Origin of the sequence: Tenacibaculum sp. FZY0031 (genome assembly GCF_036350695.1) — a bacterium.
Taxonomy (GTDB): domain Bacteria; phylum Bacteroidota; class Bacteroidia; order Flavobacteriales; family Flavobacteriaceae; genus Polaribacter.
On the sequence record NZ_JAZDVY010000002.1, the window covers coordinates 189,875 to 247,545 of the forward strand.

The 57,671-nt window shown below is 31.3% G+C and carries 56 protein-coding genes (1 of these 56 cut by a window edge); 27 read left to right on the forward strand and 29 right to left on the reverse strand.

All coding sequences use genetic code 11. The features are described from left to right. The 3 genes from V1T75_RS03230 to V1T75_RS03240 all read right to left on the reverse strand — a co-directional run. Positions 1 to 3,032 (reverse strand): proprotein convertase P-domain-containing protein (locus tag V1T75_RS03230; RefSeq protein WP_330487130.1); only part of this gene is annotated, 3,032 nt, incomplete at its 3' end. Between the two features lie 376 nt (positions 3,033 to 3,408). After that, complete coding sequence (locus V1T75_RS03235) at positions 3,409 to 4,542, reverse strand: cysteine desulfurase family protein (protein ID WP_330487131.1); 1,134 nt, start codon at positions 4,540 to 4,542, stop codon at positions 3,409 to 3,411. A gap of 59 nt (positions 4,543 to 4,601) precedes the next feature. Beyond that, complete coding sequence (locus V1T75_RS03240; RefSeq protein WP_330487132.1) at positions 4,602 to 5,147, reverse strand: Smr/MutS family protein; 546 nt, start codon at positions 5,145 to 5,147, stop codon at positions 4,602 to 4,604. An 83-nt stretch (positions 5,148 to 5,230) separates the two neighbouring features. Between V1T75_RS03240 and V1T75_RS03245 the strand changes: the two genes are divergently transcribed. Further along, positions 5,231 to 5,866: a hypothetical protein gene (locus tag V1T75_RS03245; protein WP_330487133.1), complete on the forward strand. Its 636-nt coding sequence runs from the start codon at positions 5,231 to 5,233 to the stop codon at positions 5,864 to 5,866. On the opposite strand, the gene ppk2 (V1T75_RS03250) is transcribed toward V1T75_RS03245, so the two are convergent. Continuing rightward, positions 5,867 to 6,646, reverse strand: a complete 780-nt coding sequence (ppk2, locus tag V1T75_RS03250) for a polyphosphate kinase 2 (RefSeq protein WP_330487134.1) — start codon at positions 6,644 to 6,646, stop codon at positions 5,867 to 5,869. A 2-nt stretch (positions 6,647 to 6,648) separates the two neighbouring features. Further along, the gene (gene ppk2, locus V1T75_RS03255) at positions 6,649 to 7,506 is read right to left on the reverse strand and encodes a polyphosphate kinase 2 (protein ID WP_330487135.1); all 858 of its coding nucleotides are present in this window, start codon (positions 7,504 to 7,506) and stop codon (positions 6,649 to 6,651) included. A gap of 68 nt (positions 7,507 to 7,574) precedes the next feature. Here ppk2 (V1T75_RS03255) and V1T75_RS03260 point away from each other — a divergent pair, with 68 nt between their 5' ends. The 10 genes from V1T75_RS03260 (at position 7,575) to V1T75_RS03305 (ending at position 16,466) form a co-directional block, all read left to right on the forward strand. Next, positions 7,575 to 8,519: a lipid A deacylase LpxR family protein gene (locus V1T75_RS03260; protein ID WP_330487136.1), complete on the forward strand. Its 945-nt coding sequence runs from the start codon at positions 7,575 to 7,577 to the stop codon at positions 8,517 to 8,519. Positions 8,520 to 8,605: 86 nt separating this feature from the next. After that, a complete protein-coding gene (gene dnaN / locus V1T75_RS03265) occupies positions 8,606 to 9,724 on the forward strand; it encodes a DNA polymerase III subunit beta (protein ID WP_125067899.1) in 1,119 nt (372 codons plus the stop codon). Between the two features lie 136 nt (positions 9,725 to 9,860). Next, positions 9,861 to 10,625, forward strand: a complete 765-nt coding sequence (locus tag V1T75_RS03270; RefSeq protein ID WP_330487137.1) for a ParA family protein — start codon at positions 9,861 to 9,863, stop codon at positions 10,623 to 10,625. Between the two features lie 9 nt (positions 10,626 to 10,634). Further along, positions 10,635 to 11,522 (forward strand): ParB/RepB/Spo0J family partition protein, encoded by an 888-nt coding sequence (locus V1T75_RS03275; protein WP_330487138.1) that lies wholly within the window; start codon positions 10,635 to 10,637, stop codon positions 11,520 to 11,522. Next, the gene (locus V1T75_RS03280) at positions 11,523 to 12,101 is read left to right on the forward strand and encodes a DUF5683 domain-containing protein (protein WP_330487139.1); all 579 of its coding nucleotides are present in this window, start codon (positions 11,523 to 11,525) and stop codon (positions 12,099 to 12,101) included. Position 12,102: 1 nt separating this feature from the next. Next, positions 12,103 to 12,804: a 4-hydroxy-tetrahydrodipicolinate reductase gene (dapB, locus tag V1T75_RS03285; protein ID WP_330487140.1), complete on the forward strand. Its 702-nt coding sequence runs from the start codon at positions 12,103 to 12,105 to the stop codon at positions 12,802 to 12,804. A 79-nt stretch (positions 12,805 to 12,883) separates the two neighbouring features. Beyond that, a complete protein-coding gene (gene lepB / locus V1T75_RS03290) occupies positions 12,884 to 14,470 on the forward strand; it encodes a signal peptidase I (protein ID WP_330487141.1) in 1,587 nt (528 codons plus the stop codon). Then, complete coding sequence (locus V1T75_RS03295; protein ID WP_330487142.1) at positions 14,470 to 15,090, forward strand: WbqC family protein; 621 nt, start codon at positions 14,470 to 14,472, stop codon at positions 15,088 to 15,090. Before lepB ends, V1T75_RS03295 begins: the two co-directional genes overlap by 1 nt. Positions 15,091 to 15,126: 36 nt before the next feature. Then, on the forward strand, positions 15,127 to 15,699 hold the full coding sequence (locus V1T75_RS03300; protein ID WP_330487143.1) for a Crp/Fnr family transcriptional regulator: 573 nt from the start codon (positions 15,127 to 15,129) through the stop codon (positions 15,697 to 15,699). Between the two features lie 188 nt (positions 15,700 to 15,887). Next, on the forward strand, positions 15,888 to 16,466 hold the full coding sequence (locus tag V1T75_RS03305; protein WP_330487144.1) for a Crp/Fnr family transcriptional regulator: 579 nt from the start codon (positions 15,888 to 15,890) through the stop codon (positions 16,464 to 16,466). A gap of 132 nt (positions 16,467 to 16,598) precedes the next feature. Here the strand turns inward: V1T75_RS03305 and V1T75_RS03310 are convergent, their stop codons facing one another. From V1T75_RS03310 to V1T75_RS03325, 4 genes are all read right to left on the reverse strand, one after another. After that, on the reverse strand, positions 16,599 to 18,104 hold the full coding sequence (locus V1T75_RS03310; RefSeq protein WP_330487145.1) for a lipopolysaccharide biosynthesis protein: 1,506 nt from the start codon (positions 18,102 to 18,104) through the stop codon (positions 16,599 to 16,601). 205 nt (positions 18,105 to 18,309) lie between these two features. Then, on the reverse strand, positions 18,310 to 19,566 hold the full coding sequence (locus tag V1T75_RS03315; protein WP_330487146.1) for a glycosyltransferase: 1,257 nt from the start codon (positions 19,564 to 19,566) through the stop codon (positions 18,310 to 18,312). After that, positions 19,563 to 20,750, reverse strand: a complete 1,188-nt coding sequence (locus tag V1T75_RS03320; protein ID WP_330487147.1) for a glycosyltransferase family 4 protein — start codon at positions 20,748 to 20,750, stop codon at positions 19,563 to 19,565. The genes V1T75_RS03315 and V1T75_RS03320 overlap by 4 nt, the downstream gene beginning before the upstream one ends. Further along, positions 20,747 to 21,274 carry a methyltransferase gene (locus tag V1T75_RS03325; RefSeq protein WP_330487148.1) on the reverse strand — a complete coding sequence of 176 codons (528 nt, stop codon included), beginning with the start codon at positions 21,272 to 21,274 and terminating at the stop codon, positions 20,747 to 20,749. Before V1T75_RS03325 ends, V1T75_RS03320 begins: the two co-directional genes overlap by 4 nt. 311 nt (positions 21,275 to 21,585) lie before the next feature. Between V1T75_RS03325 and V1T75_RS03330 the strand changes: the two genes are divergently transcribed. After that, the gene (locus V1T75_RS03330; protein WP_330487149.1) at positions 21,586 to 23,274 is read left to right on the forward strand and encodes a helix-turn-helix domain-containing protein; all 1,689 of its coding nucleotides are present in this window, start codon (positions 21,586 to 21,588) and stop codon (positions 23,272 to 23,274) included. On the opposite strand, the gene V1T75_RS03335 is transcribed toward V1T75_RS03330, so the two are convergent. Further along, positions 23,271 to 25,664: a YfhO family protein gene (locus V1T75_RS03335; RefSeq protein WP_330487150.1), complete on the reverse strand. Its 2,394-nt coding sequence runs from the start codon at positions 25,662 to 25,664 to the stop codon at positions 23,271 to 23,273. The genes V1T75_RS03330 and V1T75_RS03335 overlap by 4 nt on opposite strands. 2 nt (positions 25,665 to 25,666) lie before the next feature. Continuing rightward, positions 25,667 to 25,948, reverse strand: coding sequence for a DUF4834 family protein (locus V1T75_RS03340; RefSeq protein ID WP_330487151.1), 282 nt, complete (start codon positions 25,946 to 25,948; stop codon positions 25,667 to 25,669). 139 nt (positions 25,949 to 26,087) lie between these two features. On the opposite strand from V1T75_RS03340, the gene V1T75_RS03345 reads away from it, so the two are divergent. The 7 genes from V1T75_RS03345 (at position 26,088) to V1T75_RS03375 (ending at position 33,585) form a co-directional block, all read left to right on the forward strand. Continuing rightward, positions 26,088 to 27,419 (forward strand): transporter, encoded by a 1,332-nt coding sequence (locus tag V1T75_RS03345; RefSeq protein ID WP_330487152.1) that lies wholly within the window; start codon positions 26,088 to 26,090, stop codon positions 27,417 to 27,419. An 18-nt stretch (positions 27,420 to 27,437) separates the two neighbouring features. Next, complete coding sequence (locus tag V1T75_RS03350) at positions 27,438 to 28,556, forward strand: GTP cyclohydrolase (protein ID WP_330487153.1); 1,119 nt, start codon at positions 27,438 to 27,440, stop codon at positions 28,554 to 28,556. Then, positions 28,556 to 29,266, forward strand: a complete 711-nt coding sequence (locus V1T75_RS03355; protein ID WP_330487154.1) for a 16S rRNA (uracil(1498)-N(3))-methyltransferase — start codon at positions 28,556 to 28,558, stop codon at positions 29,264 to 29,266. Before V1T75_RS03350 ends, V1T75_RS03355 begins: the two co-directional genes overlap by 1 nt. A 41-nt stretch (positions 29,267 to 29,307) precedes the next feature. Next, on the forward strand, positions 29,308 to 30,477 hold the full coding sequence (locus V1T75_RS03360) for a helix-turn-helix domain-containing protein (RefSeq protein WP_330487155.1): 1,170 nt from the start codon (positions 29,308 to 29,310) through the stop codon (positions 30,475 to 30,477). A gap of 521 nt (positions 30,478 to 30,998) precedes the next feature. After that, positions 30,999 to 31,640 (forward strand): DUF4159 domain-containing protein, encoded by a 642-nt coding sequence (locus V1T75_RS03365; RefSeq protein WP_330487156.1) that lies wholly within the window; start codon positions 30,999 to 31,001, stop codon positions 31,638 to 31,640. Continuing rightward, the gene (locus V1T75_RS03370; RefSeq protein WP_330487157.1) at positions 31,624 to 32,535 is read left to right on the forward strand and encodes a bile acid:sodium symporter family protein; all 912 of its coding nucleotides are present in this window, start codon (positions 31,624 to 31,626) and stop codon (positions 32,533 to 32,535) included. The genes V1T75_RS03365 and V1T75_RS03370 overlap by 17 nt, the downstream gene beginning before the upstream one ends. 3 nt (positions 32,536 to 32,538) lie before the next feature. Then, positions 32,539 to 33,585, forward strand: coding sequence for a lysophospholipid acyltransferase family protein (locus V1T75_RS03375; RefSeq protein ID WP_330487158.1), 1,047 nt, complete (start codon positions 32,539 to 32,541; stop codon positions 33,583 to 33,585). On the opposite strand, the gene V1T75_RS03380 is transcribed toward V1T75_RS03375, so the two are convergent. The 4 genes from V1T75_RS03380 to V1T75_RS03395 form a co-directional block, all read right to left on the reverse strand. Continuing rightward, a complete protein-coding gene (locus V1T75_RS03380; RefSeq protein WP_330487159.1) occupies positions 33,566 to 36,496 on the reverse strand; it encodes a glycoside hydrolase family 3 N-terminal domain-containing protein in 2,931 nt (976 codons plus the stop codon). The genes V1T75_RS03375 and V1T75_RS03380 overlap by 20 nt on opposite strands. A gap of 71 nt (positions 36,497 to 36,567) precedes the next feature. Beyond that, complete coding sequence (locus V1T75_RS03385) at positions 36,568 to 37,053, reverse strand: ABC transporter ATPase (RefSeq protein WP_330487160.1); 486 nt, start codon at positions 37,051 to 37,053, stop codon at positions 36,568 to 36,570. A 76-nt stretch (positions 37,054 to 37,129) separates the two neighbouring features. Then, positions 37,130 to 37,957, reverse strand: a complete 828-nt coding sequence (locus V1T75_RS03390; RefSeq protein ID WP_330487161.1) for an exonuclease domain-containing protein — start codon at positions 37,955 to 37,957, stop codon at positions 37,130 to 37,132. A 75-nt stretch (positions 37,958 to 38,032) separates the two neighbouring features. After that, the gene (locus tag V1T75_RS03395; protein ID WP_330487162.1) at positions 38,033 to 38,887 is read right to left on the reverse strand and encodes a PPK2 family polyphosphate kinase; all 855 of its coding nucleotides are present in this window, start codon (positions 38,885 to 38,887) and stop codon (positions 38,033 to 38,035) included. 139 nt (positions 38,888 to 39,026) lie between these two features. Between V1T75_RS03395 and V1T75_RS03400 the strand changes: the two genes are divergently transcribed. The 3 genes from V1T75_RS03400 to V1T75_RS03410 all read left to right on the forward strand — a co-directional run bounded on the left by V1T75_RS03400 (position 39,027) and on the right by V1T75_RS03410 (position 40,723). Beyond that, complete coding sequence (locus tag V1T75_RS03400; RefSeq protein ID WP_330487163.1) at positions 39,027 to 39,569, forward strand: flavodoxin family protein; 543 nt, start codon at positions 39,027 to 39,029, stop codon at positions 39,567 to 39,569. Positions 39,570 to 39,647: 78 nt separating this feature from the next. Continuing rightward, entirely contained in the window at positions 39,648 to 39,926 is a 279-nt protein-coding gene (locus V1T75_RS03405) for a putative quinol monooxygenase (protein WP_330487164.1), read from the forward strand. A gap of 5 nt (positions 39,927 to 39,931) precedes the next feature. After that, positions 39,932 to 40,723, forward strand: coding sequence for an AraC family transcriptional regulator (locus V1T75_RS03410; protein ID WP_330487165.1), 792 nt, complete (start codon positions 39,932 to 39,934; stop codon positions 40,721 to 40,723). Here V1T75_RS03410 and V1T75_RS03415 read toward each other — a convergent pair. Genes V1T75_RS03415 through V1T75_RS03445 form a run of 7 tightly spaced genes read right to left on the reverse strand, consistent with a single transcriptional unit; the run spans position 40,720 to position 44,523 of the window. Then, complete coding sequence (locus V1T75_RS03415; RefSeq protein ID WP_330487166.1) at positions 40,720 to 41,475, reverse strand: LytR/AlgR family response regulator transcription factor; 756 nt, start codon at positions 41,473 to 41,475, stop codon at positions 40,720 to 40,722. The genes V1T75_RS03410 and V1T75_RS03415 overlap by 4 nt on opposite strands. 21 nt (positions 41,476 to 41,496) lie before the next feature. Then, positions 41,497 to 41,805 (reverse strand): 2TM domain-containing protein, encoded by a 309-nt coding sequence (locus V1T75_RS03420; protein ID WP_330487167.1) that lies wholly within the window; start codon positions 41,803 to 41,805, stop codon positions 41,497 to 41,499. Next, positions 41,789 to 42,130 carry a 2TM domain-containing protein gene (locus tag V1T75_RS03425; protein ID WP_330487168.1) on the reverse strand — a complete coding sequence of 114 codons (342 nt, stop codon included), beginning with the start codon at positions 42,128 to 42,130 and terminating at the stop codon, positions 41,789 to 41,791. The genes V1T75_RS03420 and V1T75_RS03425 overlap by 17 nt, the downstream gene beginning before the upstream one ends. 1 nt (position 42,131) lies before the next feature. After that, a complete protein-coding gene (locus V1T75_RS03430; RefSeq protein WP_124590864.1) occupies positions 42,132 to 42,419 on the reverse strand; it encodes a 2TM domain-containing protein in 288 nt (95 codons plus the stop codon). Further along, positions 42,409 to 42,705, reverse strand: a complete 297-nt coding sequence (locus V1T75_RS03435) for a 2TM domain-containing protein (protein WP_330487169.1) — start codon at positions 42,703 to 42,705, stop codon at positions 42,409 to 42,411. The genes V1T75_RS03430 and V1T75_RS03435 overlap by 11 nt, the downstream gene beginning before the upstream one ends. A 1-nt stretch (position 42,706) precedes the next feature. Continuing rightward, positions 42,707 to 44,062 (reverse strand): 2TM domain-containing protein, encoded by a 1,356-nt coding sequence (locus V1T75_RS03440; RefSeq protein ID WP_330487170.1) that lies wholly within the window; start codon positions 44,060 to 44,062, stop codon positions 42,707 to 42,709. A 44-nt stretch (positions 44,063 to 44,106) separates the two neighbouring features. Beyond that, positions 44,107 to 44,523 (reverse strand): DUF2141 domain-containing protein, encoded by a 417-nt coding sequence (locus V1T75_RS03445; protein WP_330487171.1) that lies wholly within the window; start codon positions 44,521 to 44,523, stop codon positions 44,107 to 44,109. A gap of 151 nt (positions 44,524 to 44,674) precedes the next feature. On the opposite strand from V1T75_RS03445, the gene V1T75_RS03450 reads away from it, so the two are divergent. Both V1T75_RS03450 and V1T75_RS03455 read left to right on the forward strand, forming a co-directional pair. Further along, positions 44,675 to 45,169: an RNA polymerase sigma factor gene (locus V1T75_RS03450; protein ID WP_330487172.1), complete on the forward strand. Its 495-nt coding sequence runs from the start codon at positions 44,675 to 44,677 to the stop codon at positions 45,167 to 45,169. Positions 45,170 to 45,175: 6 nt separating this feature from the next. Further along, positions 45,176 to 45,832 carry a hypothetical protein gene (locus V1T75_RS03455; protein ID WP_330487173.1) on the forward strand — a complete coding sequence of 219 codons (657 nt, stop codon included), beginning with the start codon at positions 45,176 to 45,178 and terminating at the stop codon, positions 45,830 to 45,832. A gap of 36 nt (positions 45,833 to 45,868) precedes the next feature. Here V1T75_RS03455 and V1T75_RS03460 read toward each other — a convergent pair whose 3' ends face one another. Continuing rightward, the gene (locus V1T75_RS03460; protein WP_330487174.1) at positions 45,869 to 46,888 is read right to left on the reverse strand and encodes a threonine aldolase family protein; all 1,020 of its coding nucleotides are present in this window, start codon (positions 46,886 to 46,888) and stop codon (positions 45,869 to 45,871) included. A 36-nt stretch (positions 46,889 to 46,924) separates the two neighbouring features. Here V1T75_RS03460 and prfB point away from each other — a divergent pair, with 36 nt between their 5' ends. The 3 genes from prfB to V1T75_RS03475 all read left to right on the forward strand — a co-directional run bounded on the left by prfB (position 46,925) and on the right by V1T75_RS03475 (position 51,490). Then, positions 46,925 to 48,019 (forward strand): peptide chain release factor 2, encoded by a 1,095-nt coding sequence (prfB, locus tag V1T75_RS03465; RefSeq protein ID WP_330487175.1) that lies wholly within the window; start codon positions 46,925 to 46,927, stop codon positions 48,017 to 48,019. A 181-nt stretch (positions 48,020 to 48,200) separates the two neighbouring features. Then, the gene (gene arsC / locus V1T75_RS03470; RefSeq protein ID WP_330487176.1) at positions 48,201 to 48,542 is read left to right on the forward strand and encodes an arsenate reductase (glutaredoxin); all 342 of its coding nucleotides are present in this window, start codon (positions 48,201 to 48,203) and stop codon (positions 48,540 to 48,542) included. 119 nt (positions 48,543 to 48,661) lie between these two features. After that, positions 48,662 to 51,490, forward strand: coding sequence for a M16 family metallopeptidase (locus V1T75_RS03475; protein WP_330487177.1), 2,829 nt, complete (start codon positions 48,662 to 48,664; stop codon positions 51,488 to 51,490). Between the two features lie 49 nt (positions 51,491 to 51,539). Here V1T75_RS03475 and V1T75_RS03480 read toward each other — a convergent pair whose 3' ends face one another. The 6 genes from V1T75_RS03480 to coaBC all read right to left on the reverse strand — a co-directional run. Beyond that, positions 51,540 to 52,493 (reverse strand): glycosyltransferase, encoded by a 954-nt coding sequence (locus tag V1T75_RS03480; protein ID WP_330487178.1) that lies wholly within the window; start codon positions 52,491 to 52,493, stop codon positions 51,540 to 51,542. Positions 52,494 to 52,499: 6 nt separating this feature from the next. Further along, positions 52,500 to 53,273, reverse strand: a complete 774-nt coding sequence (locus tag V1T75_RS03485) for a DUF3050 domain-containing protein (RefSeq protein ID WP_330487179.1) — start codon at positions 53,271 to 53,273, stop codon at positions 52,500 to 52,502. A 72-nt stretch (positions 53,274 to 53,345) separates the two neighbouring features. After that, on the reverse strand, positions 53,346 to 54,158 hold the full coding sequence (locus V1T75_RS03490; RefSeq protein WP_099216418.1) for an enoyl-ACP reductase FabI: 813 nt from the start codon (positions 54,156 to 54,158) through the stop codon (positions 53,346 to 53,348). 51 nt (positions 54,159 to 54,209) lie between these two features. Next, positions 54,210 to 55,862 carry a DNA repair protein RecN gene (gene recN, locus V1T75_RS03495; RefSeq protein ID WP_330487180.1) on the reverse strand — a complete coding sequence of 551 codons (1,653 nt, stop codon included), beginning with the start codon at positions 55,860 to 55,862 and terminating at the stop codon, positions 54,210 to 54,212. A gap of 127 nt (positions 55,863 to 55,989) precedes the next feature. Then, on the reverse strand, positions 55,990 to 56,880 hold the full coding sequence (porD, locus tag V1T75_RS03500; protein ID WP_330487181.1) for a type IX secretion system protein PorD: 891 nt from the start codon (positions 56,878 to 56,880) through the stop codon (positions 55,990 to 55,992). Continuing rightward, positions 56,873 to 57,671: the 3' portion of a bifunctional phosphopantothenoylcysteine decarboxylase/phosphopantothenate--cysteine ligase CoaBC gene (gene coaBC / locus V1T75_RS03505; protein WP_330487182.1), read on the reverse strand. 413 nt of this gene lie beyond the right edge of the window; 799 of the gene's 1,212 nt are visible here — the last part of the coding sequence; its start codon lies beyond the right edge, outside the window; its stop codon occupies positions 56,873 to 56,875. The genes porD and coaBC overlap by 8 nt, the downstream gene beginning before the upstream one ends.

Sequence of the window (57,671 nt, forward strand, 5' to 3'; positions counted from 1 at the left end):
ACACTTTCGCCTGCACATACCGTCGTTGCACTTGCATTCGCTGTTACTGTTGGTAATGGGTTTACTGTGATCGTTACCTGAGCGGTATTCTCACATCCGTTGGCATCTGTTCCCGTTACGGTATAAGTAGTTGTCGCAGTTGGTACAAAAGATACTCCATCGTTCACTCCATTGTCCCATACATAACTATCAGCTCCTCCTCCTGTTAAGGTTACACTTTCGCCTGCACATACCGTCGTTGCACTTGCATTCGCTGTTACTGTTGGTAATGGGTTTACTGTGATCGTTACTGGTTCTATCTCATAACAACCGCTAACTGAAGTTAATTTTATATAATAAGTTCCACTAGTAGCTATTGAGTTAGGAGACGCTAAGGTATTAGTCGCAGCTGCATCTGTCCAATAGGTTAATGTGCCCGCAGAACTACTTCCGTTGGCACCGTCTGTTACTGTACTAGCCGTTAAATCTACAGTTGACGGACTACATACTGATGCTGGATTCGTTATTATTAAAGTTGGTACAGCATCTGCGTTTGCTGTAGCACTTGTACCTACACCTTGCCCTTGTGTATTATTAGTTCCGTCAGCAGAACCACCAGAATTAACTATATTAGGAACACCATCACTATCTACTCCTCCTGTTATTCTACCGCTTGATAAGTCTGATATATCCACATCTTCATTCCCTTCTATAGCATCAAAACAACCATCTCCATCTGAATCGGTATCTAAATAATCTGGAATATTATCATTATCCGTATCAACACAAGATGAATACACTTTTACTGCTCCACCAATTCTATCTGGCCCTGAACCATCTTGATTTATGACATTGAAATTATTTATTCCTGCTAAAAAAGAAATAGTATTAAAAGAAGAACCATCTCTGGGTTGCATTAACTCTAAAGATGTAGAACTCGTTGATCGAGAACCATATACTGTAATATTTCCAGAAAAATCAATTTCGACCTTTAATCTTGGTATACCGTTAGTGTTTGCTAACCATGGTGAACTCATTAAAGAATTATCTGAAGTAAATTCCATAATTACTTCTCCTGAATTGACTATATTCTGTAATTGTAATACGTTATTTGTATTTAATCCTCCGCCATTTATTTCTATCGCTACAGAGTTATCTACATAATAAAAATCAAATACCGCTGAAGAAACTGCTGATTGTGAAAAACTAGTGGTACTTCCTCCATCACCTCCAAAAATAGTAAATTCATTTACTGTACAGCCTCCTTCCGAAGAATCAAGAATACCATCGTTATCATCATCTAAGTCACAAACATCATCGATTCCATCACCATCTGAATCATTTATACCTAACGTGCATATATCTCCCGTAGGAGTAGTAACTGTATTGGAATCAACAGATTGATTAGTTGTAACACCTCCAGTAACAATAGGATACTCTACTGTTCCTGTATTATTAATAGTAGCTGGTAACATTCCATCATCTACTGTTACTCTAAACGTGATAGTTACAGGACTACCAATGGTAACTACTCCGTCTGGCTGAGTACTCGAATGTATTTCTGTAGCTGTAGTGTACGGCATATTACCACTCACATCGGCTATCGAAGCCCCGTTTAACTGAGTTGAATTTGCTACATAAGTTGTTGAAGCTGGTATTGCATCTATAAACGTAGTATTAGATGCTGATAAATTACCGGTATTATTTACCTCTATAGTATATTCTAACACATCTCCGCTTAAAGCTATAACAGCAGGATCTGCTGATTTTGTTATGTTTTTTACAGATTTGGTAGCTGATAAAATTGGGTTATAGGTTGGTGTAGAGCAAGACCCCATATCGTATATACCTGGTGATGCTGTACCTATAAGAGTTCCTGATAATGTTGGTGACGAAAAGTCTATAGAATAGATATTACTAGTTCCATCTCCATTAGATGTACTCGTAATCATATTTCCACTACTATCAAAAGCAACTCCCGTTGCTCCATTAGGCCCCACATTACCTAGATTTTGTGCTACTAATGTATTCGTGTTTATTATAAATAAATAGGAAGCTCCACTACCTCCTACTGAAGCATACCAATGTAAACGACCATTACCGTCAAAAGCTAAATCACCTGCTACTAACGTACCTCCAATAGTATCTGTTCCAAAATCTAAAGCACCTAAATCAGCAGCTGACCCCGCTACTCCATTATAAACTACCCTTAAATGATATGAAGTATCAATATAATAAACATCTCCAGCATCATTAGCTCCCTGTCCAACTAATTGATTCGGCAACGTACCGCCTTCAGACACTTGTGTTGATCCATCTGAACTATATAAAGGAAAAGAACCTGAAGCATTATCATAATACGCATTACCATCCGCACTAACCGCTAATCCTCCTATTCTTTGTGGAGCCGTATACACTGGGGTCATTGTTGAGCCTGTTAACGTATATAAAGAGTTACGATTTCCTAATGTTGAAGATGTTGTACTTGCATATACATTATCACACGAAATCTCATGTAATTTGCAAATATTTATTGAGAAGCTTGTAAGTGTACCCGTATCTCCAATAGCATCATCTCTGATTTGTAACACCCAATCTCCCAACGAGTTATCACCTACAAAATCATCTAAATTACCTTCAGGCTTATACACTCCTGTTAGTACTGAATTACCTCCAGGGGGTAAACTATTCCCAGAACTATCATCAAATGTAACATTAATAAAGCCATCACCTGATCCTCCATTATCTGTTGATAAGATTACTGTTTTAACAGTACTTCCTCCAACCCTATGAACCAACCTAATATCAAGATCATCATTATATGTATGATTTATATTTATTGTTACGTTCAAATCAGTAATACTAAAAGAATCTGAAACTGTTACAATAGCAGCGTCAAAATACCCAGCAGTACTATCAGGTATACTATAACCACTATTATCAGAGTATATAGTACAATCTTGTCCATAAGACCTAACTGAAAATAAGAGAATTAATACTAAAAAGAAAATCTTTTTATATGTACCGATTTTAGCAATGTAGTTTTCCCCCATAATAATACATTTTTATATATACAATGTTATGCCTCATTTTTTTAAGGCTCTTATTTTTTCAATAAACAATACGGTGAGATATAAAAAACCCCACACAAAAAAATGTTAAGTTGCTCTTTTACAACTTATTTCTTGTGGGGGGCTCCTAAAATTTTGAGTATGCAAAAGTAAACATTTTTTACTTTCACTAAAATATTAGATGTAAAATTAACAGTTTAAGTCACATTATAGTTAAAAAAAATAAGTTTTATTTACCAAATCAATAAAAACTATACAAAACAATCTTTTAAAACTACTTTTAAAGAATTTAATCTTCTAACTTAAACACATATACAAATAACTAAAAAAAATGCTTTAAAACAAATAAAACAGCCTATTATTTTTTTAACACTCTTTTTAACTGCATCAATACATAGTTGACCTCTTCAATTGTATTTAGCTTACTAAAGGAAAACCGTACAGATGTTTTCTTTTCATCTTCTCCTCTCAAAAACTCCTGTAACACATGAGACCCTTTACTACTTCCACTTTGACAGGCACTTCCGCCAGAAACTACTACTCCTATCAAATCTAAATTAAACAGCAGCATCTTATCTTCAATTGGAAATCGTAAATTCAATATCGTATAACTTGTTTTTTCTATCAATTCTCCATTAACCTCTATCTTCGGGATTAGCTCTTGTATTTTTTTTGCAAAATATTTTTTTAGTCCTCTGATATACTCTTTATCTTTTTCTAAGTTTTCACAAGCAATGACCAGCGCTTTTTCCATACCAACAATAGAATGTACATTTTCAGTACCAGACCTTATTCCCTTTTCTTGCTCACCTCCGTGCAACATCGGTAGTATTCCTATCCCTTTTTTAAAGTAAGCAAATCCTACCCCTTTAGGTCCATGAAATTTATGTGCACTAGCAGCAATAAAATCTATTGGTGTTTTTTGTAAATCTATAGCATAATGTCCTATAGCTTGTACGGTATCTGAATGCAAATACGCATTATACTCTTTACATAATGCAATAACCTCTTCAATAGGCAATAGGTTACCTATTTCGTTATTCACATACATCAAACTCACCAAAGTTTTTTTCTTTGATTTATTTAGCAAGTCCCCCAGACTCTCCACTGAAACAGTTCCAGTTTCATTTACCCTAACGTAGTCTACAGTTATTTTATACTTTTTTTCTAAAAATTGTACCGTATTTAAAACTGCATGGTGTTCAATTTTTGAGGTAATAATTCTTTCTACTCCTAAATTTAAAACCGCATTGAATAAAATTAGGTTATCTGCCTCTGTTCCACCAGCCGTGAATATAATTTCACTTGAAGACACATTAAGTTGTTTAGCTATATTTTTCCTAGCTGTTTCAACCGCTGCTTTGGCTTTTCTACCATATTGATGTGTAGAAGAAGGGTTCCCAAAATTAGTTTGCATTGACTGCCAAACAGCCTCAATAACTTCAGGCAACATAGGTGTTGTTGCTGCATTGTCTAAATAAACAGAATTCATAACACAAAAATAAGGTTTTCTAATAGACCGATGCATCTATTAGCTTTTCAAATAGTAAATTATTGATTTTGATAAATATATACTTCTGTCGCTCCTTGTCCGTATTTTTGATAAGAAGCATCGTAATATTTAACAGCATAGTTGTTTAATAAATATTGCAACTCTGTTTTTAAAACTCCATCTCCTACTCCATGAATAAAAACCAGCTTAGAAATTTTTTTTGACATGCAGTATTCTAACTTGTGCTTTGCTGTATTAATTTGTAATGATAAAATATCGAAATTATCCATCCCTCTTGTAGATTTTACCAATTTTTCAACATGTAAATCCACCTCCATTACTACTTCTTTTTTATCCTTTACAAAAGAGGTTTTCTTCTTTTTTTCTTTCGATTGAATTTTAGCTTTCAACATCGGGTTATTGATATCAGAATACTTACTTAACTCACTTTGATCTAATTCTATTCTTACGAGCTCTTTCTTAGCAAAACAGTACTCCATACCATCCGAATCTAATATAAAAACATCGTTTCCAATTAATTTTACAACCACCCCATTAATATTGGCATCTATAACAGCTACTTTATTTCCTATTTCTAAACACATCCTTAACCTTTATTTAATTAACTAAAAGAGTATTAGCTTGTATTTTTGCAAATAATTTTACGCTGCAAAAGAACTGCAAATAAATGATAAACACTAAGAATATCGATACAAAAATTTTCTTTGAAGAAGCAAGAAAAGAGTTAATTCTTTCTGAAGATCGAAAAGAATTATTACTTGAAATTGCCGATACCATTTTTGATGAATTTAAAGATAGAGAAAAAATAAATTTAAACTTTATTTGCACTCATAATTCTCGCAGGAGTCAGTTTGCACAGGTATGGAGTTTTTTTGCTATTGAATATTTCAATTTAAAAAACATATTCACTTATTCAGGAGGTACTGAAACAACTTCTTTCCACAGGAATACAGTTAAATGTTTACAAAAAACTGGTTTTATCTTTAGTGTCGTTGATTTCTCTCATCAAAATCCCAGATATTTAGTTTCTTTTAATGACACTAAAAAATCTATTTTAGGGTTTTCAAAACTATACGATCATCCTCAAAATAGTTATCCTTTTATTGCTATTACTACTTGTGACAATGCGGATCAAAACTGCCCATACATTCCCGATGCTATTGAACGTTTTCACTTACCGTATAGCGACCCAAAAGAATCAGACAATACAGAGCTTACCGAAGAAACATACCTAAAAACAAGCAAACAAATAGCTGGAGAATTCTTTTTTATTTTCAACGAAATTAAACAACAGTTATCTTAGTTACACTTCTATACTTTTATCGTAAGGAATGCTTTTTAATATGTGATTAATTACACTTATTCTCGCCATTGTTTTTCTATTAGCCCTAATAACTTTCCAAGGAGATGTTTCTGTGTTGGTTTTTGAAAACATTGCTTTTTTATACTCTGTATAGTCATCCCAAAGCTCTTGCGCCTTTTCATCTACAGGTGTCATCTTCCATTGTTTTAATGGATTATTTTTTATGTCGTTAAAGCGTTTCGCTTGTTCTTTCTTATTAATAGACATGTAAATTTTCACCAAACGAATACCCGATTCTAAGATCATGCGTTCAAAATCATTTACTTGATTCATAAAGATTTCATACTCTTCTTGCGTACAAAAGCCATTAACGGGTTCCACCACAGCTCGATTATACCAACTTCTATCAAAAAAAACGATTTCCCCTGCTTTAGGAAACTGCTCTACATATCGTTGAAAATACCATTGTGTTTTTTGATCTTCATTCGGCTTCGGAAGTGCTACAATTCTCATATGACGAGGATTGATACGCTCTGTAATTCTACGTATTGCTCCTCCTTTTCCCGCTGCATCTCTACCTTCAAAAATTACAATTATTCGTTCATTCTCCTTAATTGCCCATGCTTGCAAACGAATTATTTCAACTTGTAATTTTTTTAACTTTCTTTCATAATCAACATATCGAACTGCTCTTTCTAAATTAAAAGATTTCGACAATAAAGCTTTTAAGCCTCTAGTTGTATTTAATTTATTTACATCTCTTTGAGTTAAATTCCCCATACTTAATCTAAATGTTTTACTGAACGATAATAGCGCATTACTATATTTGGATCTGGTGTTAGAACTGTTTGAGCCTCTTCTCTTCCCTCATAATCAAACTGCGATAATACATGACGCATGCATTCTACTCTAGCCTCTTTTTTGTTATTTGTTTTTACAACTATCCATGGACTATAAGCTGTATGAGTTTTACTAAACATCTCGTTCTTGTAATAACTATATTTATCCCATAACTCTTGTCCTCTTTTATCTACAGGACTAAACTTCCAACGCTTTAAAGGATTGTTATTTCGAGAATTAAAACGACGCAATTGTTCATCTTTAGATATTGATAACCAGAATTTTATAACCACCACACCATCTTCGTATAACATATGCTCAAATTCTGGTACCTGAACCAAAAAATTATTATACTGGTCATCTGTACAAAACCCCATTACGGGTTCTACCACAGCTCGATTATACCAACTACGATCAAAAAACACGATTTCTCCAGGGTTCGGCAATTCTTTAATATATCGCTGAAAATACCACTGCCCTTTTTCTACTTCTGTAGGCTTATTTAAAGCTACCAAACGAGTAGAACGCGGATTCATATGTTCCATAAAGCGTCGAATACTTCCACCTTTACCAGCGGCATCCCTTCCTTCAAAAATAACAGCCACCCGTTTTTTATTTTTTGCTATCCATTGTTGAAGTTTCACTAATTCTATTTGCAACTTCCTTAACTCTTCTTCATAATTTAGCTTCACCTGAACCTTCGTGATAGATATTCCTTTTTCTTTAATAATAGCCAACAATTCTTCATTTGTTGATACACTTTCAAAATCTTCAATTGTTAATACAGGTTCTTCTTTCATAAGTATATTAATTATTCTTGTTGATAATTTAATCAAGGTTGTGCTAAAATAATACGATATTTACAGCTATGAAAAAAAATGTACTACTTTTATTTACCTTACTTTCTCTTCCTTCTTTCTCTCAACGCAAATATGCAAAAGAGTTTAGTTTTATAAATGATAATGACTTATATATATCTACCCACCAAGATCGATATTATACCAATGGAGCTTTTTTAACATACCGTTTCTTAAGTAAGAATCAAAATAAAAATGTTGATAAAAAAATATATGAGATTCAATTAGGACACCATATGTATACACCTTACAAAGCTATTGTAGAAACGGTTGAAGAACACGACCGTCCGTTTGCTGGTTATCTGTTTGGTAGTTTTGGTGTTAATAAGTTTTATACAAACGAGTCTATTTTAAAAACAGCTATACAAATAGGTGCTATAGGCTCATCATCATTTGGTGAAGAACTACAGGGCATTATACATAAAATATATGGTTTTAAAGAAGCTACAGGTTGGAACTATCAAATAAAAGATGCAGTTACTCTTAATTTAAAAGCCGATTACATAAAAAAGATAGCTAGAGACAATCTCTTCGATCTTACTTGGGTTAGTTCTGCCAGACTAGGTACTGTATATACTGATTTTTCAACTGGTTTATACTCTCGTATTGGGTTCAAACCTTTAGAAAACATTATTAATTCTATCGCTTTCCATGGAAACTTGAACAATCAAAATACCAATTTTAATAATAAAGCCGAAGTGTTTCTATACCTAAAACCAATGCTACATTATGTTGCCTATGATGCCACTATAGAAGGTAGCTTTTTAAACAATGGAAGTCCAGTTACATTTGATATAAAACCTTTTACGTTTACTACAGAGATCGGAATTCGTTTTACCAGTAATCGTTTTAATTTTGGATATGTTGTAAATTACCACACAAAAAAACTCAAAAGTTCACGTGTTCCCAAAGGAAATTTTTACGGTTCAATACAGTTAAATTATCAGTTTAATTAAGCTTCTTGCATACTTACAAAAAAATAATTTTTAAAATCATCAAATTAAGATATATTTGTAAGTCTAATAAATAGAAAAATTACTAAATGAAATTTATCGTATCTAGCTCACAATTATTAAAACAACTACAAGTTTTAGGTGGGGTTATAAATAGCAATAACACGTTACCAATTTTAGATAACTTTTTATTTGAACTATCTGAAAACGAATTAAAAATATCAGCTTCCGACCTTGAAACGACAATGTCGTCTGTTATTGAAGTTGAAAGTACTGATACCGGAGCTATTGCTATAAATGCTCGTTTATTATTAGATACTTTAAAAACATTTCCTGAACAACCACTTACTTTTAAAGTTGAAGGAGACAACACTATTGAAATTATTTCTGAGCAAGGAAAGTATGATATGGCATACTTTAGTGGCGATGAGTTCCCTAAAGCAGTAGAATTACCTTCTCCTAGCAGTACAGAAATTCCATCTCATATTTTGGCTACGGCAATATCTAAAACCATTTTTGCGGCTGGTAATGATGATTTACGTCCTGTTATGAGTGGTGTATTTTTCCAGTTCAATTCAAAAGAATTAACTTTTGTAGCTACCGACGCTCACAAATTAGTAAAATACACTCGTACTGATATTACTGCTGATAAATCAGCTGAGTTTATTATGCCTAAAAAACCTTTAAACTTATTGAAAGGAATTTTAGGGGGTTCAGAAAACAACGTTACGATTGAATACAACGACACTAATGCTAAATTCACTTTTGACAATGTGGTATTAATTTGTCGTTTAATTGACGGAAAATACCCTAATTACGAAGCTGTTATTCCAAAAGAGAATCCAAACAAATTGACTGTTGATCGAGCTTCTTTCTTAAACTCTGTTCGTCGTGTATCTATTTTCTCTAGCAAAACAACACATCAAATTCGCTTGAAGATGGCAGGTACTGAGTTAAATATTTCTGCTGAAGATTTAGATTACTCAAACAAAGCCGACGAACGATTAAACTGTGATTATCAAGGAGATGATATGCAAATAGGGTTTAACTCTCGTTTTTTAAGCGAAATGTTAAACAATTTAAACTCTAACGATGTTTTAATTGAAATGAGTTTACCAAATAGAGCTGGAATTTTAACTCCAATTGACGGAACTGAAGAAGGAGAATTAGTAACGATGTTAGTAATGCCTGTGATGTTAAACGGATAATAAAATCCTTTATACATAAAAATTACAAAAGCCACAGAATCAAAACTCTGTGGCTTTTGTAATTTTATTAACGTCTTTCTCTTTCAAAAATGATAAATAATTGTAAATTTACCTCTTTCAAACTTTATAAATTATAATGGGTAGAATTATTGCAATTGCAAATCAAAAAGGTGGCGTAGGTAAGACTACTACATCTGTAAACTTAGCTGCGGCTTTAGGTGTTTTAGAAAAAAAAGTATTGTTAATTGATGCCGATCCCCAAGCAAATGCTACTTCTGGTTTAGGTTTAGACGTTGAAAGTGTAGAAATTGGAACATATCAGGTTTTAGAACATACAATTCCTGCAAAGGACACTGTTTTAAAAACAGACTCTCCTAACGTTGACTTAATCCCTGCTCATATTGATTTAGTAGCTATTGAAATTGAATTGGTAGACAAACAACAACGCGAGTACATGTTAAAAAAAGCGTTAGAAGAGATTAAAGATGATTACGATTTTATTTTAATTGATTGTGCTCCATCTTTAGGTTTAATAACCTTAAACTCTCTAGTAGCAGCTGATTCTGTTGTTATTCCGATTCAATGTGAATACTTTGCTTTAGAAGGTTTAGGAAAATTATTAAACACCATTAAGAGTGTTCAGAAAATACACAATCAAGAATTAGAAATTGAAGGTTTGTTATTAACTATGTTCGATTCTCGTTTACGTTTATCAAATCAAGTTGTAGATGAAGTACGCAAACACTTCAGTTCTATGGTTTTTGAAACAATAGTGCATAGAAATATCCGTTTAAGTGAAGCACCAAGTTATGGCGAAAGTATAATTTCATACGATGCAACGAGTAAAGGTGCTGTAAATTACTTAAATTTGGCAAACGAAATTTTAACTAAAAACGCATAATTACTGTAAATGGCAAAAGCAACAAAAAAACAAGCTTTAGGTAGAGGTTTATCAGCATTATTAAAAGAAACTGCAGAAGTAAATTCGGCAGAAGACAAAAATGCCGATAAGTTAGTGGGAAACATTATTGAGATTGATATTAATTCGATTGATGTAAATCCGTACCAACCTAGAACTTATTTTGATGAAGAAGCGTTGCGCGAATTGGCTAGTTCTATCAAAGAGTTAGGTGTTATTCAGCCTATTACTGTACGCAAACTATCTAGTAATAAGTTTCAATTAGTTTCAGGTGAGCGTCGTTTTAGAGCCTCTAAACTTATTGGTAACAAAACAGTTCCTGCTTACATTCGTTTGGCAAACGACCAGGAAATGTTGGAAATGGCATTGGTAGAGAATATTCAACGTAAAAACTTAGATCCAATTGAAGTTGCCCTTTCTTACCAACGCTTAATTGATGAAATTCAACTTACACAAGAAGAGTTAAGTACTCGTGTAGGTAAAAAACGCTCTACGGTTACCAACTATTTACGCTTACTTAAGCTAGATCCTATTATTCAAACAGGAATGCGTGATGGCTTTATTTCAATGGGTCACGGTCGTGCATTGATTAACGTTGATAGTAACTCTGATCAATTAAACATTTATGAGAAAATTGTTCGTGATAAACTATCAGTACGTCAAACTGAAGAGCTCGTAAAAAACTTAAAAGCGGGTAAGGTTGCTAAAACAGCCAAAAAGAAGGTTTTACCAAATTATATTTCTGATAGTGTAAAAGATATTAGTGATTATTTTGGGCATAAGATTGATGTGACTGTTAATAATCGTGGAAAGGGTAAAATTTCTATTCCTTTTCATTCGGAAGAAGACTTTAACCGTATTAAAAACTTACTAAAGTAATTGAACGTACGTGTAATCATATTCGCTTTTTGTAGTCTTTTTTTGTTTCAAAATACTTTTGCTCAAAAAGATTCTATTGCTGTTAGGGCAAAACAACTTCAGTTAACAAGCGACAAATACAATCCTTTGTCGCCTTCTAAAGCAGCCTTTTATTCGGCTATTTTTCCTGGAGGCGGACAAATTTATAATGGAAAATACTGGAAAGCTCCTATAGTATGGGCAGCAATGGGTGCCAGTGCTTATTTTTATATTGATAATAGCGATCAGTACGATCGCTACCGAACTGCCTTTAAACTTCGTAAACAAGGATTAAAAGACGAATTTACTAGAGATGATGGAACCGTTCTTATTTCTACAACGGGCTTAGAAAGCGCCCAAAAAACCTTACGTAAAAATAGAGATTTATCTTTGTTAACAGGGGTGCTTTTATATGTTTTACAAATTGTTGAAGCCAGTGTTAATGCACATTTATTACAGTTTGACACAGATGATAGCTTATCTGTAAAACCAGTAATCACTCCAGATCCTTTATTTATCGAAGCACCGAAAGTTGGTTTAACACTAAAATATTCTTTTTAAGATGAAAATAGCCTTACTTGGTTATGGTAGAATGGGTAAAGAAATTGAAAAAATTGCTTTACAAAGAGGACATGAAATTGTTATAAAAACTTCTGGAAAAGAAGTGTATGATATTACAAAAGCTGATGTAGCCATTGATTTTAGTATTCCTTCTTCTGCATATAACAATATTAGTAACTGTATTAACAATAATGTACCAGTTATTTCTGGAACTACTGGCTGGTTAGATAAATACAACGATATTGTTGATTTATGTAATGACAAGAAAGGTGCATTTATTTATGCCTCTAACTTTAGCTTGGGAGTTAATGTTTTCTTTGAATTAAACAAACAGCTTGCAAAAATGATGAGCACTTTAGAGCAGTACAATGTTTCTATTGAAGAGATTCATCATACTAAAAAGTTAGATGCTCCAAGTGGTACTGCAATTACATTGGCAGAAGGTGTTATTGAAAATACTAACCAAAAAGCTTGGGAATTAGACAAAAAAACATCTGAAGAAAATATTCCTATTACAGCTATCAGAACTCCGGATGTTCCGGGTACTCACACCGTGACTTATAATTCTGAAATAGATACTATTGATATTAAACACACTGCTCATAATCGTCAAGGCTTTGCTTTAGGTGCTGTAATTGCTGCTGAGTGGTTACATAATAAAACAGGTGTTTTTACCATGCGAGATGTGTTAAACTTAGGTTAATAACGTAACAAACAACTCAAAAAACACACAAATAAAATTGAATTTTATTCCTTATAAGGAACTACAAAATATATAGATTATGACATTTACTGAATGGTTTTTATTCTTTTTATTCATACAAGTTGTTCATTTTTTAGGTACTTGGAAATTATATACCAAAGCTGGTAAAAAAGCTTGGGAAGCTGCTGTACCTATTTATAATGCCATCGTATTGATGCAAATAATAAATCGTCCAAAATGGTGGGTTATTTTATTATTTATTCCTATTGTAAACCTATTAATGTTCCCTATAATTTGGGTTGAGACTTGTAGAAGTTTTGGTTTTAACAAAAGACCTGACACTATTTTGGCAATTCTAACTTTAGGCTTATATATCTATTATATCAACTACTTTACAAAAACAGAATATATAGAAAACAGAAGTTTAAAACCTAGATCTCCTTTAGGTGAATGGGTTAGCTCTATTGCTTTTGCTATTATAGCTGCTACTTTAGTGCATACTTATTTTATGCAGCCATATACCATTCCTACATCATCATTAGAAAAAACCTTATTGGTTGGTGATTACTTGTTTGTAAGTAAATTTCATTATGGCGCTCGTGTTCCTATGACTACAATCGCAGCACCTATGGCACATGATACAATTCCTGGGTTGGGTGTAAAATCATTTTTATCTGATGATAAGAACAAGGAAGGTTTATTAAACAAGCTTTCTTTACCTTATATGCGCGTTCCTGGTTTTCAAAAAATTAAGCGTAACGATATAGTTGTTTTTAGCTGGCCTTCAGATTCCTTAGCAACAATGTGGGGAGATAATTCTGGAAAATTTACTTATAAGCCTATTGACAAACGTACCAACTATGTAAAACGCGCTGTAGGTACTCCTGGTGATAGCTTAGAAGTACGTGATGGTTATGTATTTATCAACGGAAAAAAAACGGTATTACCTGACAGAGCAAAGCCACAATGGTACTTTTTTATTGACACCAATGGAGAAAACTTACCTCAGAATGTTATTAGCAAATTTAATAAAAATAAAGAAGGTCAAATGACTAATGATGGTAGATATGCTCTAAACTTGACAGATGATGAAGCTGCTTTAATAGCTAAAAACCCCATTGTAAAAAACATTGAAAAGCACATAACTCCAAAAGGGACTTACGATAAATCTGTTTTTCCTCACGACCCAAGATATGCTTGGTCTACTGATAATTTTGGACCAATATATATTCCTAAAAAAGGAGTTACTGTTGAATTAAACTCTAAAACCATTCCTTTTTATGAGCAGATTATTCGCAGACATGAAAATAATGATTTAACCATTTTTGGTGACGACATATACATTAACGGAAAAAAGGTTAAAGAATATACTTTTAAGCAGGATTACTACTGGATGATGGGAGACAATCGTCAACGCTCATTAGACGCTAGAAATTGGGGATATGTACCTTTTGACCATGTGGTTGGTAAACCTGTAATGATTTGGTTAAGTTGGGATGCCAACGCGCCTAGTTTTATTGCTAAATTAAATTCTATTCGTTGGGATAGAATGTTCACTACTGTTGGCGGTAGTGGTAAACCTGTTTCTTATCTTTGGTTAGTTTTACTATTAATTGGAGGTTATACTGTATATAGTTTTAGAAAAAGTAAAAAGAAGAAAGCGTAATGTCACTTTTTATCCCTACTTACTTTGCTCCTATTTCACAGTATGCAGCAATCTATCAATCGGATGCTATTACTTTTGAAATAGAAGATAACTATCAAAAACAGACCTATCGAAATCGTTGTTATATTTATGGAGCTAACGGTAAACTTGCCTTAAATATTCCTGTTAAACATAAAGCAAAAGAAGGTAGAAAGAAGACTAAAGACACCTTAGTTGAAAATGATTTTCCATGGCAACAACAGCATTTTAAATCGTTACAATCTGCTTATCGCTCTTCTCCCTTTTTTGAGTTTTTTGAAGAAGATTTACTGAAAATTTTCAATAAAAAATATACCTATTTGCAAGATTTAACTATCGACACTCACTTATTTGTATGTGATGCCTTGGAAATAGAACAACAATTTAACAAAACGACTAGTTACGAGCTCCTCCCTAAAAATACTGATTTTAGAGCCCTAGCTATTGCTAAAAAAGGAATTGAAATAGAAATGGATACTTACATTCAAATGTTCGATGATAAGTATGGCTTCATCCCTAATTTATCGATTCTAGATCTTCTATTTATGGAAGGCGCTAACACTATTAGCTTTTTAGAAAAAATTAATGTAAATTTGAAATAGTCCCCTCTAATTATTTCATCCTTATATTATTTACTTATGGAGTTTTTTAGAGAGTTTTCCCAAAATTTCCATCCTTTATCTGAAGGTGCTTTAAATAAAATTTTTAAGATTTTATCCCTACAAAAATTTTCTAAAAACTATAAACTAGTTTCTTTAGGTCAGAAGCCTACAAATATATATATCTTAAAAAAAGGTATTATAAGGTCATATAACATAGATATCAAAGGAAAAGAGCACACCAAAACTCTTTACACACCAGTAATTACATCTGGTAACCTCGGTGCTTTGATTAAAAATGAGCCTTCTGAGTTAATTTACGAGTGCTTAACAGACTGTGAAGTTTTAGAATGCAATTATCATGATTTTTATAAGCTTTCTTTACAGCATCATGAAATTTCTATTTTCCACTACAAAATACTACAAAACATATATATTAGAGAAGAATCTAAAATTTTAGAATTACAAATGTTAGATGCTACTCAAAGGTATAAAAAGCTACAAGAAAACCACCCTAATATTGGCAACCTTATTAATCAATATCACATAGCCTCTTACCTTAATATCACTCCAGTTCAGCTGAGTAGAATAAGAAGTAATTATATTTATTAACATATGTTAACGGTGGTATTATAAAACTGTCTTACATTTGTCTCTGTAATTAACAAGTTACATACCCCTTAAAATATTTCAGACCTAATTTCCCCTTAAAGTTAGGTCTGTCTTTTAACTTCTACAACTGAAAGTTTTTTATTAACTTAGTGTTTTTACCCTCACTATTATCATATAACTTGTTAATTATGAATGATGATATAAAAAACTTTGTTCATCTCTTTATTGATTTACCTGACGATTTAGTTTCTCTCTTTGAAGGCATTGTTACTTATGTAGAGTTGAAACCCTATGAATTTTTCACAAAAGAAGGTGAATACTCAAATCATTTTTTTATAATCAAAACAGGAATCATGCGGTCCTACTTATTAAACGAAAAAGGGTCGGAAACAACTAGAGCTTTTTTTATTTCTGGCGATATTTCTGGTGCTAATTCTGCTATGATGCAAAAAACTGCTTCCGAAGTAAACTATCAAGCTTTAACAAAAGTAACAGGTTATAAAGGAAATTACGATAAACTTATAGAGCTAACATTGCGGTATAAAGAGTTTAGTTTATTTTATATAAAAACTCTTGAAAATGCTTATTTAAAAGCAGAAAAATTACTTTTAGATATCTCTACACTTAGCTCCACAGAAAGATATATTACTTTAAAAAAAAGGATTCCAGATGTTGATAAACTAATTACACAGCGACACATAGCATCCTATTTAAATATTTCTCCTGTGCAACTTAGTAGAATTAAAAAAAAACTAAATAATCTATAATTTTAAGGATATAAAAGAAGGGTGTTTACTTATTTTTTATATATATTTGTCGGCGAAGCATTTCCCCCTTTTTAATGTTTCATTCCCCCTTATTATTAAGAAAAGACTTGTTCCCTTTGTGTGCAGGTCTTTTTATTTTATAAACCTTTTTACCAAGTTATTTATCTGTTCTGAAATAGATAACTTTACTACTACAAAAACATAAACTACAATAATTAATACACTTTTTAAAATAATATTTATTATTGGGTGAATTGGAAAATCAAAAAGATAAAGCTCAGGTATGGAGAAATTCCAAAAATTAAACCCCATAAACATCGTTAAGACAATAAGAATCATTAAAAATGTTTTATTTGTAAAAGGAGTCATATTAAACTTTTCTTTTACAAACCATAATTTAAAAGTGTTAGACACTATAACAGTAATTAAAGTAGCTAAAGCCAATCCTTCAGTTCCCATACCTAAAGCATTGTAAAAATAATCGTTTAAAAAGTATACTGAAAGGGCCATCCCCACTCCTACGGGTAATGTAATGCGATAAAATTTAGAATTACTAATAATAGCTCCATTGCTTCCTAAAGACATTAAAAACAATTTTGCTGATGAAATTAGCAATACAACTAATGCTCCTCCTTCTGCATAATTTTTATTAGGCATTAACTTGAATAACTCAGCTACATTGCAATTAACTAATATATAAAACAAGCCTCCGATTAATAATAAATTAATAGAGCTTTTTTTATACAAGCTTTCTGTTTCTTTTGGGTTATTTTCATTAATAGCCTTAGAAGTTAATGGTTGTAAAATTTGCCCCATTGCTCTACTCGGCGCTTCTATAAAGGTTCCTATAAACACCGCTACTGTATAATATGCTGCTTTAGCAAAACCTTCTTTACCTGGTATCATTACTTTATCTATATCTAGTATAATAGCTCCTGCACTTCCTGCTAAAATGATGTAAAAAGTATATCGTATGACTTCTTTAAAATTGTTTGGTAAACTAAATGTAAATGTTGGCGTGTACAAACGAAAAGCATATATCATCATTAACAATACTCGAAAAATGTATGCTCCTGTCATGTAGACTAAAAACTCTTCTTTGCTTATCAAATTAAAGTACACAGCAAAAAGCAAAACCATTACTGCCACTCTATTATATAATTCTTTTAAAATATTTCCAAAAACAGATTGCATTTGTACTCTAGACCAAGAATAAAACACTTCAAAATAAGCACAAGCAACTGCTATTATATAAATATAAATAGTATATTCTTCAATAATCAAATTCTCTTTGGAACCACTCTCTACAACATAAGTCATTATCCAATTATGAAAAAAATCCCAAAAGTATCCAATTGGAATTGCTATAAATAGCGGTAGAAATATTACAGAGCTTAAAAACTTATCTTTTTCTATTTTTGAAGTATACCCGGAAAAAAACTTGATGATGGTAAAATGAACTCCAAAAGCTGTTATAGGCATGATTAAGTTTGAAGCTGAAAAAACATAAGTCGCCAATCCGTAATATTCATCTCCTAAAAATCTCGTATACAACACCAAAGTGTTAATACCCCCTATTAAAAAACCTAAATAGATTATTAACGTGTTTCTGAACGATTGTTTAAATACAATTCCCAATTTTTTCTTTTGTTAATTTTAAATAGTAATGATATCCTTTTCGACTACATTGTTACACTTACGCTGCATTTTAAAACTCATCTGCATATATTCAAACAAGTGTTCTCCAGTATTTTCTCAAATTATCATTACACTTATTTTATAATTATAGTAGTTAAATCTTCTTATACCTAGCACTCAATTTACAGTACCTACTTATTTCAAATTACGAGTTAATCATTTGTTTAAGTAGGCTTGCTAATTGCGACGTTAATTCTCTTCTATGGTATTGTTTAATATTATTAGAAATTGTAGTGAGTTTTTTGGTTTTATACTCAATATACAACTTTTTTATTTCTTCCTTCATTTTTTCTTTATCACCAAAATCAATAATAGTTCCAGAGTTTGTTTTTGTTAATATCTCTGCTAAATCACCATCTTCAGGCCCCACTGCTAAGATAGGACGTTTTGCTTTTAAATATTCAAAAACTTTGCCTGTTATTATCCCTTTTGCTCCTCTAGTCTTTGGTATTAACAACAATAAAACTTGTGCGCTTCTTTGCAGTTTTACCGACTCACTATGAGACACATAACCAACTAATTTTAAATTCTCTTCTAATTGATTTTTTTTTATGCAAGAAATTGCTTCATTACATATATTACCTACCAATACAATTTCTAAATCGTTTTTAAACTGTTGCTCTTCATCTTTTAATTCTCTTAATACTTCCCATAACGAGTCTGAATTACTTTGCTTAGGCAGTAATCCTATGTATGAAATTGAAAATTTTTCACTTAACAAAACTTCGTCTTCAACAAACTCATCATCATATCCGTTTGTTATAACTTTTACAGGCTTATTCGTTTTTAACGATAGCTCTTGTTTTAAAAAATTACTAACTGTTACTATGGTATCGGCATTAGTTAAAACTTCTAATTCTAATTTTTTGTTTTTTTTTCTTGAATACTTATTCAACTTAAAATCGTTTAAGTAGTATAAATCCGTCCAAGGGTCTCTAAAATCTGCTACCCACTTTAAAGCAAACTTCTTTTTTAATTCATTAGCTATTAAATGTACACTATGAGGAGGCCCTGTTGATATTACGATATCAACATCATTATTTTTAAGATAGTTGGTTAAGTATTTTACCGATGGTTTTACCCATAAAATTTTAGAGTCTGGGATAAAGAAGTTTCCACGAATCCAAGATAAAACACCTCCTGAACTCACATTAGCGTCTCCTCCTTTTTTTTTCTTTACTCGCGTAAATTTCTGTACATCTAAAAAGGACTGTGAAATTACTTCTACTCCTTTTGTTTCAGTAATCAATTCATCATCTATAACTGAATAATCTACATTTCTTGGAACAAACACAATTGGTGTAATTCCATGATAGGGTAGATACTTCACAAATTTTAACCATCGTTGTACTCCTGACCCCCCTGCTGGTGGCCAATAATATGTAATAATTAGGGCCTTCAATTTAAGCTATTGTATAGATTGATTAATTCTTTTGAAGTTTTATCCCATGTAAACTCATTTCTAACAAAAGCTTTCCCGTTCTTCCCCAGTCTTTCTCTTAACTCTTCTTCTTTGTACAGAAGTAAAACTTTCTTAGCAAAATCCGCTGCATTTTTTTCTTCGTGTACCAATCCTGCTTTTACTTTTTCTATTAATTTCTTCTGCGCTGTTGCATTACTTACCAATAAAGGTTTTCCTAAACTCATATATTGGAATAATTTATTTGCATAGGCCACATCATGTTGAACATTTCTATTAAGAGGAGAAATACAAATATCACTTGTTTCAATATATGATGGAAATAGTGATACATCTTGCCAACCTTCAAAATCAACATTTTCTTCCAACTTCAATTCTTTAACTTTAGCTTTTAAAATAGTATCAGTTGTATTTTTACCTACAATTACTAGCTTTATATTTGCTATTTTGTCTTTAATTTCTTTAACTCCTTCAATAGCAGTTAGCAATCCCCGTCTAGTATGTGTGTCTCCTAAATATAATATCACAAACTTGTGATCATACTTTTTCTTAATTCTTTCACTGACGGCATATTTTTCATAGAATGTTTTTCTAATTGTATTAGGCACCAAAACTATTTTATCTTCAGAGACTTTTATTCTGCTTTTCAACTCATTTACAAACTCTTGAGAAACTGTTATTACTTTATCTGACTGTTTAACAAACGCCTCTTCTTTTTTCTTCCATCTTTTTAGTGAGATAATATATTTACCAGGAAATTTTTGCATATGTGGGTAAAACTTCATTACTTCTGGCATATTATCATGTAAATCTAAAACAATTGGTAATTGAAATTTTTTATTTGCAAAAAAAACCGCTTCCGCAATTCTAATATCATGAATATGTATCGCTTCAATGGCATTTCGGCGTAAAAAATTGACTACTTTTCTTTTCATTATTAAAGAATAAAAAGGAAGTGTGTAAGCTAATGCAGATAATTTATACTCTAGCTTATTTGATTGATATCTCTTTACCTTTATCTCATTAATAAGTTCTTCTGAAGATTCGTTTCCGTAGGTCAAACAAAATAAAAAAACCTCATGACCTGATTTTATTAACTCTATCGCTTCATTTTCAACACGTGGATCAGGTGGAAAGTTCTTATCCAAAATCATCCCTATCCTCATTTCTCTATACCTTTTTCTGCATACACAGCGTAGTATCTAGGTGTATATGTTCTTAAAATAGGTCTAAATCCTATTTTTCTAACCGGGCTAGTCCACTTTTCTCTATCAATAATTTTCCAACCTGATTTTTCTAACAACCAATCATATTGCCAATCTTCAAACTCATGATAGTGTCTATCCCACATATCTGTTTTACTTCTGTAAGCACTTTTAAACCACAACCTTAAAGGAATAGTGGTGATGATTTTTGAAGTGTTTATTTCTCTCAACACATTAAAAGGAGCGATTAAATGCTCTAAAATTTCAAAAGCTGTTACAGCATCAACATTATAATCTTTAACTATTTGAGGCAATAAATCTAAGTCTTCTCCATTGGTATTATATACCGTATAACCGTGTTGTTCCATTATTTCAGAGAACGAATTACGGACTCCTAAATCTAATATGGTTGCTGGGGCAGGAAGGTGCTTCTGTAAAAATTCAAGGGTATGTTTAAATCTTTTTTGAGGTAGTTTAGAATACATGAACATTATTTTAACAACAAATGTATTACTATTTTATCATTTCAAACAACAATGCCTTAAATTGAATTGCGTAAATATTCTAGAATAAAAAAAAGCGAAAGTTACCTTTCGCTCTAAACCTTTTAATTTTCCATAGCAATTCGCACTTAACTATAAGTGCATTTTTTGTACAACAAACATACCATTGTTCTCTCCATAAAAAAAGCATTATACTCCGTATTTTATAAAAAGCATTAACAAAAATGTTATCTTTGGTTTCTAAAAATTACTTTTTGTAAAAAGCATAGATTCCCATTTTGACTTTTATATAAATGACCAAGTACTTACTTTTTATATCTATTATCTTTTCTTTTTCAAAGAAAGTTGTTTCGCAAACAACGTATTTGGATTCTATCCATGCAAGTAAAATTTATTATTATAAAAACTTAAATAATGATAGCTTATTTTATTATGCTAAAAGGTTAAGTGAATCAAATAATATCTGTAAAAAATTAGAAGGGGCTAACAGTGTGGCATATAGTTATTATAGGTTGCGAAATTTTGAAAAATCAGAAAAAACTGCTATTCAAGTAATTAAACTAGTAGATTCTTTAAGCACAAAAGAAAATACCGCCTGCCTTTTAGAAAAAAAAATAGTCTCCCTAAATAGACTTTTTTGGATTAGAAAGAATCAGGAAAACTATAACGATGCTTATCGGTATTTAACATTAATGCAAAGTACCAATGAAAAAATATCAAAGATATCGGGCAGACACCTTAGGTATAAACTTACTATTAAATCTGCTAAAGCAATTGTAAATAGAGCTTTAAAAATGGAGTTGGCAGCAAAGAATATTCTTCTCAGTGCTTATAATGACTCTAAGCAAGAAGTTTATAAAACCCTAAATGACAATCCATTATTCTTAGAACAAAAAGCAAATATTATTAATAGTTTAGGGAATATTTATATGGATTTAAGTATCAAGAACAACAATCCTATTTTTATAGATTCTGCTTCTTTTTATTATGACAAAGCTTTTGAAGTAACTAAACTTTTCAACCCTCCTCATGAAGACTCTGAAATTATTTATAATTTTAGAAAAACTGAAGTATTAATTGCTAGAAAAGATTTTTCAAAAGCAATTAATTTAGTTAACAATTACAAAAACATAAGTAATGGTTCTCCTTATCTCGATAGAGAGTATTTTCAAAAGGCTATTTGTTTTCACAACTTACAAGAGTCTGATTCTGCCATTTATTATTCAAACAAGCTTATAAAAAATTATAAAAATTGTGAAACAAGTAAACTCATTACCATATACGATATACTTTCTAAAGAGTACAACAACATTAATAAATTAGATAGTGCCTACAAATACTCTAAACTTACATTAGATCAATACAATTTGGCAAAAAAAACTAAGGATGAAACCTTTAATCTTTTTTACAATAACAACTTTCAACAAGCGCAAGAACTCAATAAAACTATCGAAAAAAGAGAAGCTAAAAAACACCGCAATCTTATAGTCTCTTTTACCATTTTACTACTAACTTTTTTCATTATTACTTTTTACCTCATTAGAAAAGAGAAAGAAAAGAAAAAAGAACTTATTCTAATAATGAGTAAGAACAAACCCGTAGAAACAGAAAAAAAAGAATACAATATAGATGAGGCTTTAGAAGCTAAAATTCTTGACGAGTTTACCCACATAACCAAAAATTTAGATTTTTTAAAATCTAATTTTTCAATTAATTATATTGCTGATAAACTAGATACTAATACTACCTATATTTCTTTTGTTTTTAACAAGCATCATGAAGAATCTTTCAAACAGTATTGTACAAGGCTTAAAATTAATTACGTGGTGGAAAAGTTAAAAACAGATAAAAATTTTAGAAAATACTCTATACAAGCCATCGCTGAAGAAATAGGTTATACCAATGCTTCTGCTTTTACAAGGGCATTTAAAAAACACATTGGTATAACTCCTTCTATTTTTTTAAAAAATATCGAAAATTAATCTTTCTTCCTGTTTATTACCAACCAACCTATAGGTATTATAAGTAATAAAGCATAACAAAATAATGATAATAAACGTCCTTTTTTAATTACTCTAGGCTCATATTTAAAAGTAATCGTATGCTTTCCTTCGGGAACTTCCATCCCTCTTAAAACATAGTCTACTCTATAATATGGTGCACTTTCTCCATCAATATAAGCATTCCATCCATCTTTATAATAGATTTCAGAAAACACCGCAAATTGATTTGAGCTTGTTTTTGCTTCGTATATCAATTCAGTAACATCTTTCTTCACAAGATTAATGGTAGCAATTGAATCTTTTTGAAATACATCAGCTTTTACATTAAACTCGCTTGAGTTTATAACCGCTTCTGATTTGGTATTCAAACTATCTAATGCTATAATTTCTTCATTTGCAGAAGTTACTTTTTTCAACGAATTTACAAACCATGCATTTCCATTCGCTGCCGGGTTTTCTTGGAACTTCTCATTACTAACAATAAAATACTTCGTATTTAACATATTGAGTACTTCCATGTTATTTTTTACTATTTGATAATCAAACAACTCTTGATAACGTTTCATTTTGGCAGCATGGTACCCTCCTATCGAATTGTGGAAGTAAGAAGTTCTACCATCTTGCATAGGACTTACGCTAAAATTAACAACTCTGTAATGCCCTTTATCTTTTAAAATTTCTGTATCAGCCTTTGTTGCTGTGAATGGTTTTTGCACTCTTCTAGCTGAAGTAAAATCTTCCTTATTAACATAATTCGCATCTATTGAGACTAAATCAAAAATTATCAATCCTCCCAGTACAATTAACACAGGTACTTGCTTCAGTTTTCCTTTCAAATAAAACCACAACATTCCTGCAACAGCTAAAACCAGTAAAAGAGAACGTAAACTATCGTTAAATAACATTGATTTTCTATCTGCAATTAAAGCATCGATCAATTCTGGAAGTTGCTGATATTGTGCATCACGTAATCCTTCAAAGGCAAACAAACTAGATCCAAACAATAAGAACAATAAAGAAATCCCTCCTACTATATAAAAAGCTTTCTTTACTGCATTTTCTTTTTCTTCGGAAGAATTCTCAGAAGAGAAAAATTCTTTTAATCCTAGAATTCCTAACAAAGGAACACATAATTCTGCAATTACTTGAATAGACGAAACTGCTCTAAATTTGTTGTATAGAGGCACATAGTCAATAAAGAAATCAGTTATTATAGAGAAGTTTTTACCCCAACTTAATACGATAGAAAAAATGGTAGCCGCAACCAACCAATATTTTAATCGTCCTTTTACTAAGAAAATTCCTAAAAAGAATAAGAAAAAAACTATTGCGCCTATATAAGCTGGCGCTTCAACAATAGGTTGCTTTCCCCAATAGGTTAATACTTGACTAGAATAGTCTTTTGCTACACTTTTACCTGCATTTTGTTCTAAAACTTGATAAAAATTAGAGTTCTCTCCTAACTCTTCAACTGTTCCTCCTCCCATAAAACGAGGAATCATCAAATTAAACGTCTCGGCTATTCCGTAGCTATATTCAGTTATATATTCTTTATCCAACCCAGTAGACTTCTCTTTTGGAGTTCCATCAGGTTTTATTGTCAGTTCAGATTTTCCTCTCGTACTATAATCAGCATATTCCTTCATTGCCAACAATCGAGTAGAGTTAGCTCCAATACCAATTAACATTGCTGCAACCAAAATAGCCGATTGTTTAAAAAACACAGGTAATGTCCTCGATTTGAAAGCTTCAACACCTTCAAGAATTGCCAAAATCAACAAACAAAACCCTAAATAATAAGTCATTTGCGGATGATTTGAATAAATTTCTAAAGCCATTGCCAAGGCCGTTAGAATAAATCCGAGTACATATCGTTTTCTAAATATATAAATTACTCCTGCAATCACCATTGGCATGTAGCCTATAGCATGCGCTTTCGCATTGTGTCCTGCTCCAAAAATAATTATCAGATAGGTAGAAAACCCAAAGGACAAACTTCCCAAAACCGCTAGCTTCCAATCTACTTTTAAGGCAGTTAATAATAGGAAAAAACTTAAAAAATATAAGAAAAGATAATCTGCAGGTCTAGGTAAAAAGCGAACAACTTTATCAATATAACGCACAAAGTCATTCGGATAATAAGCACTTACCTGATATGCTGGCATTCCACTAAAAGCATTATCTAGCCAATAAGGCTCTTCTCCTTTTTCAGCCCTATATTCTTTTACATCCTTTGACATTCCAATAAACTGGGTAATGTCACTTTGTTTAAGTTGTTTTCCGCTTAAAATCGGATTAAAATACAATACAGATGCTATTGCAAAAACAATAATTGCTATTGCAAATGGTAAAAATTTCTTTAAGTTCATGCTTAGTCTATTTCTTCATAGTCAACGTACTCGCCAACAGAATTATTACTTTCTTTTGATTTATTTGGCTTCTTATCAATAACAGTTTTCCCTACTTCAACATCGGTTGCTTGTTGTTGGTTTCTATACTGTTGCTCCGCTTTCTTTTGTACTTTGTCTACTGCTTTCTTTATTAAATAAGGTGCAAAAAGTTTTGCTAAAAACTTTATAACGTAATAAACTAACAGAATAATTAATATGGTCTTTATAAAATTCACAGGTCCAGCTTCATTTAAATATGTCATCTTTATCTTAAAATAAAAAAATCAATCAAAAATAACAATTTGAAGCAAAAGGAAGCGTTAAGAGTTTACAAAACTTATATTATATAGGTAATTGTATTTTTACGTATGTTTGTACAACCAGAAAATTTGGATTTATTATATGATTAAGAAACTTCTTATCTTTTTTGTTTTTTGCTCTATTTTAACTGTAAACGCGCAATATACACCTGTTATAAATTCGAATAAACCAGGTTTTTCTGAGAGTCCTTATAGTGTTGGTTCGGGTGTTTATCAATTTGAAACAAATGTTTTTTACAGAAAAATGAATGCTACACCAACTTTTAGCAATCCCGAAGCCTTAGGATTAAACTTGTTTTTTAGAACCAGCTTTATTTCTGAAAAATTAGAAGTAAACTTTAATACTTCTTTACAAAGAGACAAAATAGCATTTAAAAATATTTTTGAATCATCATATAATAAAACTGGGTTAAGTCAATTTAGCCTAGGAGCAAAATATATGATATACGCTCCAAAATATGACGATAAAAGTAAAGAAATAAGAAGTTGGAAAGAAAGGCATTCTTTTGACTGGAAAAGATGGATACCTCACATTGGTGTCTCTGCCGGTATAAATATTGGTAGCTTTTTAACCGATTACCATGAAAGAGGTGGCTTTAGCCCTAAAGTTGGTATTTTATTACAAAATGAATTTTCAGATAAGTTAAATGTTATCACCAACCTTCATTATGATTATATTGGAACTGATTTTTCTCAATTTTCTTACATCGTAACTGGTACCTATAACTTTAATGATTATTGGTCTGGTTTTGCTGAAATACAAGGTGTTTTTGAAGAGTACGAGCGAAAAACTAACATAGGTGCAGGTGCCGCCTATCTTTTTAGTGAAAATTTACAGTTTAACGCTTCTTTAAGAGCAAACTTACAGCAAGATGAAATTGGTATCTATAGTTCTTTAGGAGTGTCGTACAGACTTAATAGACATAAAGACGATTTTGTTGAAATAGATGAATTTGGAAACAAGATTGAAGAAGAAAAGCCTGTAAAATACGACGAGAATAGAAATTTCTTTGGTCGAATGTTTAGTAAAGTAGGAAAACTATTTTCTAAAAAAGAAAAAAGAAAAGTTGATTTAGATAATGGCTCAGGTGATAGTGAGCTTTTAAACGAAAAGCCTAAGAGAACGCGTCAAGGGTCTTTAGTTGATATGATTGTTAAAGAAGATAAGAAACAAAAGAAAAAAACAGCTAAAGAAGAAAGAAAGGCTGCTAAAAAAGTGAAGAAGAAAGCCGAAAAAGAAGCGAAACGCAAAGAGAAAGAGCGTTTAAAACTTGAAAAGCAACTAAAAAAGGAAGAAGAAAAAGAAGCGAAACGTAAAGAAAAAGAGCGTTTAAAACTTGAAAAAGAAATCAAAAAACTAGAAGAAGATATTCAAAAAGAAGAACAAAAAGAGAAAGAAAAGGAGGACAATTAAAAGTCTTAAATTTACAAAATGATTCAACTTAAAGAAATAACTACCAAAAAGGGAATGAAACAATTTGTTAAGTTTCCTTTTTCTCTTTATAAAAACAATAAATATTGGGTTCCTCCTATTATTAATGATGAAATTGAAAGCTTTGACAAACATAAAAACCCAGTTTTTGAATATGCCAATGCTCGTTTTTTCTTAGCTCTAAGGGAGCATAAAATAGTTGGTAGAATTGTTGCCATTATTAACTCTTATGAAGTAGAAAAACAGCAGATAAAAAAAATACGATTTGGTTGGTTTGATGTTATTGACGACATAGAAGTGTCCAAAGTCTTATTGAATAAAGTTGCAGAAATAGGTCGTGAAAACAACCTTGAATACATGGAAGGCCCTGTTGGTTTTAACAACTTAGATAAAACAGGAGTGCTTATTGAAGGATTTGACCACATTGGTACGATGATTACTTGGTACAATCATCCGTATTATGCTAAGCATCTAGAACAATTAGGGTTTACAAAAGAAAAAGAATATATTGAAAGTATATTTTCTTTTAGTAATGTAGATATAAAAAAATACGGAAAGGCAAGTAATATAATTCAAAGAAGGTACAACTTAAGTCCTTTGAACTTTACTTCTACAAACAAAATCATGCCTTATGTAGACGAAATGTTTAACTTGTTCAGTAAAACTTATTCGAAGCTATCAACTTATGTTCCTATTTCAAATGCTCAAATAGCTTATTTTAAAAAGAAATATATCAGTTTTATAAATCCGGAATATATAAAGTTTGTTGTTGATGAAAATCATAAACTAGTAGCCTTTGCTATAGTTATGCCTTCTTTTTCTGAAGCTTTACAAAAAGCAAAAGGAAAACTTTTTCCTTTCGGAATTTTCCACTTATTAAAGGCAAGAAAAAACGCTAAAGATGTTACTTTTTACCTAATTGGTGTTGATCCAGAATACCAAAACAAAGGAGTTACAGCCATTATTTTTGAGCAATTTCACTCTATATTTTTTGCTAAAGGAATTCAAAACTGTATTAGGACGCCAGAACTTGAAGACAACCATGCAATTCATCAAATTTGGAAAGATTTTGACCCAAAAATTCACAAAAGAAGAAGAACTTACAAACTCGATTTATAATGCAACTTTTTTATAATCCAGATTTATTAACTACTTCAAAAGAAATTACTTTCAGCAAGGAGGAGAGTCGTCATATAATTCGTGTTTTACGAAAAAGAGAAGGGGATATTTTACATATTACTAACGGAAAAGGAATTCTTTTTTCTGCTGAGATACTTATAGGAAATGACAAAAAGTGTATTGCTAAGATTCTGAAGTCTGAAGAAAAGCCTCGTACGAGAGATTATTATTTGCATGTAGCCATAGCCCCTACAAAAAACAATGATCGCTTAGAATGGTTTTTAGAAAAAGCTACAGAAATAGGCATTGATGAAATAACGCCTATTATTTGTAAAAATGCTGAAAGAAAAGTTGTAAAGGTCGATCGTTTACAGAAAATAATTCAATCTGCTATGAAACAATCTCTTCAGTTTACACTCCCCAAACTTAACGAACCGATAAGTTTTTCTGATTTTATAGATAATGATTTTTCAGAAGAAATTTTCATTGCACATTGCGAAGAACACTCTGAAAAAAAGTTTTTAAAAAACATCGCTTCTCCTAAATCTAAATATACAATTCTTATTGGTCCTGAAGGAGACTTTTCTTTCGATGAAATTCAACAATCTTTGCATAAAAAATTTGTTCCAATTTCTTTAGGCACTAATAGGCTCAGAACCGAGACAGCTGGGTTATATGTAGTACAAAGTATCGCTTATTTACATCAATAGTTCATTTTTTGTATATTTAGATACTCTTAAATGTTTTTATTTTGACTACAGCAGATTTTTTTAATCTCTTTTTATTAATTAGTGCCGTTCATGGTTTTGCCTTTAGTATCATACTTTTCTGTTCTAAAAACGGACGAGAAAAAAGTATGATATACTTAAATCTATTAATACTAGCCATCTCTTTAAACAATGTACAATCTTGGGCCTTAGAAAAAGAGTTGTTTCAACATAAATTTGCTTTGGATTATGTTCAAGTTCCTTGGCATTTTTTAGCAATGCCTTTTCTGTACATGTTTTTAATCCACTATTTAAACCTTGCTGAAAAATCGTACAAATTACTAAAGCTAATAATTCCTCTCTTTTTAATTCTTGTTATAGGTCAAATTAGTTTTGTTCTTTACTATAGCGATTCCGCATCTAGAGAATATTTGAATTTTATTTATGAACGATACACTTCTATAGAAGAAATTTTCAGCTTAGCTACATCATTAAGCATTTTTGTGTACTCCTTTTACATCTTATACAAAAAAGAAAAACTATTTCCTAAAATCTTATCATTTGACAATCTTAAGTGGATTTATACATTTTTCATATTGACTTCAATTGGCTATGCTCTTTGGATTTTGGCCTTAATTGTTAAAGTAAAAATGAATTTTACTGGATTTTTATTCTCTTATTATCCTTTAAGAGTTTATACTACCATTTTAATTTACTGGTTGGGATACCAAGGATTAAAACAAATTCGTGTATTAAAAGAACGTGAAAGAATTAGAGAGTCTCTTTTAATTGATTTAAATGGTAATTTTAGTGTTGACACCATAAATTTGAATACCGAAAAAAACTTTTCTCAAAATCAAGTAGAAAAACAAAAAGAACAATTTATTGCAATAGATAAATTTATCAGGTCTAAAAAGAAGTATTTATTAAACAAATACACACTACAAGACCTGTCAAAAGACACAGAACTGAGTTCTAGCACACTTTCTCTTATTATTAATAATATTGCCAAAAAATCCTTTACTGATTACTTAAATGAAATGAGAATAGATTTAGCTAAAGTACTCTTATTAGATCCCGATTATACGAACTATACAATAACCTCTATAGGACTAGAGTCTGGATTCAATTCTAAGTCTACATTTTATACCGTTTTTAAAAAACACACAGGACATACCCCTGTTCAATATAAAAGCTTATCATTAGCCATTTAAAATTAATTTACTTTCATTTTATAAAAAAGCAGTTCGAAAACATCCAAAATGGATGTTTTCGAACTGATACTTTTTCTTTCTAACGTATATTAGCTTAGTGAAATTAAAAAATTAGTAATTGAAAATAGTTGAAGGGGTTTTCAATTTATAATTAAGATTTCTAATAAAATTATTGAGAACGCTTATTTCTCAATGCGAAGAAGAGAAAGCTATAGCTTAAAAACATCAATCTTAGTATTGATGTTTTTTACTTTCTCACGCTAAAAAACACTAAAAACAGCCCGTATAATTTATGCTTTTTATAAAATGTTGGTTTTAAAACACCTTTTTGGATGTTATAGAACTATGTATTTATAAGCTTATCCTATTTTTATTGCATAGAATAAATGCTTTTTTTGAAGAATTGTAATTTTTCAAGATAAAAGCCAAATTTATTTTTTTAAGGGGAAAAAAAACACCAACAAATTTGTTGGTGTTTTTTATTGTTGTTTTACTATATTGCTTTAAATTCAAGCCTATTCATGAAAAAATTCATCCTGCTTTTTATCTTGCTTTTAAATCAAAATATTTTTTCTCAAGAAATAGCAGTTATCCAATATAAAGGAGGTGGTGATTGGTATGCAAATCCTACTGCCCTACCAAACCTTATAACATTTACCAACCAAAACACCAAAACACAAATAGATAAAGACATACAAAGTATTACTCTTGATGATGAGTCTATCTTTAATTATCCAATAACTTTTATTACTGGGCACGGTAACATTTTGTTTACTAATAATGAAATTTCAATACTAAGGAGCTATCTTATTTCTGGAGGTTTTTTACACATTTCCGATAATTACGGCCTAGATAAATACATACGAAGAGAGTTAAAAAAGGTGTTTCCTGGGCTACAACTTCAAGAAATTCCTAACAACCATCCTATTTATCATCAAACCTTTTCTTTTCCTAAAGGAATGCCCAAAATTCATGAACATGATAAAAAACCACCACAGGGATTCGGTCTTTTTTACGAAGGTAGACTAATTGTTTTTTATGATTATGAAAGTGATTTAAGTGATGGATGGGAGGATGCTACTGTACATAACAATCCCGAAGAAATTAGAACAAAAGCTCTCCAAATGGGAGCTAACATAATAGAGTATGCTTTTAAACATTAACACTTTACAAATTGACAAGATTAAAATTAATTTTGATACTGAGGCTTTATGGATGCTTAATATTGCTTTGGCTATCATTATGTTTGGAATTGCTTTAGACATTAAAATAAACGACTTTAAAAGGCTTATTAACAATCCTAAAATACTATTTGTTGGGTTATTAGCTCAGTTCATTCTACTTCCTTTTTTAACCTTTGTACTTATTACTATTATCAACCCATACCCTAGTTTTGCATTGGGAATGATTATGATTGCTGCTTGCCCTGGAGGGAATGTTTCTAACTTTTTTAGTAAAATGGCTAAAGGTAATGCTGCTTTATCTGTTAGTTTAACCGCTTTTTCTACTCTAATTTGCTTAATAATGACGCCATTAAACCTACAATTATGGGGTAGTTTATATGAACCGACTAACGAAATTTTAAAAAGTATTTCTTTAAACCCTTTTGAACTTTTTAAACTTGTACTTCTTATTTTGGGAATTCCAATAGTTTTAGGAATGCTCGTTAATCATTACCATCATGAGATGGCAAAAAAAATAAATAAGTTATTACGTCCTTTTTCTATTTTCTTTTTCCTTTTATTAATTATAATCGCTCTTTATGATAATGCTGATGTTTTTAAAAACTACATACATCTTGTGCTATTTCTCGTAATATTTCATAACATTTATGCGTTTATTATTGGTTATGCCACAGCAAAATCTTTTAATTTAAATACAAAAGACTGTAAAACCATTTCTATGGAAACGGGTATACAAAATGGTGGTTTAGGATTGCTCCTTATTTTTAGCTTTTTTGACGGGTTGGGTGGAATGGCTCTTCTCGCTGCTTTTTGGGGGGTTTGGGATATTTTTTCAGGAATGATGTTAGCTACTTACTGGGGAAGAAATAAATAATATATGAAAACACTGTTGTACTATTTTTTTAAACTCGTTGTAAAAACTGGTTTGTTCTTTTATTCTAAAAAAATAACGGTGGTTGGTAGTGAGCGTATTCCTAAAAATGAAGCCATAATTTTCACTGCCAATCATCCAAATGGTTTAATTGATCCTTTGCTTATAGCTACTCACTTAAAAAGAAGGACAAACTTTTTGGTACGTGCAGCAGTTTTTAACCATCCTTTCATGGCTAAATTTTTTAACTTACTTGGAATGATGCCTATATACCGTATTAGAGACGGGGTACAACAGCTTGGTAAAAATGAAGAGATTTTTAACAAATGCCAGCTACTTTTAAAAAGCAACAAAACTTTACTGATATTTCCAGAAGGAACTCATAAAAAAAACAGAACTGTTCGACCTCTTAGCAAAGGCTTTACAAGAATTATTTTTAAAACTTTAGATAATTTTCCTGACACTCAAATCAATATTGTTCCAGTAGGAATTACATATCAAAACGTATCTAGCTACCCTTCAAAATCAGCTATCCATTTCGGAACTCCTATTTTAGCTAACAATTATTACGACAAACAAAACATTAATAAATCAGTAACAAACATAAAAAAACTTGTTTCTAATCAACTAGAAGAGTTAAGTGTACATATAAAACAAGATGAAAACTATGAGACTACTTTATTGAACTTAAACAATGCTCAAGTAGATTTTACTGAAGTTGATAAAATAAACCTTCTTCTAAAAAGGAATGAAGAGCTTACACAAAAAAAACGCAGTGTTAACTACGCTTTTCCTTTATTTTTATTGATTATTTTAAATAGTTTAATTCCATATTTTATTTGGAAAATTTTAAGTAGAAAGATTGATGAAGTAGAATTTGTAGATACTTTTAGGTTTGGTGTAAATACAGTTTTATTTCCTTTCTTTTATTGCATACAAAGTTTGGTTATGCATATATTTTTAGGTTGGAAACTTGCTTTAGTCTATTTTTTTACATCGTTACTACTTATTCTTTTATATACCAAACTATCACCTACTCCGCCATCAAAATAGCATCTTGTATATCTTGTTGAATTTTGGTTCGTATGTTGCTTTTCACCAAACCATAATTTCTCATTGTAGGATAAATTCTGTTCGATAAGAACACATACACCACACCAGTGGCTGGGTCTGCCCAAGTATAAGTTCCTGTAAAACCACTATGCCCAAAACTTATGTCTGACACACAACCACAAGTGGCTTTAATTTTAGGGTTTAATTGTGGTTTATCAAAACCTAAACCTCTGCGTACTTTTTTATTTTCATAATAACGTTTGTTAAATTTATGCACCGTTGCTGCTTCCAAATATTTCTTCCCTCCATAAGACCCATCTTGTAAAAACATTTGCATAATTTTAGCTACATCATTGGCATTTGCAAACAAACCTGCATGACCGCCAACTCCACCTAGCATTGCGGCTCCCATATCATGAACATAACCATGAACCAACTGATGTCTAAAATAGTTATCCCTTTCTGTAGGAACTATTTCATTTTTATCAAACTTATTCAAAGGTAAGTAAGTCATTCTATCGGCTCCTAATGGTTGGTAAAACTGCTCGTCTACTAATTTATCTAAAGGTCTTTTGTACTTTCTCTCTAAGATTTCTTTAAAAATATAATACCCTAAATCACTGTACTTATATCCTATTCTTTTACGCTGCTCAGAATCTACTATTTGCTTATAAATTGAGTCTTTATACTCTTTAGCTAAGTATAGGTTTTTGGCCACTTTAATACTAAATTTTGGTGTGCGTTTTTTTCTATAAAATTTTGTAGAGTTTTCTCCAGTTATACTATCTTTTGTATGCAAATAAAATGGAATCCAAGAACGCAAACGCCCATAATGAGACAATACCTCTTTTAGCAATAAAGTATCTTTATTGGACTTACTATATCTTGGTAAAATATCGCCTAAACTTGAAAACAAACTAATTTTCCTCTCCTCTTCAGCTTTCATTATCATAGGTAACGAAGCTAGTATCTTGGTTAACGAGGCTAAGTCATAAATATCAGAATTTTTAACCGGAAGTTTTTTTTCTAGGGTATGATAACCAAAGCTTTTGTTGTAGATTACTTTACCATCTTTAGCGACTAAGATTTGCCCCCCTGGAGACATTTTTTCTTGTAAAATCGTATCGATTCTTTTATCTATAATTGAGAGTTTTTCTGATGAAACCCCTGCTTCTTCAGGAATTGTGTATTGTAATACATCCAACTTATCTACTAAAAGTCCATGTCCCACCTTAAACTCGTTTTTTATAGATACTGGTAATTTCCCTTTTAAATTAAAAGCTCCAAAAAGAGCTTGCGCAGAAAGCTCTTGGGCTAACTTGCTATTTTGGTATGACATTACAATCCCTTCAATAGTAGTAAAAGAAGGTACTTGAAGTAAGCTATATGGACTGGCAAACACATCTAAAACAGTTTTATGTTTTCTTGATATTTCTTGTAACCATACAAGGTCTTTGTTAGAAAATTTGTGGCTTTTCCAAGGGTTTTTATTTGACTTATGAAAACCTACAACCACAAGATTGTACTTTTCTAACTTCTTTATTAATACATTTAAATGCTTGTCAGTAACCTTATCGACCTTTGTGTAATTTTTAAGCATCTCATAAAAGTCAGATCCACTATCACTCCCTAAAGAAACATAGGCAATTTTTTTATCTTCAAGGTTTTTAATTGGCAAAATCGCTTCGTCATTTTTCAAAACTGTAATAGCATTTTTTATCAATTTACGATGTAAAACCTCATCATAAGGACTGTTTACATCTTTCACTACATTTTCAGTTACAATAGGTCTGTACTTATTTAGTCCTACTAAATATTTTGCTTTTAATATCTTTTTTACAGAATGATTTAAACGTACTTCTGTTAATTTCCCGTCTGCAAGAGTTTTCTTTATCAATTTAATTGAACCCGGTACATCTTGAGGAATTAATAACATATCATTCCCTGCTAAAATAGCCGCCAAATCAATTTCTGCCGGTGTAGAATAATTTGCGGCTCCTTTCATATTCAAACCATCAGTAATAATCAACCCTTTAAAACCTAAACTACGCTGTAATAAATCTGTTACCACACTTTTTGATAAGGATGATGGTAGTTTCGGGTTTGCTTCTAAAGCCGGAATACTTAAATGCGCCGTCATAACACTCCCCACTCCTGCTTCAAATATTTTTTTAAATGGATATAACTCTACTGAATCTAGGCGTTGTTTGCTAAAATTAATTGTTGGTAATGTATGGTGCGAATCTGCTTCAGTATCACCGTGCCCTGGGAAATGTTTTGCATTAGCCAATACACCTACTCCCTGCATTCCTTTAGTAAATGCTATTGCTTTTTCTGCTACATTTTCTTTACTTTCTCCAAAAGAACGATTTCCTATAATAGGGTTATTAGGATTTGTATTTACATCTACTACTGGAGCGAAGTTCATATGAATTCCTACTCGCTTGCAATGCTCTCCTATTCTTTTTCCTAGTTCTTGAAGTAAAATCGTGTCTTGAACAGCTCCTAAGGTCATATTCCAAGGAAAACGATACGTGTCTTTCAAACGCATATCCAAGCCCCATTCACCATCAAAACCAACCATTAAAGGAACTTTTGCTAACTCTTGGTATTTGTTATTTAAAACAACTTGTTTATCGGGGGTGCCTTGCATAAAAATAATATTTCCAACATGGTATGTTGTTACCATGTTGGAAATAAAATCTTCGTGCTTTTTATCTTTATTTGAATATGCCTGTATCATAAATAACTGTCCAATTTTTTCATCAATAGACATGGTTTTCATAATACTATCTACCCATACATTTTGTGCTATGGAATCTTTTGCCAATAAAGGGCTTGCTTTTTGGACTTGGGCTTGAGTTACTTGTATAAAAACAATTGCTAGTAACGTAACTATTTTTCTCTTCATATATCTTACTTCTTAAGAAACTTTACATGCTTTTGTAAAGTAATACCTTCCTTTTTAATAAAAATTAATAGTTATACCAAAAATCGTGCATGCCAACTATCATTTGCTGGTACTTCCCATTTTTTTTCAAATTCTTCCTTGGTATTTACCATATTGTTAAACACCACTGTTTGAGCAGTTATTTTTTGCTCTTTGGCAAAATTTTGAAATTCTGGAAGCTTTACAATATTAATATTATCTCCATCTTTAAAAGATATATTCATCTTATCCATTAAATCCAATTCAAGCTCTTTTTCTAACTCTTGTATAAAACGTACAGAAGCATCTATTGAACACCCAGAAACATTGTTAAAGCCTTCATCTACTGCCAAGACTAAAAACTGGTTATACTTAATGGTAAACGAGCCTTTTAAATCATCTCCATGGCGTGTCCAATTATCTATAAAAAGTAATGCTTTTGCGCTGATAAACTCTATTTCTTCTTGTGTAAATTCTCTATCTGATTGATATACCCAAACTCTTGAGTTTTGAGGTAGTTTTTTATATTCTGTAAACATTTTTATTGTGTTTTGTCTTTCGTAATATCTAAATTAAAGAACAACTGAGATAATTACTAAAAATAAATGTTAAAGATTACCTTAAATTAAACTTCTGTTGTAAAGCTTGTAGCTTTTCTTCATCGGTCATAGTATTTTTTGGTGCCGACATTCTTTCTTTTATTTCGCGTAATACTTTTTTGGTATACAATGGAAAATCTGCATTTTGAATCCATGCGTTGTACCCAGGATTTTCCTGAAGCACCTCTTCAACTGTTCTTCCTTTATACTTTCCAAAAGAAAAAATTTCTTGGTCTTTGTCATTAAACAAGATAAACCCAGCAAAATCTGCTCTTTTTCCATGTGTAGAAAATTCACTCAATGCTGCTACAGAGTTTTCTAAATCTTCATACTTTTCAACTTGTGCTAATAAGATTTCATACGTTGCGTTTGTATCTGCTTCAGCTCCATGTGCTCCTACTAACTCTTTCCCGCAATAAAATTGATATCCAGCACTAAGTGTTCGCTGTTCTTTCTTATGAAAAATAGTTTGCACATCAACTGCTTTTCTATCATTCATATTGAAATCTATCCCTGCTCTTAACAACTCTTCTGCTAATAAAGGAATGTCAAATCGATTGGAGTTAAATCCTGCTAAATCTGCATCGTCAATCAATTCGTTTATTTTGGGTGCTAATTCTTTAAAAGTTGGTTCTGTAACCACTTTTTCGTTAGTGATTCCGTGAATCTCAGACGCTTCTTTTGGTATTTCTATTTCTGGGTTTACCAACCATGTTTTACTTTCTTTATTACCATTAGGAAACACTTTTAAAATAGATATTTCTACTACTCTATCTTTTGCAATGTTTACTCCTGTTGTTTCTAAATCAAAAAATACGATTGGTTTTGTTAAATTTAAATTCATTTCTAGTGGTGCTTAAAGACAATATGTTTTATTTTACTTACTTTACTTAATAGTTGTTACTGTCTTTTCTATATATTATTCGTTCGTTAATTCTTTTTTAAATTCATCTATTTGATCTATCACTTTTTGAGGAAGTGTAGGTTCTTTAAAGTTATATTTTTCCAATTCTTCTTCTAGTACTTTTGCTACAATATAATGTGCTGTTGGTTTATCATCAGCAGGCACTACATACCAAGGTGCATGGTTTGTTGATGTTTTTTGCAACAGGTCTTCATAACACTCTTGGTACTTATCCCATAATTTTCGTTCCTCTAAATCACCCGCAGAAAACTTCCAATTTTTTTCTGGAATGTTTAACCTGCGTAACAACCTGTTTTTTTGCTCTTCTTTAGACACGTTTAAAAAGAACTTTAAGATAATAGTTCCGTTTTCTGATATGTGCTTTTCAAACTGATTGATGCGTTCCATTCTGTCATGATAAAAGGCATCGTTTAAGTCGTCAAGACTCGTTACCGTAGGAATATTTTCAGCAAATACATACTCTGGGTGCACTCTTGTTACCAAGACATTCTCATAATGTGTTCGATTAAAAACCCCTATTTTTCCCTTTGCTGGTAGGGCTATATAATGACGCCATAAAAAATCGTGTTTTAATTCCAACTCTGTTGGCACTTTAAAACTATGTACTACCACCCCACGTGCATTTACATCTTTAAAAACCTCACGAATTAAACTGTCTTTACCCGCTGTATCCATTCCTTGCAAACACAATAAAACACTATACATACCTTCTGCATACATTGTGTCTTGTAAATCGCTAATCTTTTTTCTTGCTTTTTTTAGCTTTTTCTTAGCATTATCAACAATTTCTTTTGTTGAAAACTGATCTAACTTCCTTTTTTCAGAAAATATGTAGGTATTTGTATTCATCCGCTTTTTTTATAGCATAAAAGTACAAAAATATAGCCTTTTTCTATTGATTTTTTCTTGGTTATTATCAATTATTACAATTAAATCTAAAATCTTTTTTTATATTTTTTTTTGAGTTTTACTTCCAAATAAACAACAGATGAATAAAACAATTATTATACAAGCGAGTTCTAAAAGTACAGGAAATACCAACAAAGTGATTAATTACCTTAACAATAACAAGTCTTTTGACTTTGTTGACTTAAAAAAGAAAAACATTGGTGTATTTGAATACGACTTTACCAATGCTAATGATGATTTTATTCCGCTAATAGAAGATATTATTCATAAATATGATACACTAGTATTTGCGACTCCAGTGTATTGGTATAGTATGAGTGCTACCTTGAAAATATTTTTTGATAGATTATCAGACTTATTGCATTATAAAAAAGATTTAGGTAGACAGTTGCGAGGCAAAAACATGGCTATGATTAGTAATTCTGGTGCTAATGACCTTATAGATGGTTTTGAAATGCCTTTTATTGAAAGTGCTAAATACCTGGGCATGAACTACCTTGGTACTACTCATGCTTGGTTTACTGAAGACGGATGTGATATTCATCCTGATGCAAAAGGTAAAATTAATGAATTTAGAGATATTTTAACTACTGAAAACTTTAAGGATATTTTAGTTCGATAAAATTTTAAGATGTCGTTTTTTTACAATTTATAAGAAACCTTTGATCGTATTTTTGAGTTTTAATTTTAATTCATCACAATGCAAAAAGTAATTATAGCTCAACTAGCTATTCAACAGGGAAAAGAAAACTATTTTTTGAAATTGGCTGTAGAAATGGTAAAAATGAGTAATGCTGAAAAAGGATGTATTACCTATCAATTACATAAAGACTTATTTAATGAAGGTAATTATTTATTTTATGAAGAGTATATTGATAAAACAGCTGTAGAGGCACATAATAACTCTGCACACTTTCATCAATTTATAAAAGATATTACTCCTTTAATTACCAGAGAGCCTATTATAAATATTTATTAATTTAAATGAGTATAAAACACTATAAGCCATCAAAATACCTATCTCCTTATATTGATAGGTATTTTGTTTGTTCTCAAACTAAAAGTCTTCCTTTAATTTTACCAGGCACTGGTTTAGAAGTACTTTTTCATATAGACACTCCCTTATCCATCAATAATGAAAAATTGGATATTGCTCATGTTATTTGTCCGAGAGAAAAATTAATTTTTGATTCAACTAACCATGTACATTATATTTCTGTACGTTTTCATAGTGGTGGTTTTAGACATTTTGCTTCTATTCCGCATACACAAATTGTTAATCAATATTTATCTGTAGAAGAAATATGGCAAAATGAAGGCAGAGAGTTTTTAGAAATTCTTTATTCATTACCTAGTGTAGACGAAAAAATTAAACTAATTGATTTCTTTCTATGCAATCAATTAAAAAAACATCATTTTTCTACTATAGTTAATTGGGATTTGATAATTAAAACGCTATACAAAAACTTCAATTCAATACCTCTCCATGAATTGGCTTCTCAAAGTAATCTAAGTTTCCGTCAATTTGAACGTATTTTTAAACAAAAATTCGGAATCCCTCCTAAGAAATTTCAACGAATCACTAGATTACAAAAAACTGTGAAACAAGTATTACTTTCGAGTAACAAACATTATTTGTCTACTGCTTTAGATAATGGTTATTATGATCAGAGTCATTTTATACGAGAATTTCAAAGCTTCACAAATCTTAAACCTTCAGAGTATTTTGTAACTAACAACTTTAAAAACCATTTTTATTACAAACCTTTAAGCTAGTCTATCCAGTTTTTAAAATCTTTAACTCGTTCTCTACTCACAATTAGTTCTGAATCATTATAAGATTGCAACTTTAATTGTAAGCGTGAGTTGGTATAAGAAACAATATCTTTAATAGCATTTATATGTACCATAAATGTTCTATTTACCCTAAAAAATTGCTCAGGATCTAACTCTTCTTGCCAATACTCTAAAGAGTTATCTATTAAATAGTTTCTATTCGTATTTGTATGAATATAAGTGGCTTTATTTTCTGAGTAAAAACATTCAATATCTTCTGCATTGATAATTTTTAAATGTTGTCCGACCTTTATCGTAAATCGCTTTTTGTATTTTCTATCAACAGGGTTAATTAATAACTTCCGAATATCATCTATATTAACTTGTATATTACTTTGTAAAGGTTGTTGTTCTTTAAACTTATCTACTGCTATTATTAGCTCATCTTCATCTATTGGTTTCAAGAGATAATCAATAGAGTTTAACTTGAATGCTTTTAATGCATACTCGTCATAGGCGGTTGTAAAAATGATGGCTGATTTTACAGTTACTTCTTCAAAAATTTCGAATGATAATCCGTCTGAAAGTTGAATATCTAAAAATATTAAATCGGGATGAGCATTATTTTGAAACCAGTTAATCGATTCTTCTACCGAGTGCAACATTTGCTGAACCTTTATACCTAGCTCAGCCAACATTCTACTTAATCTTCTTGCAGCTGGTTTTTCATCTTCAATAATTATTACATACATAGTTTGGTTTATTTTTAGCAATTATTTATTCATGTATTCTTTAATCTTTCGCTCTTCCCATTTTTTAGAAAAAAGTTTTCCTTTTGAAAAAACATTAAATCCGTGTAAAAATACTATAACTCCCCACCAAAAAAACAAATTATAGTTGTTTATATCTAAGAAAGCTTCCATTACTGACTCGTCTCTATAAACAATATCTTTATATATTCTTCTTCCTATAAAAACTAAGTTTATGAATATATAAACCACTAAATGGTTATAGAACTTTTTTATTTCATCTACTCTTTTTTGAGCTCTTATATATTGTTGTTCTCTATTTAAAGTTTTCATTTTCTTTCTTTTTTAATTCATCTAGATACTCTTGTATTTTACGTTGTTCCCAATCTTTATTAAAAAACATATTGGTTCCAAATACTCCTAACCAATGAAAAAAAACTCCTATACCCCAAAAAATCCAGGTAGCATACACACCAAAATTACTTATTGCTTTGGTAAAAGTTAGTTTATCCTCACTCATCAACCCCACAATAATTACCACCGAAATAAATATATTCACAATTATATAGGCTGCCAAATGCCAGTAAAATCCTTTTATTTTTTCTACTCTTTTTTTGGCTAATAAGTATGTATGTTCTTTTGTATAATTATTTTCCATACTAATCCTTTTTATTTAGGTATTCGTTTATCTTTTTCTCCTCCCAATCTTTACCAAAACCTAACACATTAACTCCAAAAACTAGCATCCAATGAATAAAAGTAACTAGTACTATTCCTATAACTGGAAACCAGAACCAATGATAATATGGTGAGAATTTCAAATTCACTAAAACAATAATAATTACTGAAATTATATTTACTAAAACATGAGCATAAAACCCTTTAACTTGTTTTACTTTCTTTTTTGCTTCTAAATACTTTTTTTCTTCTGTATAATTATTTTCCATTGTTATTATTTTCTAAAAATTCTTTAATTTTTCGTTCTTCCCACTCTTTCCCTAACCCTATTTTTTCTATTCCGAAAACTCCTAACCAGTGAAAAAACACACCGATTAACATTCCTATTATTGGATAGTAAAACCAATGGTAACTTGGCACAAATTTTAAGTTTATAAAAACCAAAACGGGTATAATTAATACAGTTACTATGAGATGAATGTAAAATCCTTTTATTTTTTCTACTCTCTTTTTTGCTTTTGCATATTTGTAGGCTGTTGCATATTCTTTTTCCATTTTATTTATAGTTTTTATCATCATCCATTAATTCCTTAATCTTACGCTCCTCCCAGTTTTTTCCTAAGAATAAGTTGTAATTATTTACTTCCAAGTAATGAAAAACTAATCCCATTCCCCAACCTATCATTGGAAACCAAAACCACTGGAATTTTGAATATGTTTTGAGGTTTATAAAAATTAAAAAAGGAATAACTATACAATACGAAACTAAGTTTTGATAAAATTCTTTTAGTTTTTCTACCTTTTCTACTGCTTTAACATAATTACTATTTTCTAAATTTTTTGTATTCATGATACTATTTTTTATATGAGTTAACAGTGGTAAACACACTGTAAATGTTTTGTTATTATTAATTATTTGAATGCTTCTATCAGTTATTAAGCCATAACGATCTGCTATATTTCTCAATCCTACTTTTGTGCTTTTACCTATGGCTTCTTTAGGATTAACATTGTTTTGAATTTTTAAAAAGCCGTCTTCTTCAAAAATTTCTATCTCCAAAGGTTTAGTAGATGACACTACATTATGCTTTACTGCATTTTCTAATAATAATTGAAGAGATAGTGGAACTATTTTTAAATCTGGGTTGCTGACTTCTTCGGGTATCTTAAACTGTACTGCCTCTTCAAAACGCATTTGTAATAATTCCATATAGGTGATCGCAAACTGCAATTCTTCTTGTATGGGCACTAACTCTTTATTTCGCTGCTCTAGTACATATCTATATACTTTTGATAGTTTTGTAGTGAACTTTTCTGCTTGCTTTGGGTTTTCACTAATTAAAGAAGTTAATACATTTAAACTATTGAACAAAAAGTGTGGATCTATCTGACTTTTTAAGGTTTCAAACTTTGCCGTTTCTGTTTTCGCAACTATTTCATGCTGTGTAGTTTCTTGTTTTACCGATGCTTTCCAATTAACCATGAAGTCTTTCGCATGAAAAAACACAGCGATAGCTAACGATAGTAAAATTGCAAATAAATGCATCCATAAAAACTGACCCTTAAAAAAATTATCAATATTATTATTAAAAATCACAAAATACTGCACGTAATGAATTAACAAAACAGCCACTACTGTATAGCTTATTGTTGCTATGATACCTGCCCAAACTCGCTGACTTGTTTGTGAAACCCAATCCCATCTCTTACTTAAGTAAGTATTTACAACTCCATTTCCCATTCCTAAAACAAAAGAATACATTGCAGAAAACAAAAACACCACCCCTGCTTCTTTTATCGTAAATGCTTGATTTACTAAGGTAAAAACAATTCCGAAAATGATAGTGAGCTTTGTACAAATCCAAATATCACTTTTTAGGTTTGTAACTATTTTTTTTGATGATGCTTTCATTTGTATTACTAGTTTACTCTTAGGAGGAAGTATATATTTTGCTATTAAAATTTAATATCGAAAGATACATCTTTCTCCTTAACTAAAAACTTTGCGGCTTCATATTGAGGAGGGCCAAAACGTGACAATTTATTGTTTGATGCTCCATAGTCTTCCAATGGCATTCCATTAGGCTCAAAATCCATTCTATTATTATTGTTAGCATCGTGAAAACAAATGATGGCATATTCTCCAACTGGTATTTCTTTAAAAACTACAGTACTTATTCCTTCGTTTATTACCGACTCTTTTGCTTGTAACGGTTCTTTTCTAAAATTATCTTTAGTGTATAAGGCAAACTTTACCTTTCCTTTGTTTGAAGTAACATTTACAACTGTTACTGTAATTGTTTTACCTTGTGCTGAAACTGTTTCAATAGTAAACAAAACGACTATGACTAAAATGTGTGTTAAGAATTTCATTATCTTTATTTTTAGAGTTAATTACAATACAAATATTCACCAGTAGTACCGTTTTTTAAATAAAAACAAACTGAACTGTATTATTTTTAGGATGAGTTGTAACAATTTGTATTTTTGAGCTACTTATAACACATCAACTCTACTTTACTTAGTGAAAAAAGAATTAGAAAATAAATTTTTAACTGATTTCGAAGCCAATCAAAACATTGTGCATAAAGTGTGTAGGATTTATACTACTAACCAAGATGCACATAACGATTTGTTTCAAGAAATAACCATTCAGTTGTGGAAAAATTATGATAAGTTTAGAGGAGACGCAAAGTTTAGTACTTGGATGTATCGAGTGGCATTAAATACTGCTATTTCTTTATATAGAAAGTCTACAAGGAATATAAAAACACAAGATTTTACAGACTATTCTTTTAAGATCAAAGCTGAAGAATACGACGATACTGAAGAAGTACAGCTAAGAGCTTTATATGATGCTATTCGTAAATTAAATGATATTGACAAAGCTCTTATTTTTTTGTACTTAGAGGATAAACCCTATAAAGAAATTTCTGAAACTTTAGGTATTAGTGAAGTAAATGCTCGTGTGAAAATGAACAGAGCTAAAGATAAATTAAAAAAGATATTAAACCCATAGTTGTTAATGGATTTAGATTTAGATAAATATAAAAAAGCTTGGGAAAATCAACCAGAAGAAAGTAATAAAGTTTCTAAGGTAGATATTTATAAAATGGCACATTCCAAGTCATCATCAATAGTAAAATGGATTTTTATTATTGGAATTTTAGAGCTTCTTTTTTGGACTGCTTTAAACATTTTCTTTGTTGGTTCTTCCTATACTGAAGTATATGAAGAACTCCATTTAAACCTCTTGGTAAAAATTAGCACTTACCTTCATTATATTGTAATAATTTTGTTTTTAGTTCTTTTTTACAAAAACTATAAATCTATTTCAATTTCAGATAGTACTAAAAATCTTATCAGTAAAATTTTAAAAACTCGAAAAACTGTTAAATACTACGTATACTTCAACCTCTTTTACATGGTATTAGCCAATGTTGTTATAATGTGTTTTATTTTTAATGATTTAGATGGACTTATAAAGTATTATAACAATCATGGAATGCCTACACCTACAAATAAAGAACAATTACTTGTATCATTAATCATTGCTATGGTTATTTTACTTGGATTTATGTTTTTAATCTTATGGTTATTCTATAAAATAATATATGGAACATTACTGCGAAAACTTAACAAAAATTATAAAGAATTGGCCAAACTTGAAGAGTTAGGCTAAAAAAAAGAGGTTGTAAAACAACCTCTTTTTTTATTTTTAAAACGCCTTCAACTCTTCAAGTAATTTTTCATGCATCTCATTCGTATAATCTAAATGTGTTACCATACGAATTTTTCCTTCACCCATTGAAATTAGTAATACACCTCTTTCTGCCATCTTTTTCATAAAGTCATCTGGATTTATTGAATCTTCTACATAAAAAATAACAATATTCGTTTCTATAGGTTCTACCTTTTTTACATACGAACAATTTTCTAGTATCTCTCCTATCTCTTTTGCTTTCTGGTGGTCTTCAGCTAAACGCTCTACTTGATTATCCAATGCATAAATTCCTGCTGCTGCTAAAAATCCTGCTTGCCTCATTCCTCCGCCAAATAATTTACGTACGCGTAATGCTTTTTCTATATGTGCTTTACTCCCTATCAAAACAGATCCAACAGGAGCTCCTAAACCTTTTGACAAACAAATTGAAATGGTATCAAATAATTCTCCATACTGCTTAGGAGTTTCACTTTTAGCCACTAATGCATTGAACAAGCGTGCTCCATCTAAATGATATGCTAAATCATTGATTTTAGCTACTTGTTGAATCTTTTGCAATTCTTCAAAATCCCAACAAGCCCCTCCTCCTTTATTGGTCGTATTTTCAACACAAACCAACCTGCTATAAGGTGTATGAATATCGTTTCTACCGCCTACTACATTTTCTAATTGCTCAGCAGTAAACATTCCTCTATCGCCATCAATTAAACAAGATGTTACTCCTGCATTAAAAGCTGCTCCTCCTCCTTCATAATTATATACATGTGCCCATTTATCACAAAACATTTTATCACCAGGTTGTGTGTGGATTTTAATTGCAGTTTGATTTGCCATCGTTCCAGAAGGAAAAAACAACGCATCTTCCATTCCAAACATGTCTGCAACTTTATCTTGGAGTAAATTTACTGTTGGGTCTGCTTTAAAAACATCGTCGCCTACTTTAGCACGCATCATTACTTCCAACATTCCTTGAGTTGGCTTTGTTACGGTATCACTTATTAAGTTTATTTCCATTTCTAACTACGATTTATAAAATGTATTTTTGCATTTATGATTACACACGAACAGCTTAAAAATATCGCTGAACGAATTGGCAAGTTAAAAGGATATTTAGAAATTGACAAGAAGTTAATTGAAATTTCAAATGAAGAAGAAAAAACTGCAAATCCTGACTTTTGGAACAATCCAAAAGAGGCTGAAGCCGTTATGAAGTCACTTCGATTTAAAAAGAAATGGGTAGAAGATTATACTACTGTTGTAGCAATGAACGACGATTTAGTTGTCTTATACGACTTTTATAAAGAAGGTGATATTGAAGAAAGTGAAATTGAAGAGCAATTTGAAAACACTGCTACTTTTTTAGAAGATATTGAATTCAAAAATATGCTTTCTGAAGAAGGTGATAGTTTAAGTGCTACCATACAAATAACCGCAGGTGCAGGAGGAACAGAAAGTTGTGATTGGGCTGAAATGCTTACTCGTATGTATACGATGTGGGCAGAAAAACAAGGCTTTAAAGTCAAAACACTAAATTATCAAGAAGGAGATGTTGCTGGTATAAAAACAGTTACTTTAGAATTTGAAGGCGATTATGCCTTTGGATGGTTAAAAGGTGAAAACGGTGTACACCGTTTGGTGCGTATTTCTCCTTTTGATAGCAATGCTAAACGTCATACTTCTTTTGCTTCTGTTTATGTATATCCGGTAGCTGATGACTCGATTGAAATTGAAGTAAACCCAGCTGATATTGAAATTACTACAGCACGTTCGAGTGGTGCTGGTGGACAAAATGTAAACAAAGTAGAAACTAAGGTTCAGCTACTACATAAACCAACAGGAATTCAAATTCAGTGTTCTAACTCACGTTCACAACACGATAATAGAGCTACGGCAATGCAAATGCTGAAATCGCAATTGTACGAAATTGAATTACAAAAACGTTTAGCTGCTCGGGATGAAATTGAAGCTAACAAAATGAAAAATGAATGGGGAAGCCAGATTCGTAACTACGTAATGCACCCATATAAATTAGTAAAAGATGTTCGTACTGCTCATGAAACAGGAAATGTAGATGCTGTAATGGACGGAAACATCAATCCGTTTTTAAAAGCCTATTTAATGATGATGGGGCAAAAAGAGGACTAGGAATTAGGAGTTAGGAGTTAGGAGTTAGGAGTTAGGAGTTAAAATAATTTTACTAGCAATGCAAAAAACTTTATATTTTTTAACTTTATAAGTTCCTTCTTCTTTTTAATAATTAAGCGACTAAACCTATGAACATAAACTACTCTACTTTTACCTCTATAAACTTTTAAACTCAAAAAAAATGATAAAAATTTACCACAATCCTCGTTGTTCTAAATCAAGACAAGGTTTAGAAATTTTAGAAAACTCTGAAAAAGAATTTGAAGTTGTAAAATATTTAGAAACTATTCCTTCTACTGAAGAGCTCAAAGAAATTATTCGTTTATTGAATATTTCTCCAATAGATTTGGTTCGTAAAAATGAAAAAATTTGGAAAGAGGAATATAAAGGAAAAGAATTATCGGATTCTGAAATTATTAACGCCATGATTGAAAATCCAAAGTTAATTGAACGACCTATAGTTGTTAACAATAACAAAGCTGTGGTGGGTAGGCCACCAGAAAGCATCAAAGAAATTATTTAATTTTTTTTAAGCTCTCAAGAAATTGGGAGCTTTTTTTATTTTAACACAATTTAAATAACTAATTTTTTAGTTATTAAATAATTCAATGTAAATTGCTTACAAATTAAAATTCATATACTATGAAAAAAATGTTATTAGGACTATCCCTGGCCTTCTTTATATCTACAGGGCATAGTCAAGTTTTAAAAGATTCACAACAAGAGCACTTAAAAAAAGGAAAAGCAAGTGCTATGAAAATTCCAACCGACCCTTCTGTTAAGATAGGAAAACTATCAAATGGGATGACTTACTACATCAAACAAAACCCTAAGCCTGCCAACAAAGTAGAATTACGATTGGTTGTAAATGCAGGTTCAATTTTAGAAGATGATGATCAATTAGGATTGGCTCACTTCATGGAACACATGAACTTTAATGGTACCAAAAACTTTAAAAAGAACGAACTAGTAGATTATCTACAATCTATCGGGGTTAAATTTGGCGCCCACTTAAATGCATACACTGGTTTTGATGAAACCGTATACATTTTACCTATTCCAAGTGATGATAAAGAGAAACTTGAAAAAGGTTTTCAAATTCTTGAAGATTGGGCACACGGTGCTTTGTTAGAAGGAAAAGACATTGATGAAGAACGTGGTGTAGTTTTAGAGGAATACCGTTCTCGTAGAGGAGCAGATAGCCGTATGTTAGAAAAGTATTTACCTAAGGTGATGCACGGTTCTAAATACGCGCAAAGGTTGCCTATTGGTACTAAAGAGAACTTAGAAAACTTTAAACACGAAAGCATTCGTCGTTTTCATAAAGATTGGTATCGTCCTGACTTAATGGCTGTAGTGGCTGTTGGTGATGTGAGTGTTGATGTGTTAGAAAAAAAAATCAAATCACACTTTAATAAAATACCTGCTGTGAACAACCCTCGCAAAAGAGAAGTTGCTCCTTTAAAAAATCACAAAGAAACTTTCATTGCAATTGAAGCGGATAAAGAAGCTCCTTTTTCTAGTGTCCAGTTAATGTACAAAGATTATGGGGAGGCTACTCCAGATGTTACCATTACTGATTATAGAAACTCAATTGTTAAATCATTATTTGCTCAGATGATTAACAATCGTTTGGATGAATTACGCAATAGTGAAAATCCACCTTTTGTTTACGGATTTAGCTACCATGGTGGTACTTGGGCTCGTGGTAAAGAAGCGTACCAATCAAGAGCGGGTGTAAGCGCTGATGGGCAATTAAAAGGTTTACAAGCTTTATTAGACGAAAGTGAACGTGTAAAAAGATACGGTTTCCAACAAGGGGAATTAGACCGAGCAAAAATGAATGTATCTGCTCGTATGGAAAAAGCGTTTAAAGACAAAGACAAAAGAGAATCTAGAAGAATTGTTAGTGAGTATGTAAACAATTTCTTAGAGCAAGAACCAATTCCAAACATTGAATGGGAGTACAAAGCCAATCAAATGCTATTACCTTCAGTAAAACTGGAAGAAATAAATAAGCTTATTCAAAGTTATTTACATGATGATAACCGCGTGGTGGTCATTACAGGACCTAAAAAAGTGGTGACTGAACAACAAGTTATTGATGCTTTAAATAATGTTAAAACAAAAGAGTTAAAACCATATGAAGATAAAGCAGTCGCTGCTTCATTAATAACAAAACAACCAACACCTGGATCTATAGTAAACCTTACTGAAAATAAAAGTTTAGGTACAAAAACCATGACTTTAAGCAACGGAGCAAAAGTAACTTATAAGAAAACTGATTTTAAAAACGATGAAGTATTGTTTGAAGCATTCAGCTTTGGAGGGACTTCTTTGTATTCTGATGAGGAAGTAAAAGCCACTTCCTTTGCCAATAGTGGACTTTCAGAAGCTGGAATTAATGGATTTTCTAAAACAGATTTATCTAAAATGATGTCGGGTAAAATTGTTCGTGTTTCTCCTTATATTTCTGGATTAAGTGAAGGTTTTAGAGGTTCTGCAACTCCTAAAGACCTAGAAGAACTGTTCCAAATGGTACATTTATACTTTACTTCTTTAAATAAAGATAAAAAAGCGTTTAACTCCTATGTAAATAAGCAAAAAAGCTTCTTAGGAAACCTATTAGCTAGTCCTAATTTCTTCTTCCAAAAAGAAATGAGTGAATTTGTTTACGGAAAAGACCCTCGTTATACCGGGTTTCCTTCTCCTGAAAAATATGAGAATGCTGATTACAACTTAGCGTATAAAAAATACCAAGAACGTTTTGCTGACGCGGGTGATTTTAACTTCTATTTTGTTGGTAATGTTGACGAAAAGAAACTTGCTGAGTACGCAACTAAATACATTGCAGGTTTACCAGGGAAAAATTCTAATGAAACATATAAGGTTTCAGATTTCAGACCTTTATCTGGCTCTCATTCTAAAACAGTTACTAAAGGTAAAGACCCTAAAAGTAATGTTCGTATTACCTATCAAGGAAAAGCTAAATACAACAAAAAGGATGCGTTAGCTTTTAAAATCTTAGGTGAAGTTGTTGGAATTAAATTAACAGAAAAGTTACGTGAGCAAGAAGGTGGTGTATATTCTTCAAGAACTCGTGGTAGCATTTCTAAAATGCCTTACGGATGGTACAACTTTACAATTTCATACCCTTGTGCTCCTGAAAATGTTGAAAAACTAAAAAACATTTCTGTAGCTGAAGTTGCTTCTGTAGTTAAAAATGGGCCGACGAAAGAAGACTTGATGAAAGCTCAAAAAGGGATGATTTCCGACTACAAGGAAGACCTAAAAAAGAATCGTTTTTGGTTAAATACTATTAAAAATGTTGACTATCAAAACAACGATGTTTCGGATATAACATCTTTTGAAGACAGAATAAACTCTTTAACAGAAAAAGATATTCAGAAAGTAGCTAAGAAATACTTAACTAACGGATATATTTTAGGCGTTTTAAACCCTGAGAAATAATTCTCAATAGCACAACAACATACAAAAGCTCTCAAAGAATTGGGAGCTTTTATTTTTTTAGAAACCTTGATTCTAAAAAGCCAAGCCCATAACCATAAAACTGAGTAATGGTTGTAACTATACTCAACAGAGCTACTTGTAGATTTTTATTTTGAAATAGAGAATCTAAAAAGATACAGGTAAAATAAAATCCATAAAAAGCTAATAATTGCCAATACCCAAAAAAAGCCACGATGATGGCAATATCAATTCCAATAATAAACAAGCTCGGAAACCAATAGGTTAATTTTGCTGTTTCAGGATATTTTTCATTTAAAATAGGTCTTGCTGTTCCAAAAGCAAAGGTTTGTTTAAAAAACTGCTGAATGGTGCTCCTGCGCTTATGATACACAAAAGCCTTTTCTATTAATTGTGTTTCAAAACCGTTTTCCCACAATCGAAACGTTAAATCGATATCTTCTCCTGCTTTCATTTTAGAAAAACCATTTGTTTTTTCAAAAGCAACTTTTGACAAGCCAAGATTGAAGCTTCTGGGTTGAAATTTCCCAACCGATTTCTTTTTTCCTCGAATTCCTCCTGTAGTTAATACCGAAGTCATTGAGTAATTTATCGCTTTTTGTAAAGCAGTAAAATTAGGATGTGCTGCGTCTGGTCCTCCAAAAGCATCTGTATCATTTTCTTCCAATGCTTTCTTTACTTCGGAAAGATATTGTGGTGGAACAATTACATCAGAATCTAAAATAATAAAATAGTTTCCTGACGCTCTTTCCATTCCATAATTACGACTTGCTCCTGCTCCACTATTCTCTTTATAAAAGTAACTGACATTAAGTGTTGGAATGTATTTCTTTACTACTTCTTCAGATGAGTTTTCTGAACCATCTTCAATAATAAGTACCTCAAAGTCATCTTTCAACTCTTGTTTAATTAAGCTTTCTAACAACTCATCAATTTCTTGTGGTCGGTTATACACAGGTACTATAATTGAAAACTTCAAGTTCATTATAACTTAAGCTCTTTGTTTAATTTGTTGAGCGATTCCATTCCAAAGTTGTATTCTTTTCTGTAAAGATTCTTTGGCGTAAAACAACACATCCTCCCACTTTTGTTGATTTTCTCCACACAACTCCTCTATCATTTGTAACGATAACGGTCCGTGTTCATCTCCATCTAATTCAATATGTCTGTTTAAATAATAGGTAAGTTTACTGTAAGAACTTCCTTCTTTTTCTTCAGTATTTTTCACAATTTCTAAAAACATATCTGGTATTACATCTTCTCTTCCAAAAGTAAAACTCGATGCTATAATATGTGGTTGACTTGTTTTAATTACTTCAAAAGAAAAGTTTACAAAGTCTTTTACTTCTTCAATAATTGAGCAACCTTGCATTGCTTCCTCAACTGGTTTTCTATCAATAATATCTGAAATAAAGTTTGAAATTTCATCAATACTAGCTCCTGCTTGACGCATCGCATCAATATACATTTCAAAGTGACTTTTAGGCTCACCCAACTCATTAACATCAGTTTCTTCACCTAAAACAATTTCATTGATAAATCGAGCCGTTTTGGTATTTACAGCAGGTAACCAAGGTAAGCTTACACAGGTAAGCTCTCGTTGTAACGCTTTTAATAGTGACATAAAATCCCACACAGCAAATACATGCGATTCCATAAATAATTTTACATCGTCAATATGCTCTAACGAGTTATATAGTTCATGTTCCTTTAGTTGCTTCCTTAATGGCGCTAACTCTTTTTCAATGTGTAAAATATTGCTCATATGTTAACTATCAATAAAAAAAGCAAATCTAACGATTTGCTTTTTATCTATAATTCTATTTCTATAAAGATCTTATTCTTCAGTAAATCTTTCCATTACTGCATCACTTACTCCCATGTTAGAGAAACCTCCATCGTGGAATAAGTTTTGTAAGGTTACTTTCTTAGTTAAATCTGAAAATAATGAGATTGTATAATCCGCACATTCTAATGCTGTAGCATTTCCTAATGGTGACATCTTTTCAGCATACGAAATAAACCCATCAAATCCTTTTACTCCTTGTCCTGCAGTCGTTGGAGTTGGAGATTGAGATATAGTGTTTACACGTACTTTGTGATCTCTTCCGAAGAAATATCCAAAACTACGTGCAATACTCTCTAAATACGCTTTGTTATCAGCCATATCATTGTAATCTGGGAATACACGTTGTGCTGCCATATACGTTAATGCAACAATACTTCCCCACTCATTCATGGCTTGTTTGTTATATAAAACGTTCATTACCTTATGAAAAGATACTGCTGAAACGTCCCATCCTTTCGTTGTAAAATCGTATTTAGAATCTGTATAATGACGTCCTTTACGTACATTAACTGACATACCAATTGAGTGTAAAACGAAATCAATTTTACCTCCTAAAATTTCCATAGACTTTTCAACTAAATTGTTTAAATCATCCATAGAAGTTGCGTCAGCTGGAATAATTTCTGATCCTGTCTTCGCTGCTAAATCTTTAATACCTCCCATACGCATTGCTATTGGTGCGTTGGTTAATACAAACTCTGCTCCTTCTTCGTGAGCACGTTCAGCTACTTTCCATGCAATAGAGTTTTCATCTAATGCTCCAAAAATAATTCCTTTTTTTCCTTTTAATAAATTATACATATTTAAAATATTTTTAGTCTATCGTTGTTTGTTCTGAAAGCAAATATACTCTTAATTTAATAATTCTTTTGCGTGAGTTAAAGCACTTTCAGAAACATCTTTTCCACTTAACATCTCTGCTATTTCTCTAATACGTTCGTCTTCTGACAATAACTTTAAATTAGAAGTTGTTACTCCTTTTTCTTCTCCTTTAAATACTTTATAGTGCTGCACTCCTTTTGAAGCTATTTGAGGTAAGTGTGTTATGGTAATTACCTGCATATGAGCGCTCATATCTTGCATTATTTTTGCAATTTTATTGGACACCTCTCCTGAAACTCCGGTATCAATCTCATCAAAAATGATGGTTGGTAATTGTATGTTTTCTGATAATATTTTTTTGATAGATAACATGATACGAGATAACTCTCCTCCTGATGCTACCTTTTTCAATTCTCCAAAGTTACCTCCTTTATTTGCTGAGAATAAAAATTGTAAATTGTCTTTTCCGTTAGATAAGTATTCTTCTGAAGAAAGCAATTCTATAGCAAAACGAGCATTCGGCATTCCTAATTCTGACAAAAGATATTCTAACTCTTTTTTCAACTTCGGAATTACTTTATTTCTAGATGTCGTAATCATGTTTGCTACGTCATCTAACTTCTTAGCCACCTCTTTAATTTCTGCTTCTTTTTGAGCTACTACTCCTCCAGCATCTTCTACTTGTGCTACTTTTTCTGCTAGCGATACGTGAATTTCTTGCAATTCACTTATAGTTGACACTGAATGCTTTTTTTGAAGATTGTAAATAAGCTGCAACCTATCATTTAGTTCTTCAATTTCATTCGGGTTGAATTCAACTTCTTCATTTGCGTTTTCTAACTCAGTAACTACATCATCTAACTCAATTTTCACGCTTGTTACGCGATTCGCTAACTCTTCATATTGCTTAGAAAAAAAACTAATTTTTTGCAATTTACCTTCTAAAGAATTTAGCAACGTTTGAATACCAATTTCTTCATTAATCGAAACACCTAAAGCTTCAGATAAATTCAACTTTATCTCTTCAATATTGTTTAATTTATCTAACTTTTCTTCTAAAACTTCTTGTTCTCCTTCTTTTAAATTAGCTTCTTCAAACTCATGAAACAAGTGTAAATTGTACTCGTACTGCTCTTTCGATTTCTCAGTTTCTTCTTGAAGTACTTTCAGCTCTTTTCGTAATTTGTTATACGTACGCAAGCCTCTTTTATACGATGCTATTTTAGCCTGATTTTTTGCTAAGGCATCAATCACAGAAAACTGAAAAGACACATCTGACAATTGCATGGTTTGATGTTGCGAATGAATGTCAATGAGCTTTGTTTTTAAAGCATTTAATACCGATAAGGTAACTGGTGTGTCGTTCACAAAAGCTCTCGACTTACCTGAGGGTAAAATTTCTCTTCGAATTATGGTTTCTTGTTCATAATCGAGATCTAATTCTTCAAACAATTCTTGTAAAGTATATCCTTCAATCGAAAATTGTGCTTCAATAACACATTTTTTTTCAGTGTCTTTTAAAGCAGCTAAATCGGCACGATTACCCATTACTAGTCCTAAAGCTCCTAATAAAATGGATTTCCCTGCTCCAGTTTCACCTGTTATGATAGATAAACCGTTCGTAAAATCAATCGTTAACTGATTGATTAATGCGTAATTATGTATAGATAAATGTGTAAGCAAATTCTATTCTTTTGTAAAGAATAAAAGTAAGGATTTTGAATGAATTAAATCAAGCTAAAACAAAGGAAGTCTATTGATTTTTCAACAGCTTATAAACCTTGCATTTTGGTCTTTAACAAGCCTGATTTTATTGTAAATTCTTCCACTTATCTTTATAAGTAGGAGCAACTTTATTTAAAACAGTTATCATTTGTGATTGATTTCTCGAGGTAACTCCATCAGAAAAAACATTCACAATTTCATCTCCTTTGGCGTCTAAGAAAACACGAATCATATAATTACCTATGGTAATATTATGCATCTTATCTAAATCTAAAACACTTTTTTCAATTGCTTCTTTAGCTAAATTTTTGTTATCAGTAAAGTTATCAAAACCGTTACGGTGATAATTGTAGTAGATACTTCGTAAAGTACTAAATTTAGAAGAAAGCAAGTTGTCTATCAAAGCAAAACGGTTTTGTTTCCCTACCTGATTTTGCCAACCAGATTCTCCGTTAGATTGTGCTAATAGCATAATATTTTCTGCCTGCTTTAAGTATGTCTCACCTCCTTTTAAGGCAAAAGTATCTGCATCAACTCCTAGGATTGTATACACATAGAAAGCAATTGTGGAAATTAAATTAGATTCGTAAATAGTTGGATTGTAAATTAATGGATCAAACTCATTATAACGAAAGTTAAAGTTTGTATCATTAATATTTAAAACAGGGGTAGCGTAGGTTGAATTATATACAGGTCGAGTTGACTGTACTTGTAAAGTTCCTGAAAAATTACTTCCGTTTTGTTCGTTTATAATAATATTGAATGCACAGTTAATTCGCTCTTGTTGCTTAAAGTTTCTATTGGTCCATTGTTTATCATTAATAAACTCTGTTAACGCTTTTTGTAACGTTTGGTAAACTTGCTTGTTACTACTTTGTACTTTATCTGAATTGATAATTACAGTAGCATTCAGCTCTTGCGAATAAGAAGAAAAAGCAACTGAAAGAAGAAAAACTATAAAGAAAAACTTACGCATTTAATTTTTGTATTATTTCGTTAACGATATCTTTTGATACTGCTTTTTTCGACTTTAAATCAAATGATTTTTCATTAAAATCAGCATCAATAATTGTAATTTTATTGGTGTCGGTTGCAAAACCAGCACCTTTATCACGTAACGAATTTAATACAATAAAATCTAAATTTTTGCGTGTAAGCTTACTTTTTGCGTTTTGTACCTCATCGTTCGTTTCTAATGCAAACCCAACTAACAACTGTTTTTTCTTAATTTCTCCTAGAGATTTTAAGATATCTTTAGTAGGTTCTAACTCAATACTTAACGCTGCTTCTTTCTTTTTTATTTTTTGAGTAGCTACATTTTTTGGTCGATAGTCTGAAACTGCCGCCGATAATACAGCTATATCAACCTCAGCAAAATACTTATGACACGCTTCATACATATCTTGTGCTGATTTCACATCTATTCTATGAATAAAAGAATGATGTACTTGTTGATGAGAAGGACCTGCTACTAAAAATACCTCAGCTCCTAAATTAGCTGCTGTTTTCGCAATTTCAAATCCCATTTTACCTGAAGAATGATTTCCAATAAAACGAACAGGATCTATTGCTTCATAGGTTGGTCCCGCAGTAATTAGCATCTTTTTCCCACGAAGTGGTAATTTAGATACAATATCTTTCTCTATAAAGTCAACAATATCTTCTGGTTCAGCCATACGACCTTCTCCAACCAACCCGCTTGCTAATTCACCCGAAGTAGCAGGAATGAAGATATTCCCAAAATCTTGTAAACTTTCTAAACTCGTT

Coding starts and splice junctions, on each gene's coding strand:
- V1T75_RS03235 (WP_330487131.1), bottom strand. CDS start 4,542: ATGAATTCTGTTTATTTAGACAATGCAGCAACAACACCTATGTTGCCT.
- V1T75_RS03240 (WP_330487132.1), bottom strand. CDS start 5,147: ATGTGTTTAGAAATAGGAAATAAAGTAGCTGTTATAGATGCCAATATT.
- V1T75_RS03245 (WP_330487133.1), top strand. CDS start 5,231: ATGATAAACACTAAGAATATCGATACAAAAATTTTCTTTGAAGAAGCA.
- ppk2 (WP_330487134.1), bottom strand. CDS start 6,646: ATGGGGAATTTAACTCAAAGAGATGTAAATAAATTAAATACAACTAGA.
- ppk2 (WP_330487135.1), bottom strand. CDS start 7,506: ATGAAAGAAGAACCTGTATTAACAATTGAAGATTTTGAAAGTGTATCA.
- V1T75_RS03260 (WP_330487136.1), top strand. CDS start 7,575: ATGAAAAAAAATGTACTACTTTTATTTACCTTACTTTCTCTTCCTTCT.
- dnaN (WP_125067899.1), top strand. CDS start 8,606: ATGAAATTTATCGTATCTAGCTCACAATTATTAAAACAACTACAAGTT.
- V1T75_RS03270 (WP_330487137.1), top strand. CDS start 9,861: ATGGGTAGAATTATTGCAATTGCAAATCAAAAAGGTGGCGTAGGTAAG.
- V1T75_RS03275 (WP_330487138.1), top strand. CDS start 10,635: ATGGCAAAAGCAACAAAAAAACAAGCTTTAGGTAGAGGTTTATCAGCA.
- dapB (WP_330487140.1), top strand. CDS start 12,103: ATGAAAATAGCCTTACTTGGTTATGGTAGAATGGGTAAAGAAATTGAA.
- lepB (WP_330487141.1), top strand. CDS start 12,884: ATGACATTTACTGAATGGTTTTTATTCTTTTTATTCATACAAGTTGTT.
- V1T75_RS03295 (WP_330487142.1), top strand. CDS start 14,470: ATGTCACTTTTTATCCCTACTTACTTTGCTCCTATTTCACAGTATGCA.
- V1T75_RS03300 (WP_330487143.1), top strand. CDS start 15,127: ATGGAGTTTTTTAGAGAGTTTTCCCAAAATTTCCATCCTTTATCTGAA.
- V1T75_RS03305 (WP_330487144.1), top strand. CDS start 15,888: ATGAATGATGATATAAAAAACTTTGTTCATCTCTTTATTGATTTACCT.
- V1T75_RS03320 (WP_330487147.1), bottom strand. CDS start 20,750: ATGAGGATAGGGATGATTTTGGATAAGAACTTTCCACCTGATCCACGT.
- V1T75_RS03325 (WP_330487148.1), bottom strand. CDS start 21,274: ATGTATTCTAAACTACCTCAAAAAAGATTTAAACATACCCTTGAATTT.
- V1T75_RS03330 (WP_330487149.1), top strand. CDS start 21,586: ATGACCAAGTACTTACTTTTTATATCTATTATCTTTTCTTTTTCAAAG.
- V1T75_RS03335 (WP_330487150.1), bottom strand. CDS start 25,664: ATGAACTTAAAGAAATTTTTACCATTTGCAATAGCAATTATTGTTTTT.
- V1T75_RS03340 (WP_330487151.1), bottom strand. CDS start 25,948: ATGACATATTTAAATGAAGCTGGACCTGTGAATTTTATAAAGACCATA.
- V1T75_RS03345 (WP_330487152.1), top strand. CDS start 26,088: ATGATTAAGAAACTTCTTATCTTTTTTGTTTTTTGCTCTATTTTAACT.
- V1T75_RS03350 (WP_330487153.1), top strand. CDS start 27,438: ATGATTCAACTTAAAGAAATAACTACCAAAAAGGGAATGAAACAATTT.
- V1T75_RS03355 (WP_330487154.1), top strand. CDS start 28,556: ATGCAACTTTTTTATAATCCAGATTTATTAACTACTTCAAAAGAAATT.
- V1T75_RS03365 (WP_330487156.1), top strand. CDS start 30,999: ATGAAAAAATTCATCCTGCTTTTTATCTTGCTTTTAAATCAAAATATT.
- V1T75_RS03370 (WP_330487157.1), top strand. CDS start 31,624: ATGCTTTTAAACATTAACACTTTACAAATTGACAAGATTAAAATTAAT.
- V1T75_RS03375 (WP_330487158.1), top strand. CDS start 32,539: ATGAAAACACTGTTGTACTATTTTTTTAAACTCGTTGTAAAAACTGGT.
- V1T75_RS03380 (WP_330487159.1), bottom strand. CDS start 36,496: ATGAAGAGAAAAATAGTTACGTTACTAGCAATTGTTTTTATACAAGTA.
- V1T75_RS03385 (WP_330487160.1), bottom strand. CDS start 37,053: ATGTTTACAGAATATAAAAAACTACCTCAAAACTCAAGAGTTTGGGTA.
- V1T75_RS03390 (WP_330487161.1), bottom strand. CDS start 37,957: ATGAATTTAAATTTAACAAAACCAATCGTATTTTTTGATTTAGAAACA.
- V1T75_RS03395 (WP_330487162.1), bottom strand. CDS start 38,887: ATGAATACAAATACCTACATATTTTCTGAAAAAAGGAAGTTAGATCAG.
- V1T75_RS03400 (WP_330487163.1), top strand. CDS start 39,027: ATGAATAAAACAATTATTATACAAGCGAGTTCTAAAAGTACAGGAAAT.
- V1T75_RS03405 (WP_330487164.1), top strand. CDS start 39,648: ATGCAAAAAGTAATTATAGCTCAACTAGCTATTCAACAGGGAAAAGAA.
- V1T75_RS03410 (WP_330487165.1), top strand. CDS start 39,932: ATGAGTATAAAACACTATAAGCCATCAAAATACCTATCTCCTTATATT.
- V1T75_RS03415 (WP_330487166.1), bottom strand. CDS start 41,475: ATGTATGTAATAATTATTGAAGATGAAAAACCAGCTGCAAGAAGATTA.
- V1T75_RS03420 (WP_330487167.1), bottom strand. CDS start 41,805: ATGAAAACTTTAAATAGAGAACAACAATATATAAGAGCTCAAAAAAGA.
- V1T75_RS03425 (WP_330487168.1), bottom strand. CDS start 42,130: ATGGAAAATAATTATACAAAAGAACATACATACTTATTAGCCAAAAAA.
- V1T75_RS03430 (WP_124590864.1), bottom strand. CDS start 42,419: ATGGAAAATAATTATACAGAAGAAAAAAAGTATTTAGAAGCAAAAAAG.
- V1T75_RS03435 (WP_330487169.1), bottom strand. CDS start 42,705: ATGGAAAAAGAATATGCAACAGCCTACAAATATGCAAAAGCAAAAAAG.
- V1T75_RS03440 (WP_330487170.1), bottom strand. CDS start 44,062: ATGAAAGCATCATCAAAAAAAATAGTTACAAACCTAAAAAGTGATATT.
- V1T75_RS03445 (WP_330487171.1), bottom strand. CDS start 44,523: ATGAAATTCTTAACACACATTTTAGTCATAGTCGTTTTGTTTACTATT.
- V1T75_RS03455 (WP_330487173.1), top strand. CDS start 45,176: ATGGATTTAGATTTAGATAAATATAAAAAAGCTTGGGAAAATCAACCA.
- V1T75_RS03460 (WP_330487174.1), bottom strand. CDS start 46,888: ATGGAAATAAACTTAATAAGTGATACCGTAACAAAGCCAACTCAAGGA.
- prfB (WP_330487175.1), top strand. CDS start 46,925: ATGATTACACACGAACAGCTTAAAAATATCGCTGAACGAATTGGCAAG.
- arsC (WP_330487176.1), top strand. CDS start 48,201: ATGATAAAAATTTACCACAATCCTCGTTGTTCTAAATCAAGACAAGGT.
- V1T75_RS03475 (WP_330487177.1), top strand. CDS start 48,662: ATGAAAAAAATGTTATTAGGACTATCCCTGGCCTTCTTTATATCTACA.
- V1T75_RS03480 (WP_330487178.1), bottom strand. CDS start 52,493: ATGAACTTGAAGTTTTCAATTATAGTACCTGTGTATAACCGACCACAA.
- V1T75_RS03485 (WP_330487179.1), bottom strand. CDS start 53,273: ATGAGCAATATTTTACACATTGAAAAAGAGTTAGCGCCATTAAGGAAG.
- V1T75_RS03490 (WP_099216418.1), bottom strand. CDS start 54,158: ATGTATAATTTATTAAAAGGAAAAAAAGGAATTATTTTTGGAGCATTA.
- porD (WP_330487181.1), bottom strand. CDS start 56,880: ATGCGTAAGTTTTTCTTTATAGTTTTTCTTCTTTCAGTTGCTTTTTCT.